Annotated in this window: 59 protein-coding genes and 1 tRNA gene (1 of these 60 only partly in view); 27 read left to right on the forward strand and 33 right to left on the reverse strand. The window is 63.6% G+C overall.

Annotated elements, in window-relative coordinates:
- Positions 1-163: 163 nt before the first annotated feature.
- Positions 164-418: a hypothetical protein gene (locus tag ATN37_RS02690; protein WP_218694714.1), complete on the forward strand. Its 255-nt coding sequence runs from the start codon at positions 164-166 to the stop codon at positions 416-418.
- 292 nt (positions 419-710) lie between these two features.
- On the opposite strand, the gene ATN37_RS02695 is transcribed toward ATN37_RS02690, so the two are convergent.
- The 5 genes from ATN37_RS02695 to ATN37_RS02715 form a co-directional block, all read right to left on the reverse strand.
- Positions 711-786 (reverse strand) — tRNA-Ala (locus ATN37_RS02695).
- Between the two features lie 102 nt (positions 787-888).
- On the reverse strand, positions 889-1,623 hold the full coding sequence (gene glpR, locus ATN37_RS02700; protein WP_007727521.1) for a gephyrin-like molybdotransferase receptor GlpR: 735 nt from the start codon (positions 1,621-1,623) through the stop codon (positions 889-891).
- Between the two features lie 267 nt (positions 1,624-1,890).
- Positions 1,891-2,526 carry a GNAT family N-acetyltransferase gene (locus ATN37_RS02705; RefSeq protein ID WP_007727523.1) on the reverse strand — a complete coding sequence of 212 codons (636 nt, stop codon included), beginning with the start codon at positions 2,524-2,526 and terminating at the stop codon, positions 1,891-1,893.
- Between the two features lie 21 nt (positions 2,527-2,547).
- The gene (gene glp, locus ATN37_RS02710) at positions 2,548-3,807 is read right to left on the reverse strand and encodes a gephyrin-like molybdotransferase Glp (RefSeq protein WP_003946353.1); all 1,260 of its coding nucleotides are present in this window, start codon (positions 3,805-3,807) and stop codon (positions 2,548-2,550) included.
- A gap of 125 nt (positions 3,808-3,932) precedes the next feature.
- Entirely contained in the window at positions 3,933-4,844 is a 912-nt protein-coding gene (locus tag ATN37_RS02715) for a UTP--glucose-1-phosphate uridylyltransferase (protein ID WP_003946415.1), read from the reverse strand.
- A 59-nt stretch (positions 4,845-4,903) separates the two neighbouring features.
- Here ATN37_RS02715 and ATN37_RS02720 point away from each other — a divergent pair, with 59 nt between their 5' ends.
- The 4 genes from ATN37_RS02720 (at position 4,904) to mscL (ending at position 7,251) form a co-directional block, all read left to right on the forward strand.
- Entirely contained in the window at positions 4,904-5,482 is a 579-nt protein-coding gene (locus ATN37_RS02720; protein ID WP_030536326.1) for a 5-formyltetrahydrofolate cyclo-ligase, read from the forward strand.
- Between the two features lie 111 nt (positions 5,483-5,593).
- Entirely contained in the window at positions 5,594-5,905 is a 312-nt protein-coding gene (locus ATN37_RS02725) for an FmdB family zinc ribbon protein (RefSeq protein WP_003946378.1), read from the forward strand.
- A 77-nt stretch (positions 5,906-5,982) separates the two neighbouring features.
- Positions 5,983-6,729, forward strand: coding sequence for an SAF domain-containing protein (locus ATN37_RS02730; RefSeq protein ID WP_218694715.1), 747 nt, complete (start codon positions 5,983-5,985; stop codon positions 6,727-6,729).
- A 99-nt stretch (positions 6,730-6,828) separates the two neighbouring features.
- Positions 6,829-7,251, forward strand: coding sequence for a large conductance mechanosensitive channel protein MscL (mscL, locus tag ATN37_RS02735; RefSeq protein WP_007727535.1), 423 nt, complete (start codon positions 6,829-6,831; stop codon positions 7,249-7,251).
- Positions 7,252-7,310: 59 nt separating this feature from the next.
- Here the strand turns inward: mscL and ATN37_RS02740 are convergent, their stop codons facing one another.
- From ATN37_RS02740 to mrf, 9 genes are all read right to left on the reverse strand, one after another.
- Positions 7,311-7,487 carry a hypothetical protein gene (locus ATN37_RS02740; protein ID WP_218694716.1) on the reverse strand — a complete coding sequence of 59 codons (177 nt, stop codon included), beginning with the start codon at positions 7,485-7,487 and terminating at the stop codon, positions 7,311-7,313.
- Positions 7,488-7,493: 6 nt separating this feature from the next.
- Positions 7,494-7,991, reverse strand: coding sequence for a molybdenum cofactor biosynthesis protein B (locus ATN37_RS02745; RefSeq protein WP_176720912.1), 498 nt, complete (start codon positions 7,989-7,991; stop codon positions 7,494-7,496).
- An 80-nt stretch (positions 7,992-8,071) separates the two neighbouring features.
- Positions 8,072-9,574 (reverse strand): S1C family serine protease, encoded by a 1,503-nt coding sequence (locus tag ATN37_RS02750; RefSeq protein WP_232509058.1) that lies wholly within the window; start codon positions 9,572-9,574, stop codon positions 8,072-8,074.
- A gap of 226 nt (positions 9,575-9,800) precedes the next feature.
- Positions 9,801-11,180, reverse strand: coding sequence for a HAMP domain-containing sensor histidine kinase (locus ATN37_RS02755; protein WP_020908630.1), 1,380 nt, complete (start codon positions 11,178-11,180; stop codon positions 9,801-9,803).
- Positions 11,181-11,245: 65 nt separating this feature from the next.
- The gene (locus tag ATN37_RS02760) at positions 11,246-11,932 is read right to left on the reverse strand and encodes a response regulator transcription factor (protein WP_218694717.1); all 687 of its coding nucleotides are present in this window, start codon (positions 11,930-11,932) and stop codon (positions 11,246-11,248) included.
- A gap of 70 nt (positions 11,933-12,002) precedes the next feature.
- Positions 12,003-12,614 carry a trimeric intracellular cation channel family protein gene (locus tag ATN37_RS02765; protein WP_003946409.1) on the reverse strand — a complete coding sequence of 204 codons (612 nt, stop codon included), beginning with the start codon at positions 12,612-12,614 and terminating at the stop codon, positions 12,003-12,005.
- A gap of 18 nt (positions 12,615-12,632) precedes the next feature.
- The gene (gene rpmF, locus ATN37_RS02770) at positions 12,633-12,806 is read right to left on the reverse strand and encodes a 50S ribosomal protein L32 (RefSeq protein ID WP_007727540.1); all 174 of its coding nucleotides are present in this window, start codon (positions 12,804-12,806) and stop codon (positions 12,633-12,635) included.
- On the reverse strand, positions 12,806-13,060 hold the full coding sequence (locus tag ATN37_RS02775; protein ID WP_003946367.1) for a type B 50S ribosomal protein L31: 255 nt from the start codon (positions 13,058-13,060) through the stop codon (positions 12,806-12,808). The genes rpmF and ATN37_RS02775 overlap by 1 nt, the downstream gene beginning before the upstream one ends.
- Positions 13,057-14,310 (reverse strand): ribosome hibernation factor-recruiting GTPase MRF, encoded by a 1,254-nt coding sequence (mrf, locus tag ATN37_RS02780; RefSeq protein WP_218694718.1) that lies wholly within the window; start codon positions 14,308-14,310, stop codon positions 13,057-13,059. The genes ATN37_RS02775 and mrf overlap by 4 nt, the downstream gene beginning before the upstream one ends.
- Before the next feature lie 104 nt (positions 14,311-14,414).
- Between mrf and rpmB the strand changes: the two genes are divergently transcribed.
- From rpmB to ATN37_RS02815, 7 genes are all read left to right on the forward strand, one after another.
- The gene (gene rpmB / locus ATN37_RS02785; protein WP_003946346.1) at positions 14,415-14,651 is read left to right on the forward strand and encodes a 50S ribosomal protein L28; all 237 of its coding nucleotides are present in this window, start codon (positions 14,415-14,417) and stop codon (positions 14,649-14,651) included.
- Between the two features lie 4 nt (positions 14,652-14,655).
- Positions 14,656-14,820, forward strand: a complete 165-nt coding sequence (rpmG, locus tag ATN37_RS02790; protein ID WP_003946358.1) for a 50S ribosomal protein L33 — start codon at positions 14,656-14,658, stop codon at positions 14,818-14,820.
- A 2-nt stretch (positions 14,821-14,822) separates the two neighbouring features.
- On the forward strand, positions 14,823-15,128 hold the full coding sequence (gene rpsN, locus ATN37_RS02795; protein ID WP_003946379.1) for a 30S ribosomal protein S14: 306 nt from the start codon (positions 14,823-14,825) through the stop codon (positions 15,126-15,128).
- Positions 15,129-15,137: 9 nt separating this feature from the next.
- Positions 15,138-15,395, forward strand: coding sequence for a 30S ribosomal protein S18 (gene rpsR, locus ATN37_RS02800; RefSeq protein WP_003946414.1), 258 nt, complete (start codon positions 15,138-15,140; stop codon positions 15,393-15,395).
- A 130-nt stretch (positions 15,396-15,525) separates the two neighbouring features.
- A complete protein-coding gene (locus ATN37_RS02805; RefSeq protein WP_007727548.1) occupies positions 15,526-16,464 on the forward strand; it encodes an AEC family transporter in 939 nt (312 codons plus the stop codon).
- A 19-nt stretch (positions 16,465-16,483) separates the two neighbouring features.
- Positions 16,484-16,948: a hypothetical protein gene (locus ATN37_RS02810; RefSeq protein ID WP_007727550.1), complete on the forward strand. Its 465-nt coding sequence runs from the start codon at positions 16,484-16,486 to the stop codon at positions 16,946-16,948.
- Positions 16,949-17,102: 154 nt separating this feature from the next.
- Positions 17,103-18,464, forward strand: a complete 1,362-nt coding sequence (locus ATN37_RS02815) for an NAD(P)/FAD-dependent oxidoreductase (protein ID WP_007727552.1) — start codon at positions 17,103-17,105, stop codon at positions 18,462-18,464.
- Positions 18,465-18,500: 36 nt separating this feature from the next.
- Here ATN37_RS02815 and ATN37_RS02820 read toward each other — a convergent pair whose 3' ends face one another.
- Positions 18,501-20,018, reverse strand: coding sequence for a PucR family transcriptional regulator (locus ATN37_RS02820; RefSeq protein WP_054188811.1), 1,518 nt, complete (start codon positions 20,016-20,018; stop codon positions 18,501-18,503).
- Between the two features lie 169 nt (positions 20,019-20,187).
- Between ATN37_RS02820 and ATN37_RS02825 the strand changes: the two genes are divergently transcribed.
- The 3 genes from ATN37_RS02825 to ATN37_RS02835 all read left to right on the forward strand — a co-directional run bounded on the left by ATN37_RS02825 (position 20,188) and on the right by ATN37_RS02835 (position 24,131).
- Positions 20,188-21,618, forward strand: a complete 1,431-nt coding sequence (locus tag ATN37_RS02825; RefSeq protein ID WP_054188812.1) for a gamma-aminobutyraldehyde dehydrogenase — start codon at positions 20,188-20,190, stop codon at positions 21,616-21,618.
- A 90-nt stretch (positions 21,619-21,708) separates the two neighbouring features.
- Positions 21,709-22,608, forward strand: a complete 900-nt coding sequence (locus ATN37_RS02830; RefSeq protein ID WP_007727555.1) for a universal stress protein — start codon at positions 21,709-21,711, stop codon at positions 22,606-22,608.
- On the forward strand, positions 22,605-24,131 hold the full coding sequence (locus ATN37_RS02835) for an APC family permease (protein WP_218694719.1): 1,527 nt from the start codon (positions 22,605-22,607) through the stop codon (positions 24,129-24,131). The genes ATN37_RS02830 and ATN37_RS02835 overlap by 4 nt, the downstream gene beginning before the upstream one ends.
- On the opposite strand, the gene ATN37_RS02840 is transcribed toward ATN37_RS02835, so the two are convergent.
- Positions 24,128-24,745 (reverse strand): TetR/AcrR family transcriptional regulator C-terminal domain-containing protein, encoded by a 618-nt coding sequence (locus tag ATN37_RS02840; RefSeq protein ID WP_030536334.1) that lies wholly within the window; start codon positions 24,743-24,745, stop codon positions 24,128-24,130. The two genes, ATN37_RS02835 and ATN37_RS02840, sit on opposite strands and share 4 nt — an antisense overlap.
- 149 nt (positions 24,746-24,894) lie before the next feature.
- On the opposite strand from ATN37_RS02840, the gene ATN37_RS02845 reads away from it, so the two are divergent.
- Both ATN37_RS02845 and ATN37_RS02850 read left to right on the forward strand, forming a co-directional pair.
- Positions 24,895-25,842: a nitrilase-related carbon-nitrogen hydrolase gene (locus ATN37_RS02845; RefSeq protein WP_003946411.1), complete on the forward strand. Its 948-nt coding sequence runs from the start codon at positions 24,895-24,897 to the stop codon at positions 25,840-25,842.
- On the forward strand, positions 25,839-26,864 hold the full coding sequence (locus ATN37_RS02850; RefSeq protein WP_007727577.1) for an agmatine/peptidylarginine deiminase: 1,026 nt from the start codon (positions 25,839-25,841) through the stop codon (positions 26,862-26,864). The genes ATN37_RS02845 and ATN37_RS02850 overlap by 4 nt, the downstream gene beginning before the upstream one ends.
- Before the next feature lie 11 nt (positions 26,865-26,875).
- On the opposite strand, the gene ATN37_RS02855 is transcribed toward ATN37_RS02850, so the two are convergent.
- Genes ATN37_RS02855 through ATN37_RS02865 form a run of 3 tightly spaced genes read right to left on the reverse strand, consistent with a single transcriptional unit; the run spans position 26,876 to position 30,670 of the window.
- Positions 26,876-28,813 (reverse strand): VWA domain-containing protein, encoded by a 1,938-nt coding sequence (locus ATN37_RS02855; protein WP_218694720.1) that lies wholly within the window; start codon positions 28,811-28,813, stop codon positions 26,876-26,878.
- 9 nt (positions 28,814-28,822) lie between these two features.
- Positions 28,823-30,199, reverse strand: a complete 1,377-nt coding sequence (locus ATN37_RS02860) for an ATP-binding protein (protein ID WP_102999408.1) — start codon at positions 30,197-30,199, stop codon at positions 28,823-28,825.
- Between the two features lie 54 nt (positions 30,200-30,253).
- The gene (locus ATN37_RS02865; protein WP_003946398.1) at positions 30,254-30,670 is read right to left on the reverse strand and encodes a VOC family protein; all 417 of its coding nucleotides are present in this window, start codon (positions 30,668-30,670) and stop codon (positions 30,254-30,256) included.
- Positions 30,671-30,755: 85 nt separating this feature from the next.
- Between ATN37_RS02865 and ATN37_RS02870 the strand changes: the two genes are divergently transcribed.
- The 3 genes from ATN37_RS02870 (at position 30,756) to ATN37_RS02880 (ending at position 32,997) form a co-directional block, all read left to right on the forward strand.
- Entirely contained in the window at positions 30,756-31,328 is a 573-nt protein-coding gene (locus ATN37_RS02870; protein WP_218694721.1) for a DUF4126 domain-containing protein, read from the forward strand.
- A gap of 27 nt (positions 31,329-31,355) precedes the next feature.
- A complete protein-coding gene (locus tag ATN37_RS02875) occupies positions 31,356-32,324 on the forward strand; it encodes a S9 family peptidase (protein WP_003946348.1) in 969 nt (322 codons plus the stop codon).
- A gap of 451 nt (positions 32,325-32,775) precedes the next feature.
- On the forward strand, positions 32,776-32,997 hold the full coding sequence (locus ATN37_RS02880; RefSeq protein WP_003946391.1) for a hypothetical protein: 222 nt from the start codon (positions 32,776-32,778) through the stop codon (positions 32,995-32,997).
- A 76-nt stretch (positions 32,998-33,073) separates the two neighbouring features.
- On the opposite strand, the gene purH is transcribed toward ATN37_RS02880, so the two are convergent.
- The 4 genes from purH to ATN37_RS02900 all read right to left on the reverse strand — a co-directional run bounded on the left by purH (position 33,074) and on the right by ATN37_RS02900 (position 38,049).
- On the reverse strand, positions 33,074-34,633 hold the full coding sequence (purH, locus tag ATN37_RS02885) for a bifunctional phosphoribosylaminoimidazolecarboxamide formyltransferase/IMP cyclohydrolase (protein WP_003946407.1): 1,560 nt from the start codon (positions 34,631-34,633) through the stop codon (positions 33,074-33,076).
- The gene (purN, locus tag ATN37_RS02890) at positions 34,626-35,345 is read right to left on the reverse strand and encodes a phosphoribosylglycinamide formyltransferase (RefSeq protein WP_082931251.1); all 720 of its coding nucleotides are present in this window, start codon (positions 35,343-35,345) and stop codon (positions 34,626-34,628) included. The genes purH and purN overlap by 8 nt, the downstream gene beginning before the upstream one ends.
- A 6-nt stretch (positions 35,346-35,351) precedes the next feature.
- Positions 35,352-36,884 (reverse strand): DUF6350 family protein, encoded by a 1,533-nt coding sequence (locus ATN37_RS02895; protein WP_218694722.1) that lies wholly within the window; start codon positions 36,882-36,884, stop codon positions 35,352-35,354.
- Positions 36,885-37,005: 121 nt separating this feature from the next.
- Positions 37,006-38,049, reverse strand: a complete 1,044-nt coding sequence (locus tag ATN37_RS02900) for a DUF5336 domain-containing protein (protein ID WP_214924233.1) — start codon at positions 38,047-38,049, stop codon at positions 37,006-37,008.
- An 86-nt stretch (positions 38,050-38,135) separates the two neighbouring features.
- On the opposite strand from ATN37_RS02900, the gene ATN37_RS02905 reads away from it, so the two are divergent.
- Positions 38,136-38,771, forward strand: a complete 636-nt coding sequence (locus tag ATN37_RS02905) for a YigZ family protein (protein WP_003946418.1) — start codon at positions 38,136-38,138, stop codon at positions 38,769-38,771.
- 42 nt (positions 38,772-38,813) lie between these two features.
- On the opposite strand, the gene sucD is transcribed toward ATN37_RS02905, so the two are convergent.
- The 3 genes from sucD to ATN37_RS02920 all read right to left on the reverse strand — a co-directional run bounded on the left by sucD (position 38,814) and on the right by ATN37_RS02920 (position 42,922).
- Complete coding sequence (sucD, locus tag ATN37_RS02910) at positions 38,814-39,716, reverse strand: succinate--CoA ligase subunit alpha (RefSeq protein WP_003946432.1); 903 nt, start codon at positions 39,714-39,716, stop codon at positions 38,814-38,816.
- Between the two features lie 15 nt (positions 39,717-39,731).
- A complete protein-coding gene (gene sucC, locus ATN37_RS02915; protein WP_218694723.1) occupies positions 39,732-40,901 on the reverse strand; it encodes an ADP-forming succinate--CoA ligase subunit beta in 1,170 nt (389 codons plus the stop codon).
- Between the two features lie 179 nt (positions 40,902-41,080).
- Positions 41,081-42,922, reverse strand: a complete 1,842-nt coding sequence (locus ATN37_RS02920) for a hypothetical protein (protein WP_232329899.1) — start codon at positions 42,920-42,922, stop codon at positions 41,081-41,083.
- Positions 42,923-43,154: 232 nt separating this feature from the next.
- Between ATN37_RS02920 and ATN37_RS02925 the strand changes: the two genes are divergently transcribed.
- Positions 43,155-44,177 carry a M23 family metallopeptidase gene (locus ATN37_RS02925; RefSeq protein ID WP_054828357.1) on the forward strand — a complete coding sequence of 341 codons (1,023 nt, stop codon included), beginning with the start codon at positions 43,155-43,157 and terminating at the stop codon, positions 44,175-44,177.
- Between the two features lie 78 nt (positions 44,178-44,255).
- On the opposite strand, the gene pcrA is transcribed toward ATN37_RS02925, so the two are convergent.
- Positions 44,256-46,748 carry a DNA helicase PcrA gene (pcrA, locus tag ATN37_RS02930; protein ID WP_003946394.1) on the reverse strand — a complete coding sequence of 831 codons (2,493 nt, stop codon included), beginning with the start codon at positions 46,746-46,748 and terminating at the stop codon, positions 44,256-44,258.
- A 316-nt stretch (positions 46,749-47,064) separates the two neighbouring features.
- On the opposite strand from pcrA, the gene ATN37_RS02935 reads away from it, so the two are divergent.
- Positions 47,065-47,391: a chorismate mutase gene (locus tag ATN37_RS02935; protein ID WP_003946362.1), complete on the forward strand. Its 327-nt coding sequence runs from the start codon at positions 47,065-47,067 to the stop codon at positions 47,389-47,391.
- Between the two features lie 74 nt (positions 47,392-47,465).
- Here the strand turns inward: ATN37_RS02935 and ATN37_RS02940 are convergent, their stop codons facing one another.
- Positions 47,466-48,920 carry an NAD-dependent succinate-semialdehyde dehydrogenase gene (locus ATN37_RS02940; RefSeq protein ID WP_007727613.1) on the reverse strand — a complete coding sequence of 485 codons (1,455 nt, stop codon included), beginning with the start codon at positions 48,918-48,920 and terminating at the stop codon, positions 47,466-47,468.
- 92 nt (positions 48,921-49,012) lie between these two features.
- Here ATN37_RS02940 and pgi point away from each other — a divergent pair, with 92 nt between their 5' ends.
- The gene (gene pgi / locus ATN37_RS02945; protein ID WP_007727615.1) at positions 49,013-50,668 is read left to right on the forward strand and encodes a glucose-6-phosphate isomerase; all 1,656 of its coding nucleotides are present in this window, start codon (positions 49,013-49,015) and stop codon (positions 50,666-50,668) included.
- Between the two features lies 1 nt (position 50,669).
- Here the strand turns inward: pgi and ATN37_RS02950 are convergent, their stop codons facing one another.
- Positions 50,670-51,482, reverse strand: a complete 813-nt coding sequence (locus ATN37_RS02950; RefSeq protein ID WP_007727618.1) for an FAD:protein FMN transferase — start codon at positions 51,480-51,482, stop codon at positions 50,670-50,672.
- A 210-nt stretch (positions 51,483-51,692) separates the two neighbouring features.
- On the opposite strand from ATN37_RS02950, the gene ATN37_RS02955 reads away from it, so the two are divergent.
- Both ATN37_RS02955 and ATN37_RS02960 read left to right on the forward strand, forming a co-directional pair.
- Positions 51,693-51,851 carry a hypothetical protein gene (locus ATN37_RS02955; protein WP_155277906.1) on the forward strand — a complete coding sequence of 53 codons (159 nt, stop codon included), beginning with the start codon at positions 51,693-51,695 and terminating at the stop codon, positions 51,849-51,851.
- Between the two features lie 553 nt (positions 51,852-52,404).
- Entirely contained in the window at positions 52,405-52,848 is a 444-nt protein-coding gene (locus ATN37_RS02960; RefSeq protein WP_003946341.1) for a helix-turn-helix domain-containing protein, read from the forward strand.
- 26 nt (positions 52,849-52,874) lie between these two features.
- Here ATN37_RS02960 and ATN37_RS02965 read toward each other — a convergent pair whose 3' ends face one another.
- Genes ATN37_RS02965 through ATN37_RS02975 form a run of 3 tightly spaced genes read right to left on the reverse strand, consistent with a single transcriptional unit; the run spans position 52,875 to position 54,976 of the window.
- On the reverse strand, positions 52,875-53,693 hold the full coding sequence (locus tag ATN37_RS02965; RefSeq protein WP_007727621.1) for an ABC transporter permease: 819 nt from the start codon (positions 53,691-53,693) through the stop codon (positions 52,875-52,877).
- Positions 53,653-54,468 carry an ABC transporter ATP-binding protein gene (locus tag ATN37_RS02970; RefSeq protein ID WP_374103507.1) on the reverse strand — a complete coding sequence of 272 codons (816 nt, stop codon included), beginning with the start codon at positions 54,466-54,468 and terminating at the stop codon, positions 53,653-53,655. The genes ATN37_RS02965 and ATN37_RS02970 overlap by 41 nt, the downstream gene beginning before the upstream one ends.
- Positions 54,469-54,505: 37 nt before the next feature.
- Positions 54,506-54,976, reverse strand: a complete 471-nt coding sequence (locus ATN37_RS02975; RefSeq protein WP_308125192.1) for a MarR family transcriptional regulator — start codon at positions 54,974-54,976, stop codon at positions 54,506-54,508.
- Between the two features lie 125 nt (positions 54,977-55,101).
- Here ATN37_RS02975 and ATN37_RS02980 point away from each other — a divergent pair, with 125 nt between their 5' ends.
- A complete protein-coding gene (locus ATN37_RS02980) occupies positions 55,102-55,605 on the forward strand; it encodes a hypothetical protein (protein ID WP_218694726.1) in 504 nt (167 codons plus the stop codon).
- Between the two features lie 3 nt (positions 55,606-55,608).
- Here ATN37_RS02980 and ATN37_RS02985 read toward each other — a convergent pair whose 3' ends face one another.
- Positions 55,609-55,689, reverse strand: the 3' portion of a protein-coding gene (locus tag ATN37_RS02985) for an NAD(P)/FAD-dependent oxidoreductase (protein WP_003946361.1). 1,242 nt of this gene lie beyond the right edge of the window; only the last 81 of its 1,323 coding nucleotides appear in the window; its start codon lies beyond the right edge, outside the window; its stop codon occupies positions 55,609-55,611.

A 55,689-nucleotide genomic window follows, 5' to 3' on the forward strand; every position in this document is an offset into this window, starting at 1 on the left:
GCTCAGTCGTCGTCGGCTCAGTCGTCGTCGGCTCAGTCGTCGTCGGCTCAGTCGTCGTCGGCTCAGTCGTCGTGGTCGGCTCAGTCGTCGTCGTCGGCTCAGTCGTGGTCGGCTCAGTCGTCGTGGTCGGTGTCGGAATTACGGTCGTGCCGCAGTTGTGACGGTGACAATGCCAGCCATAGTTGCCGTTGCCGTTGTTGCCGCCACCGTTGCCGTTGTGACCGCCACCGTTGCCGTTGTTGCCGCCACCGTTGCCGTTGTTATTGCCACCGTTGTTGCCGTAATTGCCGTTTCCATTGCCGTTGTTGCCACCACCGCTGTTGCCGCCAGGTTGGGCGGCGACGATGGCGGGGAAGACCGATACGGCAAGGACGCCGATACCCATCAGGCACATCACAGCAACAAGCATCATCGCTAGCCGTCGTGGCTGGCTCATCGACATTCCTCCCCGACACATACGTCCGACCTGCGGAAAACTGCGGCAGACTCACCGTGCCTATCGCACCGGACACACCCTCGTTACATTTCCGGCAAACATGTATCCGCCCAAGGATCATCCCTCACTTGGAAGCTCAACGGTCCGGATCAGCGGTCGCAATCGTATGAAACGGCGCACACTCAGATCGAATCTTCGCAATTCGGGCAGGCCCTGAAAATGCAGGAAAGGGTCGTTCAACTTTCGTTGAAAGACCCTTTTCGCTGGTACTTCTTGGTGGAGCTGAGGGGAATCGAACCCCTGACCTCTTCGATGCGAACGAAGCGCGCTACCAACTGCGCCACAGCCCCGTGCCACCGCCTCAGCGGTGCTCGGCAACTCTAACAGGAACGAATACTCCCGTTGGAATCACCCGACACGAACTTTCGGCCCGACAAGATCGGCCCAGAAGATCACTGACCGGACGCGCGACGCATCTCGGTGTGCCTGATCTCTTCTTCGTAGTGATCCAGGTGATCGAACACCGGATCTTCGTCGTCGACCTCGAGGACAACCGCTCCTGGCCGACGCAGTCGCGCCGGAATCAGGCGAAGCTCTTCGTCGGTGTGCGATTCGACTCCGAGTCGCGATCGGTTGAGGCGTTCGGTACGACGGCGGCGAATCTCTTGCTCGATCCGAACCTGCCGACGCAAGTACGCCATGTACCCGCCGAGGCCGCACACGGTCAGCGCAAACAACCACCACACCATCGGCGAGATGATCAATGCGAGAGCGCCCGAGAGAATCGCGACGAACGCAAGTCCCAGCAATGTCCGCTGACGGAATGCATACCGCGCCTCCCGGGCGATGGCATCCGCTTCGGGGTCGAATCCGCCTCGGCCGCGCCGAACCGGAACAAATTCTCCGACCGGTGCACGACCGCCGGCGTAGTCGTCTTCTGCGTGAGTGTCCATCTGGTCCTCCGCGTCGTAGCTGCTGCGCACTGGTTCTGGTTGCCAGTTCGGATCGCTTCGATGTCCTGCTGCCGGCCCGCGCTGAACAGGGTTGCTGTCGCCGCGGTGGAGTACTCGAGTCGCGAGTGCCGCGTCACTCGTCTGCCGGATCCTGGGGCGCTTGTTGACAAGCATCGGCACCAGGACGAACAGCCACACGGCCACCAGCCCGATCCACACGAATGAGCTAGGCATGCCGCGGCCTCCTCCCGATCACCTACCAGCACCTATGCCAGCCGTTGACGAGTCAAGGTTAACGGCCGACGCCTTCGCATCGTTGCCGACGCGCCGAACCCCACCATACTCATGTGTCACACGCGTACCGAACTGAACTTCCGGTTCAGTCCCAAAAGTCTCAAGTTCTGGTTGAATCAAAAACCACATTTTCCCGCCCGAAAGTAGGACTACTCAGCGGTAACTGCTGTTTAGCTCGCGTTTCTCACGCTTCTGGCGCCGTCTTCGTCACACCCACGAAGCACGTCCGGACCGCACCAATCTGTCGACGACGGTGGTGGGTACTTCCTCGATGGTCATTCCGACCAGAAGATGATCACGCCATTGGCCGTCGACATCGAGGTAGCGCTTGAGAAGACCTTCCTCCCGGAACCCAACGTTTCGTAGGACTGCGCGACTCGACGCGTTCTCCGGCCGAACAGTGGCCTCCACTCGATGCAGACCGACCTTCGAGAATGCGTGATCGAGTGTGAGTGCAACGGCAGCTGTGGCTACGCCCCCACCGGTCACGTGCGAGGCGACCCAATAGCCCACCCAGGCGGACCGCAGAGCGCCGCGCACCACATTTCCGATGGTGACCTGCCCGCAGTACTTCCCGTCGAGTTCGATCACCAGGGGAAGGATCCTGCCCTTGCGCGCTTCGGAGCGAAGGTTCCCGCACAGGGACGGCCAGACGGTGATGTGGTGGCGAGCATCCCAGGGCGATTCTCCGGTGGGCTCCCACGGCTCGAGGTGCTCGCGATCGCGAATGCGGAGACGACTCCACACAGCAGCGTCACGGAGCTTCACGGGGCGGACGGTCACCACTCCCGCGGGCACTCGCAGCGGGCCGAGATCTTCCGGCCATCCTGGATGGACTGACATCACACCCCACTCGGGTCGGCGTTACCCACGTTGGGCGAGAAAAGCTACGTCGACTTCTTCACCGATGTGCACTTCGGTGACGTCTCGATCGACCAGAACCAAGCAATTGGCTTCCGCCAAGGTCGCGAGGAGATGTGAGGACGCACCGGGCGCACCCCCGAGGGCCTGCACCAGGTACTCCCCTGTCGCTTCGTCACGCATCAGCTGACCACGCAGAAAACCCTTGCGATCGGCAATCGACGTGATCGTTCCCACTGTCCGCGCTTTCACTACTCGCCGCATCGGCTGGCGGCGTCCGAGCGCGATTCTGATCAGCGGGCGAACCATGACTTCGAATACCACCAGTGCGCTGACCGGGTTGGACGGTAGGAGAAAGGTCGGAACCTCGTCCCTTCCCAGCTTTCCGAAGCCTTGCACCGATCCCGGATGCATGGCAACGCGCTCCACCTCGAGTGTCCCCAGGTCGGCAAGCGCCTCACGAACCTCGTCGGACGCTCCGCCGCCCACGGCACCGGCGATGACAACGATTTCCGAGCGAATCAGCTGTCCCTCGACTACTTCGCGAAGACGACGAGAGTCGTTGCCTGCGATTCCCACACGATTGACGTCGGCGCCGGCATCGCGCGCTGCGGCGGCGAGGGCATACGAATTGACGTCGTAAACCTGACCAGGCCCCGGCGTGCGATCCACGTCGACGAGTTCTCCACCGACGCTGATGACGGAGAGGCGCGGACGCGGATGGACGAGTACTTTGTCGCGGCCGACCGCGGCAAGCAACCCGACCTGTGCGGCTCCGATGATGGTGCCTGCCCGAACGGCCACGTCGCCCGGCTGGACGTCGTCGCCTGCACGGCGAACGTAATCGCCCGAACGCACCGGCTCGAAGATCCGAACGCGAGCGCGACCACCGTCGGTGTTTTCGAGCGGGAGCACGGCGTCGGCCAGCGTGGGCAGCGGCGCGCCCGTGTCGACTCGAACGGCCTGACGCGGTTGCAAGCGGATCGGTTGGCGTGAGCCCGCCGTCACCTCGCCGACCACCGGCAAGCTGAGGTCCGTAGGCTCGCCGTCCTCGCCGCGGAGGTCGGCTCCAGCTCCGGCGACATCGACACTGCGAACCGCGTAACCGTCGATGGCAGCTTGATCGAATCCCGGCAATGGGCGTTCGGTCACCACTTCCTCGGCACACAGCAGTCCCTGCGCCTCCGAGATGGCGACCCGAACCGGACGGGGTGCCACTGCAGCAGCGGTAACCCTGGTCTGCTGCTCCTCAACCGACCGCATCTGGTCCGCGTCCTCCTGTGTCTGGAAATTCGGTGATATCCGTCAGCTAGTGATGCCTTGCCGCCGAAAAGGGACAAGCACATTGATACTGCGTTATCGGGCGATCAACCACCGTGGCGACACGCTCAGCGGTCGAGCCGATCCGCGAGCCACTTACGCAAGGACGGGCCGTAATCGTCACTGTCGAGTGCCAGGTCCACCGAAGCGCGGAGGTACCCACCGGGGTTGCCCAGGTCATGACGCGTTCCGCGGTGCACCACCACGTGAACCGGATGGCCCTCGGAAATCAGGAGAGCGATGGCGTCGGTGAGTTGCAACTCACCGCCGGCTCCCGGCTCGATGCGACGAAGTGCGTCGAAGATCGCACGATCGAGCAGATAGCGACCTGCAGCGGCAAAGGTCGACGGCGCGTCTTCCACAGCCGGCTTCTCGACCATGCCGACGACCTTGAGGACGTCGGGATTGACCGCGTCGGGAACGATCTCGACGTCGAAGACGCCGTAAGCGCTGACTGCGTCTTTCGGGACGTCGATTGCACAGAGAACGGATCCGCCGCGCTTGGCCCGAACTCGCGCCATGATCTCCAGGACGCCACGCGGTAGTACGAGATCATCGGGCAGAAGGACCGCGATGGCATCTTCGTCGTCGTCGAGAACCGACTCGACGCAACCGACTGCATGCCCGAGGCCGAGGGGCTGCTCCTGAATCACGGAGTCGACTTCGAGCAAACCCGGCGCTTTGCGCACCTTCGCCAGGGCAGCGAGTTTTCCGCTTGCTTCCAGCTTGCTTTCGAGCACGAGATCCTCGACGAAGTGGGCAACCACGCCGTCTTTGCCCGGGGACGTCACGATGACGAGCCGCTCGGCTCCCGAGTCCGCAGCTTCACCTGCCACCAGCTCGATACCCGGTGTGTCCACGACCGGCAGCAATTCTTTCGGAACCGTCTTGGTGGCAGGCAGGAAACGCGTACCAAGTCCGGCTGCGGGAACCACGGCCGTACGGAAGGCCCTCGTGCTGCTAGCGACAACGTCTGTCATGCCAACACCTTAGCCGCCGCTTGTTACCGCTCGGTCAGCACGACGAATATCGTTGCGGGGTGACACCTCAGACAAAAGCACAATGGCGACAAATCACACTCGCAGCACGTGATGCAGTCTCCGAGCACACTCGAAACACGGAAACTGCGGCGTTGATCACGCACATACGTTCAGTGATTGTCGACGGCTCGGTCGTCTGTGCGTACGTCCCCACCCGCACCGAACCAGGATCCACCGATTTGCTCGACGCCGTTGCCGAGATCGCTCAGCGTGTACTACTTCCGATCACCGGGGAGCCGGGACCGTTGTCCTGGGTCGAGTACAGCGGCGCGGACGGTTTGCGCCCCGCGAAGTACGGCATTCGGGAGCCTGTCGGACCCGTCTTGCCACCGGAAGCCCTGTCCGACGTGGAATGCATGCTTGTCCCTGCTCTCGCGGTGGATCTTCGCGGAACACGCCTCGGCCGTGGCGCAGGCTTCTACGACCGGACGCTCGGGTCGGTCGGACCACAGACTCGGCTCGTGGCAATTGTCAGAGACTCCGAACTCGTCGAGGCCTTGCCTGCCGACGACCACGACATCCCCATGGGCTGGGCATTGACGCCGCGCGGCGGCCTCACGCAACTCAAAGGCGATTGATCTGCGGGAATAGATCCCTGATTAGCGCTGTTGGCACTGTCACTTGTAGAGTGCTAAAGGCTGCGGTGTAAATGCGCGGCTGCTCGAACATCACAGTGCGGAGGAAGCCCGGTGCCCACCTACTCATACGCATGTACGGAATGTGACAACCGTTTCGACATCGTCCAGTCCTTCAGCGAAGATTCGCTGACGGTCTGCCCAGCTTGCTCAGGCAAGCTCCGCAAGCTGTTCAACTCTGTTGGCATCGTGTTCAAGGGCAGCGGCTTCTACCGCACCGACAGCCGCGGCGGCTCCGGGACTGCGAGCGAGCCGGCCAAGAGCGATTCGGCACCCGCTGCGAAGTCCGAGTCCAAGTCGGACTCCTCTTCGACATCGAGTTCGTCGACCAGCACGCCGGCGCCCGCAAAGGCTGCCGCAAGCTGATTTCCACAACCTCCGGGTTGTCCACAGGTTCACATTGTCAGGGCCGGAAGCACCGCTTCCGGCCCTAACGTGCATGAATGCCGTCAGTACGTTCTCGTTCGCCGAGGCGCTCCCATCCATTGCGCGCCCAGCTCGATCTCAGCCCGAGCACCTTCGATCGCGTCGTCGAACTGACACGCGGCACACGATTCCGCACGGCGACAGTCCGTAAGATCGCAGCCGTTGTCCTGGCCACACTCGGCGTTGTTCTCTTCTTTCGAGGCGATCCCGCGACTGACACCGTCGCCGTAGTTGTCTCGAGCCGCGATCTCACTCCGGGGCAGGTGATTGCGGATTCGGACGTCGAGGTCCGCGAGATCGACTCGAAACAACTTCCCGAAGGAGTTGTCTCCGACACCGACCTGGTAGTCGGGAGAACCGTTGCCGGCCCGATTCGCTCCGGAGAAACCGTCACCGACGTGCGCGTTCTCAGCCCACGGCTGGCCGGGTTGTCGGTAGGAACCGACGACGCCCGCATCGTCCCCGTCCGATTGGCCGATGCGGCCGTCGCGGACATGTTGCGCAGCGGGGACGTCGTCGACGTCCTGACCGTCGGCCCTGACACATCCCGCTCAGACACACCCCACCCCGACACACCCAACGAATCAATTGCCGACAAGGCCCCGCAGATTCTTGCGGCAGGAGCGGTAGTCACTTTGGTCACCACGTCGGAAAGTACACGTAACCAGCAGGAACAGGTGATTTTGCTGGCCCTGCCGACACCAGCAGCCAACGTCGTAGCCGCGGCATCTCTGTCCAATGCGATCACCGTGACATTCCGCTGACCGCACAAAGCGTCCGAAGCTCCTCTAGGATTTTTCCAGTCGGTTCGGTATCAACGGACCATCTGGCACTTGCCATCGGAGACTCGAGGGGACACCGACATGCTCAAGGGATTCAAGGACTTCCTGCTTCGCGGAAACGTGCTCGACCTGGCCGTCGCGGTTGTCGTCGGCGCAGCCTTCACCGCCATCGTCACGGCATTCACCAGCAACATCATCAACCCACTCATCGCAGCTATCGGCGGATCCGACGAATTGGGCTGGGGAAAGGAGATCATTGCCGGTAATTCCGAAACCTTCGTGAATATCGGTGCTGTGGTCACCGCGATCATCAACTTCATCATCATCGCAGCGGTCGTCTACTTCGTGCTGATCGTCCCTGCGAATGCGGCGAAGAAGAAGTTCGTCTCCGAGCCCGAGGACAAGGAAGCCAGCGAAACCGATCTGCTCATCCAGATCCGCGACATCCTCTCGGCCAATGCCGGTGGCGCCGACACGGGAGCGCACGCCAAGACTCTCGAATAGGCAGTGCCCACAGATCAAATCAGGCCCTCGGACAATTGTCCGGGGGCCTGATTTACTTCTCAACCCCCGTGGTGCGGGGGCCGCTGACTGCGCAGCCAGTCGTCGTCCGAGGACCGCGAGCATCCCTCGGGACCCCGCTCGTCCGACGTCGTCTCGGGAAAGACGTCCCCGAAGATGCGCGCCAGGCGCTTCTTGTCGACTGACGGCTTCTTCGGGGTATCTCGTTGCTCCGACAAGCTGTCTCAGCCCTCGAGGCTGGAGAGCTCGGCGATCACGTGACTCGCCAAAGCCGTCAGGGTTGCCATGCCGTCGCGAATTGCCGGCCTGGTCGACGCCAGATTGGCGACCACGGTGCTTCCCGAAACCCCGACGAGGCCGCGGGACAAGCCTGCTTCGAGCGATCCGGCCGAAAGACCGGAAGCACGAAGTGCTTCGGCAATTCCCGGGATCTCGCGATCGAGAACCTCAGCGGTCACGTCAGGAGTGACGTCACGCGGGGATACCCCGGTACCGCCGACCGAGATGACGAGGTCGACGCCACCGATGACTGCGGTGTTGAGAGCGTTGCGGATCTCCACTTCGTCGGCGGCGACGGCGACCGTCGCATCGACGAGAAAACCCGCTTCGTTCAGCAGTTCCGTGACCAGTGGACCGATGGAGTCGGTGTTGTCGCCGTGGGCTGTGCGATCGTCGACGATGACGACCAGAGCGCGGCCGGCCGATGTGGCTTCGAGTTCCATGACTCCTACCGTAGTGTCCGATCCCGACGCCGTTGCGATCTGGCCGAAGATCGGGTCGATCGTCTGCTGATCGCCGAACATCATCGGCCGCCCTGCGCTGCCGCGGTTCCCAACGTGACGTCGACGGTCTTGGTCTGCCCGCCGTCGCTGTACGTGATCGAGACCTTGTCGCCGGGAGCATGTGAACGCACTGCCGCGATCAGCGAATCACCATCTGCGACAACACGATCGTCGACCTTGGTGATGACTGCACCCTTCGGGATACCGGCCTTGGCTGCCGGCCCGTCAGCAGTGACATCCATGACGGTTGCGCCGTCGGCGTTGTCCTGCGACGGCACGGTCACGCCGATCATGGCCTGAGTCGCCTTGCCGGTCTTGATCAGTTCGTCGGCGACGCGGCGTGCTTGATCGATCGGGATGGCGAAACCGAGGCCGATCGAACCGCCTTGGGTACCCGACGACGCTCCGAGCGAGGCGATCGCCGTGTTGATGCCGATCAGCTGGCCGTCCATGTTGACGAGGGCGCCACCGGAGTTGCCGGGGTTGATCGCTGCGTCGGTCTGCAGAGCGTCGATGACGGTGTTCTGATTGCCGGACTCGCCGCTCGTGGACACCGGGCGATCGAGTGCGGAGATGATGCCTTCGGTGACCGTGCCGGCCAGGCCGAGTGGGGACCCGACGGCAACCACCTGCTGTCCGACCTGGACGTCGCCGGAGTTGCCGAGATCGATGGGGGTGAGGTCGTTTCGACCGTCGACCTTGATGACGGCGATGTCGGAGACGGGATCGGCACCGACAAGGGTGGCCGAAGCCTTGGTTCCGTCGGAGAACGCAACGCGAAGTTGCGCTCCCTGTGCGCCGGCAACGTGGTTGTTGGTCAGAATCAGACCGTCGGAGGACAGGATGACACCGGAGCCCTCACCGCCCTGTCCCTGCGCGGTGGCTACCTCGATCTGCACGACGCTCGGCACGACCTTCGAGGCAACGGCCTGAACCGAGCCGGCGGGAGCGTTGGACGTGTTGGTCGCAGTGGGCTTCGGAGCGTTCAGAGAGTTGGTGACCGTCGCGGTTCCACCGTTGCGGTCCGCGACGACGGCGCCGACCACGCCACCGACACCACCACTGACCAGGACCAGGGCGAGAGCGCCGGCAACCAGCGCCATGCGTCCCGACTTCGGCTTGGTGGTGGTCGAACCGGAGTTCGGCCCCTGCAGCGGTGCGGGGATCTGGTTGTGGCCGCCGCCCGGGCCGTTCGGACCGCCGGGGCCACCAGGGTTGGGTGCGCCGTACGGGGCGCTCTGCTGGTACGCGGCCTCATGGGCACCGTGCGGGTGGCCGAAGGCCTGCGTGGGCTGCTGCTGCGCCTGCCCGAAGGCTTCGGTGGGCCGGCCTTCAGTGGGTCGGGCTTCGGCGGGTCGGGCAAAGGATTCGGTCGGCTGGTACGGCTGCTGAGGCGCCTGCCCCTGAGGCTGCTGCGGCGGCACGGGAGGCTGTGCCTGAGGTGCCGTCGGCTGCGCCTGGGTGGTGGGTTCGCTGTTGGGCTGCTCGGGCCGGGTCGGCCCGACGTTACGGTCCTCGGTCATCGGCTCGCTTTCGTCTACGGTGACCACCGGACGGGCAGTCACAACTGTTCTGCCGACAATGCTGCCTTGCGCTGCTGAGAAGGCGCTGAGACGTGCCTGTCACTTTACCCAGGTTTCGACGTGAAAAACCGGTGTTGTCGGTTCGGCCCGAAAGACTTTCGGGCCGAACGCATTAAGCCGTGACGTCAGTCACCGAAGCGAGGGACCAACGGGTCTACAGAACACGCTACTCGGCACTCGGCCCCGGTTCACCGGGAAGCACGATACGAACAAGCGCTCCCCCACGATCGGATTCGTCGATCGCGATGGTGCCGCCGTGCTTGACGACGACCTGACGCACAATCGCAAGTCCCAGACCCGATCCCGGCATCGAACGTGCCGCAGTCGACCGGTAGAAACGATCGAACACCAACTCCCGATCCTCCTCCGGAATGCCAGGTCCCGCATCACTTACGGTCAATTCCAACAATCCTTGACCCACCGGTCGCATTTCGACGCGTACCTGTTCGCCCTTCGGACTCCACTTCGCAGCGTTGTCGAGGACGTTCAGCACGGCACGCGACAGGCCCGCTTGATCTCCGTAGACGTACCACGGAGTGGTGACCGCCTCGAACTCGATTTCGTTGCGCCTGCGCCGCGCTCGTTCGAGCGCACGCTCGACGACGTCGCTGACGTCGACGCGCTCGTACACGGTTTCGGGTGCGTCTTCACGGGCCAGGTCGACGAGGTCGCCGACCAGAGTCGACAGTTCCTCGATCTGCGCGACGACGTCGGCACGAAGTTCTGCCATGTCCTCGTCGGGAATCTGCGGCGCACCGGGGCGACTGGACGCGATCAGCAATTCCATGTTGGTGCGCAACGAAGTCAACGGCGTCCGCAACTCGTGTCCGGCGTCCGCGACGAGGCGCGACTGACGCTCGCGGGACTCGGCGAGCGCCCTCAGCATCGTGTTGAAACTCTCTGTCAGGCGCGCCAATTCGTCGCTGCCGGTAACGGGGATCTGCGTCAGATCGTCGGTCCGAGCGACTCGTTCGGTGGCAGCAGTCAGCCTGGCAATGGGTCGTAAACCGGTGCGGCCCACGGTAGTACCCGCCACTGCCGCAAGTATGACGCCACACCCGCCGACCACGAAGAGCACCCAGGCCAGACGGTCCAGTACCGCAACGGTCGGCGCGAGCCGCTGACCGATCACCAAAGTGCTTCCGTCATGGGTTCGTTGAGCCAGCACTCGCTGACCGTCGACGGTTCGCAGCGAGGAATCCGATTCGCCACGCGCTACGGCGTCTTCGGCTTCACCGATCGGCACGTCGGAACCGGGCGGCTGGTACGTGCTCAGGTCCGAGAAGATCAGGGCCACACTGATGTCGGTGGTGTACAGCGTCGCACCGGAGATGTAGCGAGGATCGAATCGCACGACATTGCTGTCGATCAGCACCGCTGCCCTGGTACGCAACTGGTGATCGACGTCCGCGTAGAGCGCACGCGAAACCACCGCGTAGGCAGCGATCGCCATGACTGCGACGGCAATGGCCACCACCGACGCGGCGAGCAGCGTCACACGCCAACGCAATGACACCGAACGGGTCAGTGGCATCGGCGGGCGCATTTCGACGGACGCTTGGGTGGTGGAGGATTTCTTCGGTTCGGCGTTCTTGCCGAACGGAGCGGTGATCACGGAGGCGTCTCCCGCAGGACGTAGCCGACTCCGCGGACGGTGTGGATCAACCTCGGTTCGCCGTCGGCTTCCGTCTTGCGACGCAGGTAGCCGACATACACCTCGAGGGCATTGCCGGACGTCGGGAAGTCGTATCCCCACACTTCTTCGAGAATGCGTCCACGGGTCAGCACGCGGCGTGGGTTGGCCATGAGCATTTCGAGGAGGGAGAACTCGGTGCGCGTCAGGCTGATCGATCGCTCTCCGCGCTTGACCTCACGGGTGACCGGGTCGAGGGTGAGGTCCTCGAACGCCATCATTTCGGAATCGGCGTCCTGATCGGGCGCGGTGCGGCGAAGTAGTGCACGCAACCTGGCAAGCAACTCTTCCAAAGCGAAGGGCTTGGGCAGGTAGTCGTCCGCTCCGGCATCGAGGCCGGCCACTCGCTCGCTGACCGAATCGCGGGCGGTGAGCACGAGGATGGGCAGGTCGTCGCCGGCACTGCGAAGACGACGGCACACTTCGAGTCCGTCGAGTCGCGGCATCATGACGTCGAGCACGACGGCGTCGGGCCGGTTGGCGAGGATCTTCTCGAGTGCGTCGAGCCCGTCGACCGCGAGCTCGACCGTGTAGCCGTTGAAGCTGAGCGACCGCCGAAGCGACTCGCGAACCGCCCGGTCGTCGTCGACCACCAAAATACGCATACCGACAGTTTGGACTGAAGTGCTGAGATGCGGCTGAGAGGGTCCGATTCCGGCCTCCGGCGTGTCGCGGTCAGTCCCGGGTTCGCCTGGGCCCGGGCAGGCTCCAATGACGCCATAACGCAAGCAGTCTGAACACCGCGGCGAACGCCGTGCCGCACACCAGCGCGGCGTTGGTGGACAGTCCGGCTTGCGAGACTGTGACCACCAACGCAGCGCCGAGCAGTGCGGGAACCGCGTACAGGTCCTTGTGCAGGAGCAGTGGCACCTCGTTGACGAGAACGTCGCGGATCACGCCGCCGCCGATCGCCGCGGTCGCACCGATCAACGTCGCCGCCAGCGAACTGGCGTTGTTGTCCAGCGCGATGACGGCGCCGGTGCTCGCGAACAAGCCCATCCCCAGTGCGTCGAGCGCCAGGATTTCACGACGCAGTCGATTGAGCGGCTCGTGGAGGTAGAACACGGCGAGTGAGGTGGCGGCGGCGGTTCCGAAGTACGGCCAACTGCTCAGAGAGCTGGGCGGATGGACGCCGAGGAGAACGTCGCGGACGATACCGCCGCCGATGCCGGTGAACACACCGACCGAGCACACCCCGAAGATGTCGAGTCGCTTGGTGACGCCCACCAGGGCACCCGAGGCCGCGAACGCCACGATGCCCACCAGTTCGAGGATCCTCAGCAGCACCGGCCAAGGATCGCACGGTCAGATGCGGCTCGGGTCGATCACCCCGAGCCGAACTGCTTTGACCAGTCGCCGAGGCACCCGGTGGGTCTGGCCGAAGGCCGTGACCTCGACCAGATCGGGCGCCGTCGCCTTCCACTGGGCACGACGGCTGCGCGTGTTGGAACGGGACATCTTCCGCTTGGGAACGGCCATCAGAGTGCCTTGCGCTTTCCGTAGCGCCGCTCGAACTTCTCGACGCGTCCGGCGGTGTCCATCACACGTTGCGCTCCGGTCCAGAACGGGTGAGAGTCGCTCGTGACGTCGACGACCAGCAGCGGGTACGTGCCACCATCTTCCCATTCGACGGTGCGCTCACTCGTCACGGTCGATCGGGTCAGGAAGCTCTTGCCGGTGCTGGCGTCCTGGAAGACCACCGGGTGGTAGTCGGGGTGCATCTGCTTCTTCATTCGTTTCCCTCTCGCGTTGATTCGGTTTCGGCATAAGGTGATTCGGATTCGTCACACGGGTCTTCGTGAAACTCGCCGAACGGGTCTTCCCACGTTGCCCACGACGCTTCGTCCGCCAATTCGTCGTCGGTGACCAAGGCGTGCTGCAGTGTTCGGTCGATCTCGAGCGGGTTCGCACCGCACGTCAGAACGACCATCGAGGTGTCGCGATCACCGAAACGCTCGTCCCATTTCAGGGCCGCGAGTGCACGGCGTTCAGCTGGAACGCGGTCTCGTTCCTCCGGCGTCATCGCGGCCAGCCAGGTGTCCGCGCTGGCAACTCGCAGGCCACCGCCCGCCGATTCGAGCCAGAGCGCTTCACCCGGTTGCGTTGCCACCCAGACTCGTCCGCGGGAGTACACGACACCTTCGAGCAGGACGTCGATCGCCGCGTGCAGACGACCGGGGTGGAACGGCCGGTTCGCGGTGAACTCGACGAGCATCACTCCGCCGTCGTCGTCGAGCGGCGGCTGGCGACGCAACAGCGGTGAGTGAGCGTCGGCCAGTTCACCGCGTCGCGCATCCGCAGGCACCTCGAGGAGCAGTGCCTCGATGTCGTCTCCCTCATCGAAGACGGGTACCCGTGGAGCGATGCGCGCGAGAACCGCATTCAAGCGGGACCGCTGCCAGCCGTCGAGCGCATCGGACCCGCGTAGGACGAGCGCGTCGGCGAAGTCGACCTGCCCGACGACGACCTGAGCCAGGGTGCGGTCGTCGTCGAGAGCTTCGTCGCCGGTGGCGTCTGCCAGCCAGGTCGCCGCATCGATGCACGTCACGACGGCGTCGACGCGGACGTCCCGCTGCGCCGGTCCGTCCAGTTGGCCGACGACGCCGGTCACGACGACGTGCTCGATCGCCCAGCACAGCGCCTCGGGCTCGAGTTGCCGGTCCAACAGCAACACGATCCGCTGCACCGAACTGTGCGAGTGAAGCCGGCGCAGGAGCGGCAGCAAGTCTTCGCGCAGGGTGCAGGAGACGCAGCCGTGCGCGAGCTCGAGGATCGTCTCGCGCTCGGACACAGTGCCGGCAGACCCGGCACTCCCGGTCATCGAGGTGACCGTCCGCCGGACCACCCCTTCACGGACGTGGCTCAGGTCGTGGTGGACCAGAACAGTTCCGGTCCGCAGCAACGCTCGTGCGGTGTGTGGGGTGGATTCGCTCATGCCGGCGACCAGGACCAGCGGAGTCCTGCCGTCCAAGATCGTGTTCACAGCGGGCCTTTCTGGGAATGATTGTCATTACCGAGGTTGAACGGTACATTGATCTCACCGCATTGTCGAAAATGATTGTCATCTGCAATTTGAAAGGAACACCCATGTCGGCTCACTGCCAAGTGACCGGACGTGTGCCGGGGTTCGGAAAATCCGTCTCGCACTCTCACAAGCGTTCGAACCGTCGCTGGAACCCGAACATCCAGCGCAAGACCTACCTCCTGCCCAGCGAGGGGCGTCGCATCACACTCACGCTCTCGACCAAGGGCATCAAGACGATCGACCGCGACGGCATCGAATCCGTCGTCGCCCGGATCCGCGCGCGCGGCGAGAAGGTCTGAGCAGATGGCACGCAACGAGATCCGCCCGATCGTGAAACTCAAGTCCACCGCGGGCACCGGGTACACGTACGTGACCCGCAAGAACCGTCGTAACGACCCCGATCGACTCGTACTGAAGAAGTACGACCCGGTGCTGCGAAAGCACGTCGATTTCCGAGAAGAGAAGTAGGCATGGCCAAGAAGTCGAAGATCGCGAAGAACAACCAGCGACGGGTCGTCGTCGAGCGGTACGCGGAGCAGCGGTCCGCTCTCAAGGAGACGATCCGCTCCCCGAAAAGCTCGGCAGAGGAGCGCGCGAAGGCCCAAGCGACCCTGCAACGTCTACCACGCGACGCCAGTCCGGTACGATTGCGCAATCGAGACGCTGCGGATGGACGTCCGCGCGGCCACCTGCGGAAGTTCGGGCTCTCCCGGATTCGCGTGCGAGAAATGGCGCACCGTGGGGAACTGCCTGGCGTACACAAGTCGAGCTGGTAAGGAAGTCGGATGGCAGTCAAGCGTTCACCGTCGAAGAAGCCACGCCCCGTAGAGGGTCGTAAGCCCAAGAAGAACCCGTTGTTCGCAGCGAAGATCACGCATGTCGATTACAAGGACATCAACTTGCTTCGCACGTTCATCTCGGACCGCGGCAAGATCCGCAGCCGTCGCGTCACGGGCCTGACCCCGCAGCAGCAGCGTCAGGTCGCCGTTGCAGTGAAGAACGCACGCGAAATGGCGTTGCTCCCCTTCACCGCCGCACGGTAGTCATACGTGCTCGGTAGTCACACGTAGAAGTACCGAAAAGGTCGCGCAGTCACTCGACTGCGCGGCCTTTTTGTTGCCCTGACTAAGATTTTCCCGAAGTCGTTCATTCCAGTCGAGAGGTGCCCGCAGCGTGTCGGGAGTTGTTGCGGGTTTCACCGTAATTTTTGTTGTCATCGCGGTCGGGTATCTCCTCGGCCGTCTCGGCACCCTCGGTAGCCAAGGACAGTTCGTTCTCGGTCGACTCGTCTTCTTCGTCGCGACGCCTGCCCTGCTGTTCACCACCCTCGCGTCGTCCGATCTTTCGGTGATCTTCTCGCCGACGCTCGCCGTTGCGTCGGCTACTGCCTTTGCCGTCGGCGCTCTGTACGTCGTCGTCGCAAAGATCTGGCTCAACCGGCCGCTACCCGAACTGACCATCGGCGCGCTGTCGGCTTCGTACGTGAATTCAGCCAACCTCGGAATCCCGATCGCGGTGTTCGTGCTCGGCGATGCCACGTTCGTCGCGCCGCTCCTGCTCTTCCAGATCGTCGTGTACTCCCCGATCGCCTTGACGATCCTCGATCTGACGGCCCTTCGCGGCGCGGATGCCGAGAAGCTCTCGTTGATCGACACCGTCACCGCCCCGTTCAAGAATCCGATCGTGCTCGCGGGCGCTGCGGGGTTGATCGTCGCGTTGATCGGTTGGGTACCGCCCCGGCCGCTGATGCAGCCTTTCGAATTGATCGGCGCGACGTCCGTACCCGGTGCGCTGTTGGCATTCGGGCTCTCGCTCTACGGCGTGCGGGTGCTGGAGAAGGGCTCGAGTCCACGCCGCGACGTCGCGCTGGCGTCGACGCTCAAGATCGTGGTCCAACCTGTGCTGGCCTATCTGATGGCGCATTTCCTCCTCGACATCGACGGTCATCAGTTGTTCGCCATCGTGGTCGTCTCGACGTTGCCGACGGCGCAGAACGTCTTCATCTACGCAAGCCGCTATCGGCGCGGAATGGTCCTCGCCCGAGACAGTGCCTTTGTCACCACTTTGGCGTCAATTCCGGCAATTGCGCTGGTCACAGCGCTACTCGCTTGAGCAGGGTTACGGTGGATTCATGCGTGTACTAACCCTCGCCGTTCTGGCCTGCCTTGCTGTGGCCGGATGCTCCGTCGGGGCCCAGACCACGGGGCCGGTTGCCGCACCGAATCCGATGGCGGCCAACGAAGCAAGTCCCGCCGACTGGTCGCTCGGAACCCCCGTTCCCGACGAGGTCGACGACAGCGAGATGGGCACGGAGTTCGACAGCCGCACCGACATCGTGGGTGCGACGGCCACGATGTTCGAATCGTGGTCCGAGGTCGACGATCACACGGTGGCCGTCCACTTCGTGACCGGCACTCCGGAGTGCTACGGCGCGTACGCAACCGTCGAAGAGACCGATACGACGGTGATCGTCACGCTCCGAACCGGGGCACTGCCCGAGGCCGCGGACAAGATGTGCATTCTGGTTGCCGTGTTCGGCAGCTTGGATGTCCCGCTGAGCCGACCGCTCGGCGATCGTCACGTCATCAACGGCTAGCTGCGCGCCTAAACGGCACAAGTTCGACGATCGAACACGCCGTTTCGTCAGGTGTGGTGTGCGTCTCCTCGGGACAGACTGAAAACCGACACCCGTTCACTCGCTCGTCGGCAGCTTTCGACTCGAGCGGTGCTCAACATGAAGGAGCTCGCAAGTGCCTACTCTCCAGAGAGACGTTGCAATCGTCGGTGCCGGCCCCTCTGGCCTGGCAGCTGCAACCGCGCTGCGCAAGGCCGGTTTGACCGTCGCTGTGATCGAAGCGCGCGACCGCGTCGGCGGCCGCACGTGGACCGACACCATCGACGGAGCAGTTCTGGAAATCGGCGGCCAGTGGGTCTCCCCCGACCAGACCGCGCTGATCTCCTTGCTCGACGAACTCGGCCTGAAAACTTTCGAGCGCTACCGCGAGGGCGAGTCCGTCTACATCTCGTCGGCAGGTGAGCGGACGCAGTACACGGGTGATTCCTTCCCCACGAACGACACCACGAAGAAGGAGATGGACCGTCTCATCGACGAGATGGACGATCTCGCAGCACAGATCGGCGCCGAGGAACCGTGGGCACATCCCCTCGCCCGCGATCTCGACACAGTCTCCTTCAAGCAGTGGCTGATCAATCAGTCCGACGACGCCGAGGCACGTGACAACATCGGCCTCTTCATCGCCGGTGGCATGCTCACCAAGCCCGCCCACTCGTTCTCTGCCCTGCAGGCCGTACTCATGGCCGCTTCCGCAGGTTCGTTCTCCCACCTTGTCGACGAGGACTTCATTCTCGACAAGCGAGTGATCGGCGGAATGCAGCAGGTATCGATCCGCATGGCGGAGGCCCTCGGTGACGACGTCTTCCTCAACGCACCCGTGCGAACGGTGAAGTGGAACGAATCCGGTGCAACGGTGTTGGCGGACGGCGATGTTCGCGTCGAGGCAAGCCGAGTGATCCTGGCCGTACCGCCCAACCTCTACTCCCGGATCTCGTACGATCCCCCGCTGCCGCGTCGTCAGCACCAGATGCACCAGCACCAGTCCCTCGGCCTCGTCATCAAGGTTCACGCGGTGTACGAGACGCCTTTCTGGCGCGAAGACGGCCTCTCCGGCACCGGCTTCGGCGCGTCCGAGGTAGTGCAGGAGGTGTACGACAACACCAACCACGAGGACGATCGCGGCACCCTGGTCGCTTTCGTCTCCGACGAGAAGGCCGACGCGATGTTCGAGCTTTCCGTCGAGGAGCGTAAGGCCACGATTCTGGCCTCACTTGCCCGCTATCTCGGCCCGAAGGCCGAAGAGCCGGTTGTGTACTACGAATCCGACTGGGGCTCGGAGGAATGGACCCGCGGTGCGTACGCAGCGAGCTTCGACCTCGGAGGCCTGCACCGCTACGGCGCGGATTCCCGCACGCCCGTCGGCCCGATTCACTTCTCGTGCTCCGACATTGCGGCCGAGGGGTACCAGCACGTCGACGGTGCCGTTCGGATGGGTCAGCGAACCGCAGCCGACATCATCGCTCGCAGCAAGGCCTGACGGCCGCTTTGCCAAGTCTCGATCATTGCCCGGCAGTCACGATTGCCGGGCAATGATCGAGAGCAGTAGTTCGGCCCGAACCCTGGCCACTTCCAGCCGACAGTCGATCAGGCTCTCCACCTTCGCCATTCGGCTCCGCAGTGTGTGCCGGTGAACGCCCATCGTGATGGCGGCCGCTTCCCAGTGTCCGTTGGCCTCGAGAAATGCCCGCAGCGACGCCAGCAGTTCGGTGCCGTTGTCACGGTCGTAGTCCTCGATCGGTGTGATCATCGTTTCCGCCAGCGTGTTGAGCACTTCACGCGTCGAATCGAAAGACAGCAGCACACTTCCGGTCAGAGCTGCGAATTCCAAAGGCTCGCCACCGATTTCGGCCGCCGACGCACACAGCTGGGACTGTTCGACGGCGACCGCCAGCGCAGCGACCACCCGTCGCGCGCTCAAGCCGACACGAAGCGCGCGAAGATCCGACCTCGATACCCCGCCGAGCAGCTCTCGGGCGAACTCGACGTCGTCGGTTCCACGCAGCAGCACCGTGACGCGAGTGTCGTTGATCCGCGAGAACAACTGCCGCCCCGCCTTGTTCATGAACTCGGCAATCTCGGCTCCGACGCGTCCCGCTACGTCGGACGTGTCGGTAAGAACTGTCAATCCTCGGATCATTCCCTCACCGTCGGCGGCCTGCCTGATCTGTTGCCACGCCGGCGCCGGGTCGCGATCCTCGGTGAGCAGCAGCCCGAGGGCGTGCGAATTCAACTGATCCTGAGTAGCACGCAGACGCGCGGGTTTCTCGAAGTCCAACGCCAACAACGAGTTCGCGTGACCGAGCAGTATCTGATCGACGTAGCTGAGCGCCGAAGCACTGATCACCGCCAGGTATCCGTACGGCGTTCGCCCGACGCTGATCTGCTGCACCGCGATCGACGCTCCAGACCTTGCGAGCGTCACGCTACTGGAGGCACCGCCCCCGAGAGTTGCTCGCAGTTCGTCGATCACGTCGTCCGTCGGCAGTTGAGGTGAGCTCTCGAGAACTCTTCCGGCGACGTCGAGAAGAAGCACCGTCGCCGAAGTCGCGATCGCCAGTTCACGCACGGTCGCAGCCGTTCCGCCGGAAATGACGGCACGCGTCATCCGCGGTTGCGCCCGCGACGCCCGGAGGACCGCTTCGTATTCCTGCTCTGCCAACCGGCTCATCACACGCTTGACGACGGCAGCAAACGGCGTCGGCAGCGGCACCTCGATCAGCGGGAGTCCGATCTCGTCGGCGACGGCCACCAGATCGGCCGGGACCTCGGGGTACGAGAGCCCGGTTCCGAATCCCACCGCCGCCACTCCCGCCGCGTCGAGCATCCGGAGATAGCGGCCGCGCTTTTGCTGAGTGGACGGCAATCGGATGCCGGTGGTGAGGATGAATTCGCCGCCGGTCAACCATCGAAACGGGTCGAGCAGCTCCGTGGCGTGCGCAAATGTGATTTCGCGACCGACACCCTGGGCGCCACCTTTGAGTTCCAGCGCGAGATCCGGCTGCGCCAACATCCACCGCACAGCGATCGTCATGGGCAGGACTGTACAACTCGGTGCGTCGGCGATCAAAGATTTCACCTTTTTGGCAGCTGCCTTTACTTGTGAGTCAGCGCACACTTGCTCACACACGCCCCACAAAGTGCGAGTTCCGTGCTGATCACCTCGGCCGGAACTCGTTCGACCTCGAGAGGAACCGGTACCGATGTCGATCGTCGTACTCGAGAACTACATCAACGGTGAATTCGTCGCCTCAGCCGCGACGGAAACACTCGACCTGATCAACCCCGTGGACGAGAGTGTGGTCGGGCGTACGCCGGTCTCCACGAAGGAAGACGTCGACGCCGCCGTCGAAGCCGCACAGAAAGCATTCGAGACCTGGGGCAAGACGACGCCGAGCGTGCGGCAGGCTGCACTCCTCAAGCTCGCCGACGCCATCGAAGCGCACAGCGACGAAATCGTCGCAGCCGAAAGCGCCAACACCGGCCAGGCCCACCAGATGATCGCCGACGAAGAGGTCAAGGTCGGAGCCGATCAGATGCGGTTCTTCGCCGGAGCCGCACGACTTCTCGAGGGCAAGGCGGCCGGAGAGTACATGGAGGGTTTCACCTCCTACGTCCGTCGTGAGCCGATCGGCGTCGTCGGTCAGGTCACGCCCTGGAACTACCCGTTCATGATGGCGCTGTGGAAGATCGGGCCCGCCCTCGCGGCCGGCAACACGATCGTCCTCAAGCCCAGCGACACCACACCGGGCAGCACGCTGGTCCTGGCGAAGCTCTCGAAGGGCATCCTGCCGGACGGCGTGTTCAACGTCGTGCTCGGCAACGGCGGAACCGGAGCGACGTTGGTGGAGAACCCGGCCCTCGGTCTCGTCTCGATCACCGGTTCGGTGCGGGCGGGCATCGCTGTCGCCGTGTCCGCAGCACAGCAACTCAAGCGCGCGCACCTCGAACTGGGCGGCAAAGCGCCGGCGATCGTCTTCGGCGACGTCGACATCGAGAAGACCGCCACCGGCATCGCCGAGGCAGCGTTCTTCAACGGCGGCCAGGATTGCACCGCGGCCACTCGCGTGATCGTTCACGAGTCCATCCACGATCAGCTCGTCGAAGCCCTCGTCCGGAACGCCGAGAAGCTGCGCCCCGGAGCGCCTTCCGATCCTGATGCCTTCTACGGCCCGCTCAACAACATCAATCACTTCAACGCCGTGAGCGACAAGATCGCGAACCTGCCGGCGTCGGCCAAGATCGTTACCGGCGGAAAGCGTTCGGGCGAAACCGGATTCTTCTTCGAGCCGACCGTCATCACCGGCGTCGCGCAATCGGACGACATCGTGCAGGAAGAGACTTTCGGTCCTATCCTCACAGTCCAGAGCTTCTCCGACGAGAAGGAGGCGATCACGCTTGCCAACGACGTTCGGTTCGGCCTGGCCTCGAGCATCTGGACCAAGGATCACGGTGTCACGCAACGCGTCTCCGCTGCTCTCGACTTCGGTGCGGTGTGGATCAACTGCCACATCCCGCTCGTCGCCGAAATGCCGCACGGCGGCTTCAAGTATTCCGGTTACGGCAAGGATCTCTCGGCCTACGGAGTCGAGGACTACACCCGTCTCAAGCACGTCATGAGTTCGCACGACTGAGTCGCCGCCCCTCCTGCTGTGCGCCTTTATCAACCCCCCGCGGTTAATAAAGGCGCACAGCAGATTCCTCCAATCCGGAAAAGAGCCACCATGCGCCTTATCGTCGGATACCTCGCCACACCCAGCGGTAAAGACGGGCTGGTCCTCGGGGCCCAGCTCGCGCGCAGTCTCGGCGCGCAACTCGACATCTGCATGGTCCTCCCACCGGATCGGACACTGCCGGCCAAGGTTCCCTCGGAAGCCGGCTACGACGACATCCTCGCCGCGCGTGCACACGACTGGCTCGCCGAGGCGAAAGCGTCGGTGCCCGAGGACATCCAGGTGGAAGTACACCTGAGCTTCCACGAGTCGTTCGCTCAGGGCCTGCTCGACGAAGTGGACCGACTGAATGCGCTCGCGATCGTGGTGGGAGCTTCCGGCGACGGTTTGCTCGGCCGTCACGCGATAGGTTCGGTCTCGACCGAACTGCTTCACTCCGCCCACGTCCCGGTAGCACTGGCGCCTCGCGGAACGCGGCACTCGGCGGCCACTGCGATACGAGAGGTCACCTGTGCACTCGGCACCCGTGTCGGCGCCGACATCGTCTTGAACACCGCCGTGCGCGCCAGCGAACTGATGCAGGTTCCGCTCCGACTGGTCTCACTGGTAGCGCTCGACCCCCAGAACGATCTGCGCGATCATCGCGACACCGCCGAGTCGGCCAGGGAGCGTGCACGAAATCACGCTCAGGACACACTCGACGTCGCAAGAGCCGCGCTCCCCGCGGAGTTCCCCATCGAGGTCATCATTGCCGACGGATCTACCGTGGAATCGGCAGTGCGTCAACTGGACTGGCAGGACGGCGACCTCGTGATGGTCGGTTCAAGTCGCCTCGCACAGCCCCGCAAACTGTTCCTGGGCTCCACCGCCGCCAAGATGCTGCGCGTACTGCCCGTACCCATGGTCGTAGTGCCCAAGCACGAATTCACCCAGCCGGAGGCACTGTCATGACCAGCACCGAACTGAGTTCCAAAGGCCTCGCCACCGGCAAGATCGGCATGATCTCCGGCGCGGTGCTCGGAATCTCCTCCGTGGCACCGGGTTACACCCTGACGGCCAGCATCGGATTGATCGTCGCCGCGGTCGGTCTCAAGATGCCCGCCATCTTCATCGCCGGCTTCATCCCGATGTTCCTCACCGCGTACGCGTACCGCGAACTGAACTCCGACACACCTGACTGCGGAGCGTCATTCACGTGGTCCACCAAGGCATTCGGACCGTACGTCGGCTGGATGTGCGGCTGGGGCATGGTGATCGCCACCATCATCGTGCTCTCGAACCTCGCTGCAATTGCCGTCGACTTCTTCTATCTGTTCATCGCGCGGGTGGCCGACAATCCCTCCATCGCCGATCTGCCGGGCAATAAATTCGTCAACGTCGGCACCACGCTGGTGTTCATCGCGTTGGCCACCTGGATTGCCAGTCGGGGAATCACCACCAGCGAGCGCGTACAGTTCGCGCTCGTCGGCTTCCAGATGGTGCTGCTGGTCGTCTTCGCCGTCGTTGCACTGGTTCACGTCGGCGCCGGCGACGCCCCGGCCGGACTGTCCTTCGACCTGAGTTGGTTCAACCCGTTCAGCGGACTCGCCATCGGTGCGTTTGTCATCGGACTCACCGGATCGATCTTCGCGTTCTGGGGCTGGGATACCTGTCTCACGCTGGGCGAGGAGTCGAAGAACCCCAAGAAGACCCCCGGTCGCGCCGGTTTGCTCTGTGTCGCAACCATTCTCCTGACCTACCTGCTGGTCGCCGTTGCCGCGATGATGTACGCCGGCGTCGGCGAGGAAGGCCTCGGCCTCGGCAATCCCGACAACTCCGAGAACGTCTTCGGCGCTCTGGCCGACCCGGTCCTGGGCAACTGGGGCGGAATGCTTCTGTTCCTCGCGGTCTTCGTCTCTTCAGTCGCCAGCCTGCAGACCACGTTCCTGCCCGCGGCACGAACCATGCTCGCCATGGGTGCATACGGAGCTTTCCCCAAGAAGCTCGCCGAGGTCTCGCCTCGGTTCCTGGTGCCGTCGTACGCGACCGTCGTGGCAGGCGCGGTAACCGCAGTGTTCTACAGCGTCGTCACGTTCCTGTCCGAAAGTGCTCTGCTCGACACGATCGCCGCACTCGGCATCATGATCTGCTGGTACTACGGCATCACCGCATTCGCGTGCGTGTGGTACTTCCGCAAGACGCTTTTCGAGAGCGTACGAAACTTCGTCTTCCGGCTCGCGTTCCCACTCATCGGTGGTCTCATGCTGCTTGCGGTGTTCGTCATTTCGGTCCAGGAGAGTATGAATCCGGACAACGCCAGCGGAGCATCCATCGGCGGAATCGGCCTGGTCTTCTTCCTCGGCTTCGGAATCCTCATCCTCGGCGCGGTACTGATGATGGTCATGCGAGTGCACAATCCCGAGTTCTTCGAGGGCAAAACCCTCAACCGCGACACAGAGGCTCTGCGCGACGAGAACGACCTCAGCGTGTCCTAGGAGACAGTAGATTCGGGGGCCTGCGCGATCAGGCCCGCCATCAACACGCGCAAGCCGAATTCGAAGGCGGCGTCGGCACGTTCGGGATTTTTCCCGGACGTTGCCAACGCCGCCTTCATCGCGTCGTTGGCTTCGGGTCCCGACGCCCACTGGACGTCCGGCGCCGCCAGGTCCAGGGCCGAACCGAGAACAAAACTGTCGACGGTCGTGATCGCGTGCAGTGTTTCGGTCGGGTCGAAACCACCATCGGCAAATGCCTGCGCCAATGCGTTGTAGAGGGTGAACGCCACACCGGCCTGCACCGTCTGGGCCGTGAAGAGCGGAATCAGACGAGGATGCGCGGCGTAGCTTCGCCGGTACTCGGCTGCCAGCGCCGCGACGGTCTCACTCCAGGTCCCCGAGGCCGACTCGACGTCGATTCCTGCCATCAACTGCGCCCTCATCAGTTCGACGATCTCGGCTCGTCCGGAAACGTGGTTGTAGAGCGAGGACGGTCGAACCTTCAGTCTTGCGGCGAGTCCCGGCATGGTGAAGTCGCCGGATTCGTCCACCGACTCGATCGCTGCCTCGGTGATGATCGCCGGTGAGAGCAGTCGTTGCGATGGCCGCGGCATATGTCCTCCTGTAGTGATCCACACCGTTCGGGGCGCTGCAAAAAACAATTCCTCGAAAGTCCTTGATCAATCAGCGCTCACCCACCATACTTAACGAATCACATTCGTTTTACGTTGAACGTCGAATACCCGAGCACCGAGGAAACCCCATGCTGACGATCACCGCCCTCACCCCACCCGAGTCACCGGCCGCGACTTCGCCGTCCACGTCCACCCCTCTGCGTGTAGGCCTCGTCCAACATCGCTGGCACGAGGACCAAGACGACCTCCACGCTGAATTGAGCGAAGGCATTGCGTCCGCAGCGAAGCTGGGCGCTTCCGTGGTCTTTCTTCCGGAGCTGACGCTCAGCCGCTACCCCGCCTCCACCCCGGCCGGCGACAATCCCGGACGCGCGGCGGAAGACCTGCTCACCGGACCCACTTTCGCCTTCGCCACCAAGGCCGCTGCGGAGAACCAGGTTCTCGTTCACGCGTCGTTGTACGAGCGCAGCGACGCCGAGGACGGCCTGGGCTTCAACACCGCGATCCTGGTCTCGCCCGGGGGTGAACTTCTCGGTCGTACCCGCAAGCTCCACATTCCGGTGACGGCCGGGTACTACGAGGACACGTACTTTCGCGGCGGTCCGTCCGAGGACGCATACCCCGTTCACGAGGCACTCGGCGCCAAGTTCGGACTCCCGACATGCTGGGACGAGTGGTTCCCCGAGGTCGCACGTGCATACTCCCTCGCCGGTGCCCAGGTCCTGGTGTACCCGACGGCGATCGGCTCGGAACCCGATCACCCGAACTTCGACACCCAACCGCTGTGGCAGCAAGTGATCGTCGGAAACGGTGTCGCCAACGGCACTTTCATGGTTGTCCCCAATCGCCACGGCAGTGAAGGTCTCATCACCTTCTACGGTTCGTCGTTCATCTCGGACCCGTACGGACGCATCCTCGTTCAGGCTCCGCGCGACGAATCAGCCGTCCTGGTCGCAGATCTCGACCTGCAGCACCGTGAAGACTGGCTTGCGCTGTTCCCGTTCCTGGCCACTCGCCGACCCGACACCTACTCGGCCCTGACCGCACCGGTGAACACTGCAGGAGCCAACCGATGACCTGGCGCATGCCCGCGGAAAGTGAACCGCACGAACGTACCTGGATGGCGTACCCGAGCGCCGGATACTCTCTCGGGGACACTGCGGAAGAACAGCACGAAGCGCGCTCGACGTGGGCGGCCGTCGCCCACGCCGTCGCCGAATTCGAGCCGGTCACCGTCGTCGTCGATCCCGCCGAAGTCGAAGAAGCACGAAAGTACCTGTCCGAGAAGGTCGACATCGTCGAGGCACCTCTCAACGACGCGTGGATGCGCGACATCGGGCCGACGTTCGTCCTGTCCGACGAAGGCCGTCTCGGCGGAGTCGACTGGGTGTTCAACGGCTGGGGTGCACAGGATTGGGCGCAGTGGGACAAGGACTCGAAGATCGGCGCGTTTGTCGTCGAACAATCCGGTGCCCAGTTGATCGACTCACCAATCGTCAACGAGGGCGGCGGTATTGCGGTCGACGGTCTCGGCACCGTCTTGGTCACCGAAACCGTCCAACTCGATCCGGGGCGAAACCCCGACCTGACGAAGGCCGACATCGAGGCCGAACTCGCCCGCACCATCGGCGCCAAGCACGTGATCTGGCTTCCCCGCGGGTTGACCCGCGATCAGGAGACCTACGGAACGCGCGGACACGTCGACATCGTCGCTGCTATCTCTTCCCCCGGAGTGGTACTCGTCCATGACCAACGCAATCCGGTGCACCCTGACTACGCCGTCAGCAAGACGATCATCGAGTTGTTCGAAAGCTCGACGGACGTCGGCGGCCGGCCGTGGAAGGTCATTCGGGTACCCGCTCCCGAAATCCTGCGCGACGACGAGGGATTCGTCGACTACAGCTACATCAACCATCTCGTGGTCAATCGCGGAGTGATTGCCTGCAGCTTCGACGATCCGGCCGACGCCGAAGCGGCCCGGATCCTTGCGGCCGCCTACCCCGGGCGCACCGTCGTCACCGTCGACGCCAGACCGCTGTTCGAACGTGGCGGCGGCATCCACTGCATCACCCAGCACCAGCCCGCTGAACAAGACTGACGGCGGCAGAATTAGCGGCGACCTCGCATGTAGTCACTCACGACCGCGGCGCCGAGGCCGTCCAGGTCCGGTGCGATGACGCGTCCACCCACCCGGTGCGCCATCCGGTCGACCACCCTGGCCAGACCTGGATCCTCACCGAGGCGGAAGAATGTGACCTTGGCGCCCAGCCTGGCCACTGCGTCGAGTGCTCGAACCGTCAAACCGAGGGTTCGCGCACTCGGCGGATAGTCGAACCTGGCTTCTCCGTCCGCTTCGAGATGAGCCGTCGGCTCACCGTCGGTGACGATCAGTACCACCGGCTGTGCGTTGGAGTGGCGTCGAAGATGCCTGGCCGCCAACAACAGTGCGTGGTGCAGGTTGGTTCCCTGGTCCCACGCGCCGTCCAAACCAGCGAGCTCCGACGGGCTCAGCACGTGCGCGTGGCGTCCGAAGGCGATCAACTGGAGTTCGTCGCTGCGAAATCGCGTACTCACCAGATGATTGAGTGCCAGAGCGGTGCGCTTCATCGGCACCCAGCGATCTTCCATCACCATCGAGAACGACGTGTCCACCAGGAGAGCAACCGCAGCCTGACTGCGCTGTTCGGTTTCGGCCACCTCGACATCGACGACGCTCAGCCGCACCGGCATTCGGCCCGGGTCACGCAGGACGGCGTTGGTGATGGTTCTCGTGACGTCCCACGGTTCGGTGTCCCCGAATTCCCATTCGCGGGACGCTCCGGTCGGTTCACCCATCGCACCGGCCCGACGCGTATCGCGTTGACCGGTTCGTGACGACAGTTGCCCGGCGACATCGCGCAGAGCAGTCTGTCCGAGCTGTCGCATGGCTTTGGGCGACAAGCGCCATTGACCATCCGGTGCACGATCGAAGAAACCCTGTTCCTGCAAAGCCTTTTCGAGATCGGCCAGGGTGCGAGCATCAGCGGCGGCTTCGTCGCCGAGTTGCCGCGCGAGTAGCTCGGGGTCGATGTCGTCGAGCGCCGCGCCCGCGTATTGCTGCGACAGTTGATCTGCCAAGGATTCCAGCTCGGCGATGTCCTGCAGGGCACCGGTCCCCTCACCCAACCCCATTCCGTTGTCGCCGCGGAACTGTTGCGAACCTTCCCAGTCCTCACCCGGCCGAGCCGCCTGAAGGAACTGGTCGAGTTGACTCAGCTCACTCATCAGGCTCGGATCACCGAACGCCTGCTGCGCCAACGCATCCAACTCGTCACGCTGCTCCTGCGAGAGCGAGTTCCGCAATCGTTGTGCAGCCGCCGCGCGCTGCGCCAAAGAATCCAGAAGTTCCTCGACGTTGCGCGGGTTGTCCGGGAAATACTGCCCGTGCTTGTCCATGAACTCCGCGAACTGCTCCGCAGTGTCGACGCCGCGAGAGTGCGCGTCGAGCAGTTGATTCAGATCAGCCAGCATCTGGCGTATCTGCTCACGATCCTCGTCGGTGGCGCCCTCGAGTGCCTGCTTCATTCCCGAGAAGCGTTGATCGAGAACCTCACGTCCGAGCAGATCACGAATCTTCTCGTAATCCGCGCGCGCCTGTTCGCTGCGCCAGTTGTAGTCGGCCAGATCTTGCACGGCCTGAGCTGTCGACGGCGGTAACTCCTCGATCCGCATTTCGTTGAATCGTGCGTCGTCGTCGAGAGCACGTGCCAGTTCTTTGCGCTCTTCGAGCACCGCCTTGTCGAGAAGCTTACGAACCTCGTCGAGCGTTCCGTCGAGATTGTTGCGGCGTAGCAACTCACGTCGGCGCCGGTTCGGCTGGGCAGCAAGGTCGTCGAGCCCGCGCATGTCCCGGTTGCCTCGGCGCAGGAGCTCTCGGAGGGCATGGCGCGGCGACGTGCCCGACAACACGTCGTCGCCGATTGCTGCCAGGGCCTCGCGCAGATCCACGGGAGGCGCGAGCGGATCGGGACCACCGTCGTAAGGCCCGTACCGCGGATTGTGGATCATCACTGCCCCTTACGAATATACCGAGCGGCCGCCCGGGCCTTGATCTTTGGAGATCCGGCGCGCGAGGTAAAGCCCTTCGAGGGCAAGTTCGGCACCGGCGGCACGCTCGCCGTCGGATTGCGCACCGAGACGTTCGGCTACTTCGTCCAGGACCTCGAGGTCCGGAAGCTCGTCGAGAAATGCCTTGGCCGTGACAGATTCACCGGTGACGATCGTGTTGCCCATCTCCACCGCAGCAACCAGCATCCCCAGGTCGATCCCGCCGAGACGTACCCGAACCGTATCGGCGGTCGCGCGACGCAGCAGGTGCTCGAGCACCTCCAGTTCCCGTCCCTCTTCACCGGATTCGAACTCGACCTTGCCGCGAAGAACCTCGACCACGGACTCGAGATCGACGGGCCGTGCAACAGGATCGGCTTCGCCGAGCACCGCTGCCCGTCGTACCGCGGCGGCACTGACGGTTTCCGCGCCGGCGACGGCAAAGCGTGCCGACACACCCGATCGCTGATCCACCGAGGTGGATTCGCGGAGCAGGCGAGTGAATCTGGCAAGAATTTCGAGAAGGTAGTCGGGCACCTCCGCGGCCAGGTGCGCCTCCTGCTCGATCACCGCGATCTCGCCCGCCAACTCGACGGGGTAGTGAGTACGGATCTCGGCGCCGAAGCGGTCCTTGAGTGGTGTGATGATGCGCCCGCGGTTGGTGTAGTCCTCGGGGTTGGCGCTCGCGACCAGAAGAACGTCCAACGGAAGCCGAAGCGTGTACCCGCGGACCTGGATGTCCCGCTCTTCCATCACGTTGAGCAAAGAGACCTGGATGCGTTCGGCGAGGTCGGGGAGCTCGTTGATGGCCACGATTCCGCGATGCGCGCGAGGCACGAGGCCGAAGTGAATGGTCTCCGGATCGCCGAGGCTCCGGCCTTCGGCAACCTTGACCGGATCGACGTCGCCGATCAGGTCGGCGACCGAGGTATCCGGCGTCGCCAACTTCTCGGAGTACCGCTCGCTGCGGTGGCGCCAGGCGATCGGGAGGTCGTCGCCCAGTTCCTTGGCTCGACGTATCGAAGCCGGGGTGATCGGCTCGTACGGGTGCTCCCCCAGTTCCGAGCCTTCGATGACGGGCGTCCACTCGTCGAGCAGGAGCCCGAGAGTGCGAAGCAGCCTCGTCTTTCCCTGACCTCGTTCGCCGAGCAGAACCACGTCGTGGCCGGCGATCAGCGCCCGCTCGAGTTGCGGGGCGACCGTGTCCTCGAACCCGACTATCCCGGGCCAGGGGTCACGGCCGTCCCGCAACGCGGCGAGAAGATTCTCTCGTAGTTCTTCCTTGACACTTCGCTGTACGTGTCCGGAGGCGCGTAGCTCTCCGAGGGTTTTTGCGACAGTCACCACTCCACGCTACGAGTGTTTGCGGGGTTTCGCCTCTCGCCGAGGAAGTTCGGTCGCTCAGCCTTCGATGTTCTCGGGATTCATCCAGATGATTTCCCAGATGTGGCCGTCGGGATCCTGGAAGCTGCGGCTGTACATGAAGCCGTGATCCTGCGTCGCGTTACCTTCGGAACCGCCGGTCTCGAGCGCCTTGTCGACGAGGGCGTCGACGGCCTCACGGGTCTCGGCTGAGAGACCGAGCAGCGCCTCCGTCGACGTCGAGGTGTCGGCGATGCCCTTGGTGGTGAAGGTCTTGAAGAAGGGCTCGGCCAACAGCATCACGACGATGGTGTCACTGATGACCATCGACGACGCATTCTCGTCGGAGAACTGCGTATTCTTGGAGTATCCGAGGCCCTCGTAGAAGGTGGTGGCCTTGCCGAGGTCCTTGACGGGCAGGTTGAGGAAGAACATCGGCTGCGGGTTTGTCGCCATGAAAGGTCCTTTCCGAGACTTTGCTGTGCGCCTTTATTAACCGCCGGCGGTTAATAAAGGCGCACAGTAGACCTAAACTCCACCCATGGATACCTGGGTGTTGCCGGCCATGCTCGGCCTCGGACTCGCCGCAGCGTCCGGAATGCGAACCTTCCTGCCGCTGCTGATGCTCAGCGCTGCCGTCCACTTCGAACTGTTCGGGATCACCGTCGGCGAGTCGATGCGGTGGATCGGATCGACCGGCGCGCTGGTCGCATTGGCAATCGCCGCGGTGGTCGAACTGGGTGCCGACCTCACTCCGTTCGTGGACAACGCACTCTCGGTGATCGGGAACGTCACCGGACCGATTGCCGGAGTGATCGCCGCCTGGGCGGCCTTCAGCCATCTCGACCCTGCGATGGCCGCGTTGGCGGGCATCATCGTCGGAGCGCCGACGGCGTTGACGTTCAGCGCCGCGCAGACCGGCACTCGCGCGGTCAGTACGGCCACTACCGGTGGGCTGGCAAATCCCGTCGTTTCCGTCATCGAGGATGTGCTGACTTTCTTCACCTCCATGATCGCGATGATCTTGCCGCTCCTGATCATTCCCCTGCTCGCCGCGCTCTTGTGGTTCAGCTGGCGTGGCTGGCGTCGTGTCCGGAGTCTGCGCACCGCCTGACCGCACCGACCTGGTAGACAAGTCGTCATGTCCGACACCGAGATCTCGTTCCAATCCGGCGATGTCACCCTGTACGGGAGTCTTCGCCTGGCCGCCTCACCCGACGCCCCTGCCCCGGCCGCGCTGATTCTGGCCGGCAGCGGCCCCACCGATCGCAACGGCGACAGCGCCCTCCTCGAAGGCGACATCGGAACTCTGCGGTTCATCGCGGATCTTCTTGAAAAACAAGGGATTTCAAGCCTGCGTTACGACAAGCTCGGCAGTGGCGAAACCGCCCTCGGTGACTACGACATCGAGGACATCGCCGATCTCGGCTTCAACACTTTTGTCGACGCCGCCTCCGACGGACTGGACTACCTCGCCGGGCAACCCGGTGTCGATCCCGAGCGCTTGTTCGTGGTCGGACACAGCGACGGCGCCGTAGTCGCACTGGCTCTCGCCACCGCGAAGGAGGGCGCCAGAGTCAGTGCCCTCGCACTGCTCGAGCCACTGAGCGTCAGACTTCTCGATCTACTCACGACGCAGATTCACCGCCAGCTCGATGCGGTCGTCGGCGCCGGTCAGCTGCCGGTCGAACTGGCTGACGAACTGCGCGTCGCGCTCGCCGATGCCGTCGAGTCGCTGCGATCCGAGGGCACTGTTCCGGATGACCTGCCCGAGCCGCTGCAGAATGCGGGACTCGTACACGCCAACGCCAAGGCACTCGCCGAGGAAGACGCATTGGACCCGGTTGCGCTCGTGGCGGCGCTACCGGCGGGCATGCCCGTTCTCACGAGCTGCTCGGACAAAGACATCCAAGTCATTCCCGCCGATGTCGCGGCACTCGACGCCGCGCTCTCCCATACAGCGCTGACTTCCGTGCGGATGCGCAACGCCAACTTCGTACTCAAGGACATCGGCGACGAACAGTCCACCGGTGCCGACTACGTCGCGCCGCTTCCGTACTCGGCAGAGTTCTCGGAGCCCTTCACAGCGTGGGTCCGCTCGTTCTCCTGATCACGTACAGACCGAACGTCCTCTTTTTCAGGTAGAAAGTTCCCTCCGCGAACCATCGCGGAGGGAATTCTGCTTTCTACGTCTGACCTGCAATGAAGACTCTTTCAATCCAGCGAACCTGGGGACAGAAGTCACCCGGAGTTTACGTTCGCGGCGCCTTTTATTGGTGCGAACCCTCGATCCGTGCTGTACGGTCATCCATTAACCAGCAACGCCACACAGAAAGGAACGGACATCATGTCGCTACACCCGCACGTCGTATCCGTACCTTCGTGGCGCAGCTGCACCGCAGACAAGCACATTTTTTCGGCCGCAATGTCGGCCAAGCACATGGGCAACAAGCGCGGTGTACCCCGAGAATGATCCCCAGTTTCACCGGATTCGTTCTCGGGCACCCAGGGCAAACGCCTCGGGTGCCTTTTCTTTTACCTTTCACACGCAGGAGCACCACATGAAACTTCGAGTCAACCAACTGTCCATCGCGCCGCCGTATGTCGATCTGCCCGGTGACCTCACCGGATACGCCGTCACCCTGGATCTTTCACACTCCGATGCGGCCCACGAAGCTACCCTCGGCGCATTGATCAGCGAGATCCGCAGTCGCGGAGCCTCACGCGTCGTCATCACCGGCTCACCCCGCGAACTCCAGGGCACCCACAGCAGCGCCGCCTGAAAGACCCGGGCGGCCTGAATGCAGAACGGGCCCCGAACTCCCGTTGAGGAGTCGAGGCCCGCTACCGACGTAGGAGTCAGTGCGCGAAGTGGCGCGCACCGGTCAGATAGAGAGTGACACCGGCTTCCTTGGCTGCGGCAATCACTTCGTTGTCGCGAACCGAACCACCCGGCTGCACAACAGCCTTGACGCCGGCGTTGAGCAGCACCTGCAGACCGTCAGGGAACGGGAAGAACGCGTCCGAAGCTGCAACCGAACCTACGACGCGGTCACCGGCTCGCTGAACAGCCAGATGCGCTGCGTCGACGCGGTTGACCTGGCCCATGCCGACGCCGACAGAGGCACCGCCGGAAGCCAGCAGGATCGCGTTGGACTTCACCGAACGGCTGGCGCGCCAAGCAAATTCGAGGTCAGCGAGAGTCTCGGCATCGGCAGCCTCACCGTTGGCGAGGGTCCAGTTGGCCGGGTTGTCGCCGTCGGCGTCCAGGACGTCGCGCTGCTGGAGCAACGTACCGCCGGAGATCGGACGCAGTTCGATTCCGGTAGCGGTCGGAGCGGCTGCCTTCAGAACACGAATGTTCTTCTTACGCTGCAGAACCTCGACAGCTCCGTCTTCGTACGAGGGCGCGATGACGACCTCGGTGAAGATGTCGGCGATCTGCTCGGCCAGTTCGACGGTGACCTCGCGGTTGGCAGCGATCACACCACCGAAAGCACTGACCGGATCGCACGCATGCGCCTTGCGGTGGGCGTCGGCGATGTCGGTGCCGATGGCGATGCCACACGGGTTGGCGTGCTTGATGATTGCGACGGCCGGATCAGTGAAGTCGTACGCTGCGCGCCACGCTGCGTCGGAGTCCGTGTAGTTGTTGTACGACATCTCCTTGCCGTGCAACTGCTCCGCCTGAGCCAAACCTGCAGGCGCAGCCGGGTTTTCGTACAGCGCAGCGTCCTGGTGCGGGTTCTCGCCGTAGCGAAGAACAGCGCTGCGGTTCCAGGTCGCACCGACCCAGGCCGGGAACAGCGAACCGTCCTCGTCAGCGGCGATCGTGCTCGTCATCCAGCTCGCAACCGCGACGTCGTACGACGCAGTGTGCTGGAAAGCCTGCGCTGCAAGCACAGTGCGCTCACGCAAGGTGAATCCGCCACCGGCAACGGCAGTCAGGACGTCGGCGTACCGAGCCGGATCGACCACGACGGCAACCGACGGATGGTTCTTGGCTGCAGCACGCACCATCGACGGGCCGCCGATGTCGATCTGCTCGACACACTCGTCCGGGCTAGCGCCCGAGGCAACCGTCTCGGTGAAGGGGTACAGGTTCACGACAACCAATTCGAAGGTCGCGATGCCGAGTTCCTCGAGCTGAGCGAGGTGATCCGGCTTGCGGGTATCGGCGAGAACGCCGGCGTGGACGCGCGGATGCAGCGTCTTCACACGGCCTTCGAGGCATTCCGGGAATCCGGTCAGAGCCTCGACCGGGGTCACGGGGATTCCGGCGTCGGCGATCTTCGACGCGGTCGAACCGGTCGAGACCAACTCGACACCGGCCTCGTGCAGGCCCGTGGCCAGCTCGATCAGACCACTCTTGTCGTAGACGCTGACAAGTGCACGGCGCACAGCCTTGCGTTCACTCACTGGGGATCACGGCCTTTCGTCCATCGGAAACCACTCCGCGCGTAGCAACAGCGGCGATGACGTCCGCCAACAACCGTCGCTCCACAATTTTGATGCGTTCATGCAACGAAGACTCGGTGTCGTCGTCATGCACCGGCACAGCTTCCTGCGCCAAGATCGGCCCGGTATCAACTCCGCCGTCGACGAGATGCACCGTGGAACCGGTGACCTTCACGCCGTACGCCAGAGCGTCGGGAACCGCGTGCGCGCCGGGAAAGGCAGGCAGCAACGCGGGATGAGTGTTGATGATTCGGCCGCCGAAACGCTCGAGAAAGCTGGGGCCGAGGATTTTCATGAAGCCTGCACTGACCACGAGATCGGGTTCGTACTCGGCCACTGCTGCTGTCAGCGCCTCGTCCCAGGCGGCACGATTTTCGTAGGTCTTGATCGAGACCTTGAAGGACAGGATCTTCGAATCCGCAGCGTGCTCGGCGGCGAGGCAGTCACGATCTACACCGACGGCAACGATCTCGGCGGGGTATCCCTCGGCATGCGAAGCGTCGATCAGCGAAGTCAGCAGGGTTCCCGCGCCGGAAGCGAGTACGACTACCCGCGCGACAGAGTCGCGAAATTGGACCCTGTCGGGCATTGTCGGCTGCGGATTGTCGGCCGAGGCAGTCAGCGCACTACTCCTGAGAACTGGAAGATGATGCGGCCGGAGTATCGGCCGCATGACAGCCTAGTCGCTGGACTCCTGCGGCTTCGAGGGCAGGTCGGTCTCCGGCTCGGCCCCGGCTGTGGGGTCCGCCTCGGGTGCCGCGACAACCTCCGCGTCGACTACTTCGATCTCGACGGTTTCCTCTGTCACTACCTGCACGGGTTCGCCTGATTCTTCGACAATTTCGGCTTCGACGACCTTGGTCACTACCACCGCAGATTCCTGGGCGAGCACTTCGTCGGCGTTTTCGTCGTCCTCGCCATCCGTTGTGGCCGCGGCCGTGATCGCAAGTTCGGGCTCGGATTCTCGAGCCGGTTCAGCCGTCGGCGGCGCAACCTCGTCCTTCATGTGTCCGCGGTGTGAGAACCACATCGCGAACAGCGCCGAGACGGTTCCGAACAATCCCAGCCACGCAAAAGTCAGAAGACCGAAGCCCCACCACAGGACCTCGACGGTGCCGAACTGCCCGAGGTCTCCCGCCGCAGCAAGGGCAAGCAGAGCCATGACGACGCCGGCACCGGCAGCTGCCGTCAGCACTGCGAGCACACTGTCCTGCCCGGCGATGCGTCGAGCGCAATCACGGCCGAGCATCACACCCACCGCAGCCGGAACGACCAACAGCACCGGCCAGATTCCGCCGGCGACGCCTTCCGGAACCGCTCCGAGAAGGGGCAACGGTGGCAGATCTCCACCGATGTTGCCGAACACGCTGATGGAGACGTTGCCGAAATCGGCCGTCGATCCCGTCATCACCGCGGCTGCACCGACCACGAGGTTCGGCAGATAGAGCAGCGACAACACCGTCAATCCCAGCACGCCGACAAACCCGTTGCCTCGTGCGAGTAGGTCACCGACCGTCGACCACGACACGAGTAGTGACACCACAACGGCCACGGCGCCCGCAGCCAGCAGCGCTGCCGACGCGGCCGCGGCCGGACGAACAGCGGCAGATGCCCACGGCGGAATCTCGGCGACGACGCGATCCCAGTGCGCAGCAGCAACACCGACGGACGCGGCGATCAGGTGAATCGCGGCGACCCAGCCGAAAGCGGCCAACGTGTTGGGGCTCGACAGCGGAATTGCCGCGGAGGCGTCGGCGACAACGGCGAGAGCGATTGCCGTGATAGTCAACGGCCCGGCTACTGCCGCCCCCACCAGGCGGAGGGTGTCGTCACGGGAGTCGGTGTGCACCGCAGTCGACGCGCATCGGCGTGCAACCACCCACATCATGACGGCCGTCGGAAGCAATGGCAGTACACCGAGTTGGACGCCGCTGATAGTCGCCGGCACCTGGTGGATGACCAACCAGGTGGTGGCAATGGCGCCGAAGGTTCCGGTCAGGTCGCTGCTCGCCGATACTAAAGTGACCACGACGACAGCCGCGATCAGCAGCATCGTCAGGCCCGACGGTCGGAAGGCGACAGTCAGCAACTTGCGTGCCAGGTCCGGGTTCGGTCCCGGGCGACCGCCGCCGACGCGGCCGCTGCCAGTACGACCACGTCCGGGTCGTGAGGACGTGGGACGGGACCGGGTGCCATCAATCAAAGAACTCATCCCCTCGAGGGTTTCACTCGACAGTGCGCCGCGCACTCAGGCGCGCCGTCGGGCTCACGGAATGTGGCCTCCACCCGCAGCGGGTCGGAGGCCACATTCATGTTCGTGAAACGAAGAAGTACTACTGCTGACGCTCGTCGGGGTTCTGCGAGCCGAAGACCTTGGTCTCGGCCGCGGAATCGCTGCTGCCCTGGTCAGGTTCCGCAGACGGCGTCGGCGCTTCGAAAGTGGGCGGCTCGAAGCCCGTCGGCTGCTCGGTCGAGCCAGTCTGCTGCTGGTTGTACGGCTGGCCGTAACCGCGTGGAGCGGTGAACTGATCCGACGAGTAACTCGGGTTCGGCTGGCCACCGGGCTGAGAGGTCAGCGGATAGTAAGACGACGTCGTCGCGGCCGACGAGTCGGTCTGTCCGGGATTTTGCGCCGGGTTCTGCCCGTAGGGAGACGCAGTCTGGCCGTAAGGCGGCTGCGAAGCGGTCGGGTCGACGGGGGCGGCGTGCGCTCCCCCGTATCCCTGCTGCTGCGCCTGCCCGTACTGCGGATTCTGCTGGTACTGGCCCGGCTGCTGAGCCTGCTGAGGCTGGCCGTACTGAGCCTGTCCGTATCCCTGTGGCTGACCTGGCGCCTGGCCCTGGGGCTGGCCATAGCCCTGCGGCTGACCATACTGCTGAGCTACCGGACGCGGCGCGGGAGCCTTCAGGATTCCGATCTCGAACAACAACGCGGCGACTGCGACGACGGTCTGCACGAACGAGAGGATCAGCACGATGATCAGGCCCCAACCGAGGCTGATGTCGACGTAGTCGCTGGTACCGACGGAGAACGCGGCGAACACCAAAGCGAAGAAACCCGTGAGGGTGAGCGCTGCGGCAATGCCTGCATACGACTGCTTCGGGAGCAGCGAGACGCCTGCGACCACACCGCCGGCGAAAACGAATCCGAGGCCGTAGATGCTCGATTCGAAGAAACTCGAACTGGTATCCAGGCCGCTACCGATGCCGCTGCTGCTTCCACTGATCGACGTGAAGGGCGCAAAACCGAGCAGGAAATTGATCAGGCCGAGTGCCGCGACGGCGATGAGCAGGATGAATCCGAGATTCTTGGTTCCACCGCCCGCTGCCGGCTGATTCGGTGGCCCGAAGCTGGGCCCTTGCGGCGTGAACGTCATGACTTCTCCTCGTAGACGGTCTTCGATGGTTACCAGCGTATGTGTCTCGACTTCGCACGCTAACACCGACAGGAGACAATGGGCAGATGCCCTTCACCCTCGCGCCCGGCGCCGACCACGTCGTCGAAACCGAGGTGAAGCACTCACGATTCATCGCCGCGCTTCACCGAGTAGACGACGCCGAAGCCGCCACGGAGTTCGTCGCGGAGCAGAAATCGCTGTATCCCGATGCGCGCCATCATTGTTCGGCTTTCGTGATCGGATACGAGGCGAACTCACGCGTCGAACGTGCACACGACGACGGTGAACCGGGCGGCACTGCCGGGGTGCCGATGCTTCAGGTTCTCAAGTCTCGAGATCTGGTCGATGTGATTGTTGTCGTCACGCGCTATTTCGGCGGAATCAAGCTCGGCGCCGGTGGATTGGTCCGCGCGTATTCGGGAGCGGTCTCGGTGGCTCTCGATTCGGCCGAGCTTGTGGCCAGGGAGAGAAAGGTCCTGCGCACTTTGGCGATCCGGCACTCAGAGGCCGGTCGGGTGGAAGCGGAGCTGAGAGCGCGGGGCGTCTCGGTGCTCGGAACTACGTATGGATCGAAGGCGGTGATGACGCTCGCCGCCGGTGACGCCGACGATCTCGATTCGATCGTCGCATCCATCACATCCGGTGCCGGGCAGTTGGAACCTGCCGGGTCGATGTGGGTCGATACCACTGTGCGTGGTTAAGGAGTCCGGAGACTCCCTAACCACGCACGGGGGCGAAGCCCCTTACAGGGACTGAAGAATCTCGCGAGCGAGAGCAGCGGTAGCGGACGGCGTCTTGCCGACCTTCACGCCTGCAGCTTCGAGAGCTTCCTGCTTTGCCTGAGCAGTTCCCGAGGAACCGGAGACGATGGCACCGGCGTGGCCCATGGTCTTGCCTTCGGGAGCGGTGAAGCCTGCCACGTAGCCGACGACCGGCTTGGTGACGTTGGCCTTGATGTAATCGGCTGCACGCTCTTCCGCGTCGCCACCGATTTCACCGATCATCACGATGACCTTGGTCTCGGGATCCTTCTCGAACGCCTCGATGGCGTCGATGTGGGTGGTTCCGATGACCGGGTCGCCGCCGATGCCGATGGCGGTGGAGAAGCCGAAGTCACGGAGTTCGTACATCATCTGGTAGGTCAGGGTGCCCGACTTGGAGACCAGGCCGATGGGGCCGGTGCCTGCAATGTTGGCGGGCGTGATGCCGACGAGGGCCTCACCCGGGGTGATGATGCCGGGGCAGTTCGGTCCGATGATGCGGGTCTTCTTGCCCTTGGACTCGTTGTACGCCCAAGCGTAAGCGGAGTCCTGAACCGGGATGCCCTCGGTGATGACCACGAGGAGCGGGATCTCCGCGTCGATGGCCTCGACGATGGCGTCCTTCGAGAAGGCCGGGGGAACGAATGCGATGGAGACGTCTGCGCCGGTCTCCTTGATTGCCTCTTCGACCGTCGCGAAGACGGGGAGCTCGACAGGGGAACCGTCAGCTGCAACGTGCGAGACCGTGGTGCCGGCCTTGCGAGCGTTGACGCCGCCGACGACCTGGGTGCCGGCCTTGAGCATCAGAGCGGTGTGCTTGGTGCCCTCGCCGCCGGTGATGCCCTGGACGATGACCTTTGAATCCTTGGTGAGGAAGATTGCCATTGTTCTGTGAGTCCCTTACTTCGCTGCGTGAGCGAGTTCGGCGGCCTTGTCGGCGGCCTCGTCCATGGTTGCGACGACCGTGACCAGCGGGTGGTTGGCCTCGGCGAGGATGCGACGACCCTCTTCGACGTTGTTTCCGTCCAGGCGAACGACGAGCGGCTTGTTGGCCTCGTCACCCAGGGTCTTCAGTGCGCCGACGATGCCGTTGGCAACTGCGTCACACGCGGTGATGCCGCCGAAGACGTTGACGAACACGCTCTTGACCTGTGCATCGTTGAGGATGACATCCAGGCCGGCAGCCATGACTGCAGCGGAAGCTCCGCCGCCGATGTCGAGGAAGTTGGCGGGCTTGACGCCACCGTGGTTCTCGCCGGCGTATGCGACGACGTCCAGCGTGGACATGACCAGGCCTGCGCCGTTGCCGATGATTCCGACCTCACCGTCGAGCTTGACGTAGTTGAGGTCGTTTTCCTTGGCCTTGAGCTCGAGGGGATCGGTAGCGTCGCGATCCTCGAATGCCTCGTGGCCGGGCTGACGGAACGCTGCGTTCTCGTCGAGGGTGACCTTGCCGTCGAGGGCGAGGATCTGATCGTCAGGCGTACGAACGAGGGGGTTGACCTCGACGAGGAGTGCGTCTTCGCCGATGAAGACCTCCCACAGCTTCTGGATCGTCACGGCCGCTGCGTCGAGCACCTCTGCGGGCAGCTTTCCTGCCTCGGCGATGCTGCGCGCGAACGCGAGGTCGACGCCCTTGACTGCGTCGACGGGGATCTTGGCGAGAGCGTCGGGGTTCTCCTCGGCGGTGACCTCGATCTCGACGCCACCCTCTACCGAGCACATGGCCAGGTAGGTGCGGTTGGTGCGGTCGAGCAGGAAGGAGATGTAGTACTCCTCGGCAATGTCACTTGCCTCTGCGACCAGCAGCTTCTTGACGACATGGCCCTTGATGTCCAGGCCCAGGATTGCCTCGGCGTTTGCCACTGCGGCATCCACGTCGGGCGAGTACTTGACGCCACCGGCCTTGCCGCGGCCGCCTACCTTGACCTGTGCCTTCACCATCACGGGCTTACCGATTTCTTGGGCAATCTCGCGTGCGCCGGCGACTGTGTCTGTAACACGTCCAGCCGAAGTCGGCACTCCGTGCTTGGCGAAGAGTTCCTTCGCCTGGTATTCGAAGAGATCCATCTGCTCACCGTCTCGTCTGCGTTGTCACCCGCTCGAGGGGTAGGAGCGGGTCTGTTCTGGACTTTAACCAGTTGCCGCGTTCGGTTTGCGCCCGCATTGATGCTATGTGGCCCAAGTCACGCGCAATTGCCCGATGAGGCACGCCTCACCGATTCGGCAAGGTGGTCACACCGAATTTGTCAAGCATCAGTCTCACTGATTCTTGCGCTCGAGAACGCTGCAACGAGAAGCAACACTATGCCCGTGGCCGCTGTGATCGCACCCACCCCCACGGTTGCGTCCGATATGCGCGATGACGTGAGTGGCCACTCACCGACGTACACCAGAGCTGCCACGGCAGATCCGATCAGCAATGCCGCGCCCCGCGACGGCCGCGCGGACGCTGCGATCACAGCGGCGATCACGACGGTGACGCCGACGAGCAGTTGACCCCAGACGTCAATTCCCCACGGCCACTCCAGAACTGAGGCCGCCGTATAGGCGTCGCCCTGATAGAGGGGAAACGCGGTTCCGATCAGGACAGCGACGGCGCCGATCCCACCGACGAGAAGCACCAGCCCTCTCGAACCGCCACCTACCGACGTGTCGACATCCTCACGCTCGGCGCTTCCCGCCAGCCAGACGAGCAGTCCCGTCGCCGCAGCGAGGAAAGCCGCGCCGCAGAGCACGAAGGCGCCGGCCCCCAACCCGACGCCCGGTACGTCCGTGGCGATGACAGCCGACTGCATGACAGCGGCGACTCCCATCACGACCGTGGTCCACAACACGCCGACGGCCGGCCGCACCACCGCGGCGCGGCCCGGGGCGAACAAGCCCAGACCGGCGACCAGCAGTACAGCAGCCGCGAGCAGGACAACTCGAGACGAGAGCATGGACGGTTCGGGGATGTTCTCCGGCAACGACAGGACCGGAAGTGCCACCCCCAGGGCTGCCACTGCTGCGGTGACAACTGCGCCGATACCGGCAACGCGGTGAAGTCTGTTCACCCGCGCTTGCGCCGCCCGGGACTGAGCCACCATCGCCGCTTTCAGCGCACCCTTTGTCGTCTTCGCGGGTGCGCGAACCACACTTTCAGCGGGAATCGCATCTGTTTCACGCCTGGAAGCGAGGTAGGGAGCTGAAACTCCGATCACGGCGATGACCACGGCGGCCAGTGCCCCGACCACCGATCCCGAACCGACGCCGATCCGATCGCCGGCCGCGAACCCAGCCATCACCCTGGTTCCACTGACTGCGAGTGCGCCGAGACCGACACCGATCAGGGCGCCGCAGCCCACCGGTAGCGAGATGGACGTCAATGCCGCCGCGACCGCAACGAGTACCGCGACGCCGACCAATCCCGTACCGACGGCGGTGGCCGCCGCCGAGTCGACGAGCGGTTTGACCAGAAAGATCGGATCCTGCGAACTGAAGGAAGGACCGAACAGGGAGAGCACGAACACCACCGCGGCCAGAATCAGCAGCGCTGTCGGCCACCCACCGATCCGCCCGCCAACCGATCGCCCGTCGAATTCCGCGGCGCGAGCGCTGCCGTATCCGTCCCGCTCCGATTCACGATGGACGACCATGAAGCCGAGGACACCAGACGCCACAAGAAGTCCGTGGCCCGCGAGCGCGAGATAAGCGCCCGGACCCGCATCGATCGAACCCGCCGAAATCGGACGGAAAAGGTCCAAGCGGTTTGCATCGATTGCGTCGACGAACAACTGAACGTCGAGGATCGCCGCGCCGAGGGACACCGCGCCGATACCTGCCAGGAGTCCGCCTGCGAAGGCGGGCCTGCGCCCCGAGGTGAGCACCGCAACCAGCGGCACGACGATCGTGCAGACGGCAGCGAAGAGAGCGGCGGAAGCAAGAGCCCCCGTCGTGTCGACCCCGCGGCCACTCCCGACTCCGACGACGGGACTGGCTGCCACTCCGACGGCACCGAGCAGTCCGATTACCGCCGCGAGTGGCGCCCCTGACTTCACTCCGGGGTCGTCGAAACGCGCCTGCGACGTAGTTCCAGGTGTTGTGGACACTCGATCGACGGTAGTGCCTGAATGGACCGGTGATCCGGTTGTGACACGCGTGATCACGAAACGAGATGATTCGTCCGTTTTGCCCGGATCGACATATTCCCAGGTCAAGCTGTGAGGCACGTCACATAATCGGACAGGTTTCCGCTACGGCTTGCGCCCATCGCAATCATTTCGTTACCGTCAGTCGGTCTAAGTCACGGGCTGATCACGAACTCGAGGAGAGAACCGGCATATGCATCACCGCAGCCAGTTCACCGCTAGTAGGTTCTCGAACTCAGCTCCAGACGAGGTCACGACCACTTATCCAACGCACTCGGCCAGGCGTTACACCGAGACCAAAAGTTCTGAGATCTCTACCGATATGTTCACTCGAAATTCATCCTCCACGTCGTCAGATTCCGACTCTCACGAGTTCGTCGAGTCCGACGTGATCAGCACCCCCACTTACGCCACCTCCGCACCGACAGTCGATGTCGAATCTCCGGTTCGCCGCAGCGGTGCTCACCGACTCCCCACCCCTCCCTCCGCTCTCAAGGGCCGCGCCGCCGTTCTGGCAGTTGCAGCCGGCGCGGTTGTCGCCGCGGGCCAGGCAGTTGTCAACGACGGTTCCTCTTCTGCCGCCGACCACTCGGAAGTTGCACTCGCCAACGAGTCCTCCGCGATCGGTACCACCGCAGAACCGCAGGCCGCTCAGTTCGCTCCGGCCACCTCCACGGCAGCCACCACCGAGGCCGACGCTCCGCAGGTCCTCAACGTCGCAGCGCCGACCGACCTCTCCCAGTTCAGCAACCTGCTTGCCAAGGGCCAGCGTTTCAGTGACGAGCGCGCAGCACGCGAAGCCGCTGCCCGTCGCCCGCTGTTCGTCCTGCCGGCAGTGGGCACGTTCACGTCCAACTTCGGCACCCGCTGGGGCACCCTGCACGCCGGCGTCGACATCGCCGCCCCGATCGGGACGCCCATCGTCGCCGTCGCCGACGGCAAGGTCATCGATTCAGGTCCGGCTTCCGGGTTCGGCATGTGGGTACGCCTACAGCACGCAGACGGAACGATCACCGTCTACGGCCACATCGACACGTCCACCGTCACGGTTGGTCAGCAGGTCATGGCCGGCGACCAGATCGCCACTGTCGGCAACCGCGGCTTCTCCACCGGCCCGCACCTTCACTTCGAGGTTCATCTCGCCGGCGAGAACAAGATCGATCCCCTCCCCTGGCTCGCCTCACGCGGCATCAGCCTCGGCGTCGAGCAGGACTGATCGCAAGCCCAACGCTTCTGATGAAAAACTTCCGGCCCGCACCTTTCCAGGTACGGGCCGGAAGTTTTTGCCTGTCTTCTACAGCTTGACCATCGGCACACCGCCGATGAGCATCAACCGCACCTTGCCCGCGCTACCGAAGTCGATGGTGACCGTCGCGGTGGGGCCAGTGCCCTTGGTTTCCAACACGGTGCCCAGACCGTACTTGTCGTGACTGACGCGGTCACCCGTGGCGAGGACCAGAACGTTGTTGCGGCCACGCGCGGCACCGAAACTGGGAGTCGACGCGGCCTTGCCGGACCCTCCCCCGTAGTTCTGCCCGCCGCCGTATCCCTGGCCGCCCTGGCTGCCGTAGCGGCTTCCGCTGCCGTAACCCGGCCTGCCGCTTCCGAATCCGCCACCGGTGCCCGGATCCTCACGGCGCCAGTTGATCAGGTCCTCCGGGATCTCCTGGATGAACCGCGACGCCGGGTTCTGGATCGGTTGCCCCCACGCCGAACGCATGATCGCGCGCGTCAGGTACAGGCGCTGCCTGGCACGGGTGATGCCGACGTAAGCAAGTCGACGCTCTTCGGACAGCTCCGCCGGATCGCCGAGGGCGCGCATGTGCGGGAACTGCCCGTCCTCCCAACCGGTGACGAAGACGACCGGGAACTCGAGGCCCTTGGCGGTGTGAAGCGTCATCATGGTCACGACGCCGTCGTCGGAGTCCGGCAGTTGATCGGCGTCGGCGACAAGCGATACCCGTTCGAGGAAGGCGGCAAGCGAACCCGGATCGGGTTCACCTTCACGCATTGCTGCGGTTTCCTCGTCGTCCGGATCGATCAGCCCGGCCGCGTTTCGCGCGTCGGAACTGAATTCCCTTGCCACGCTGACGAGTTCGTTCAAGTTGTCGAGTCGCGCGCCATCCTGCGGATCGCTGCTCGCCGCAAGCTCGGCGCGGTAGCCGGTGCGCTCGAGCACCGCCTCGGCAACCTCACCGATGTCACCGAGCTCGAACGGTTCGTCCTCGTCGGCGGCCGCTGTCGGTAGCAGGGCCCGCAGCCCGTCCATCATCTCGAGGAACGACGCGATGGCCTTCTGTGACCGCGTATTGAGCAGCGCCACTTTGCCTTCCGCGCCGTCACGGAGAGCGGCGGCGAAGCTGATGTTGCGATGCTCGGAGTGCACGGCGACGCAGGCTTCGGCTCGATCACCGATACCGCGTCGGGGCGTGTTGAGAATGCGTCGCAGGCTCACGGTGTCGTCCTCGTTGGCGAGGACGCGCAGATACGCGACGATGTCCCGAACTTCCTTGCGCTCGTAGAAGCGAACGCCGCCGACCACCTTGTACGGCACTCCGAGTCGAATGAAGATCTCCTCGAGCGCGCGCGAGGAGTTGTTGGTCCGGTAGAACACCGCGATGTCGGCGAACTTGGTCTCGCCCTGGTCCACCAGCCGATCGATCTCCGAGGCGACAAACGATGCTTCGTCGTGCTCGTTGTCTGCAACGTAGCCGACGATCAGTTCGCCTTCACCCGAATCGGTCCACAGACGCTTTTCTCGTCGGCCGGTGTTCTTGGAAATCACGGAGTTGGCCGCAGACAGAATGTTCTGCGTCGAACGGTAGTTCTGTTCGAGAAGGATGGTCCGAGCATCCGGGTAGTCGCGTTCGAACTCTTCGATGTTGCGGATAGTGGCTCCGCGGAACGCATAGATCGACTGATCGGCGTCACCGACGACGCACAGTTCGGCCGGGGCAACGGCGTGGTCGGACTCGCCGGCTCCACCGACCAGTTCACGCACAAGCATGTACTGCGCGTGGTTGGTGTCCTGGTACTCGTCGACGAGCACGTGACGGAAGCGGCGGCGGTAGTACTCGGCGATCTGTGGAAACGCCTGAAGAAGCGCGACGGTCTCACCGATGAGATCGTCGAAGTCGAGTGCGTTCGCCGCACGCAGCCGCTGTTGGTAGTGGCCGTAGACCTTGGCGATCAGTCGCGGAAGTTCGGCCGGATCCTGATCGGCTGCGACAACCGCCTCTTCCGGTCCGACGAGTTCGTTCTTCAGATTGGAGATATGCGTAGCGAGAAGCCGCGCGGAGAATCGTTTGGTGTCGAGCTCGAGGTCCTTCGAGATCATCGTCAGCAGTCGACGCGAATCGTCGGAATCGTAGATCGAGAAATTCGAGTTCAAACCGGGTAGGAGCGCCGCCTGTGCTCGCAGAATCCGCACGCAACTGGAGTGGAACGTCGAGACCCACATGGCGTTGGCACGCGGTCCGACAAGAGCTGCCACACGCTCGCGCATCTCGGCCGCAGCCTTGTTGGTGAACGTGATGGCCAGGATCTGACCGGGGGTGACACCCCGTTCGGCCAGCAGATAGGCGATACGACGCGTCAGCACTGCAGTCTTGCCCGAGCCGGCGCCCGCGACTATCAGCAACGGCGAACCGGCATGGACCACGGCCTCGCGCTGTTGCGGGTTGAGACCCTCGAGGAGGGCGTCCGAACCCGCGTCGTGTCCCCGCGCGCCGCCCCCGTCGTGCTGGGAATGTCCGTCGTGCTCACCGAGTGCTGGGTACGTGTTCATCGCCTGTCCACGCTACCGGCGTCCACCGACACGGTCGTCAGTGCGTCCACCTGCTGGTAGAGGCACTTGGATTACCTGTGTCGAGCATGGCAAACTGGACGCTATGTTCAGCATTTCCGTTCGCGACAACACGGCCGACCCCGTCGGCCCGCTGTGGCGTTACTTTACGTGCCCCGGACCTCGGTGCACGTGATCTGAACAGCTCACCCGCCCCTGGTCCGAATCGGATCCGGGGCATTTTCGTCAGTGTGCCTGGATCGGTAACGACCCGAGCCGAGACCACGATCCACGCAGTAGGAAGAGGAGACGAATAGCAATGAGCACCCAGGCTGCAGCCCCCCATGGAAATACTGTCGATACTGTAAAAACTGCTCCGACAGACGTCGAGATCCCCCAGAGTGAGGCGGAGATCGACGAACTACGGAAAGAAATCGACCGTCTCGACGCCGAGATCCTCGCGGCCATCAAACGCCGCTCCGAGGTCTCCCAGATCATCGGCCGTACCCGGATGGCATCGGGTGGTCCGCGTCTGGTGCACAGCCGCGAGATGAAGGTCCTAGAACGATTCAACGAGCTGGGCCAGGAAGGCCACACTCTCGCGATGCTGCTCCTGCGCCTGGGCCGCGGACGCCTGGGCCACTAGCGCACACCCAGATCACTTGCGAACGGCCACATCGGATGCCTCTGGCAGTCCCGATGTGGCCGTTCGCGTGTGTATCAGCTCTCGAGCGCGATGTACTTCGTGTTCAGGTATTCCTCGATCCCCTCGGTCCCGCCCTCGCGGCCGAATCCGGATTCCTTCACGCCACCGAACGGCGCTGCCGCGTCCGAGATCACTCCGCGGTTGACGCCGATCATTCCTGATTCCAGTGCGTCGGAAACCCGAAGCGCACGGTCGAGATCCCTTGTAAAGATGTACGCGGCCAGTCCGAACTCGGTGTCGTTGGCGGCTGCGATTCCCTCGGCTTCGGTGTCGAAGCCGGTGATCGCGGCGACGGGTCCGAACACCTCTTCTTTCAGAATCCGCGCGCTGGCCGGAACGTCTGCCAACACCGTGGCTGGATAGAAGTACCCTTCACCACCCGGCGCTTCGCCGCCCAGTCGCACCTTCGCCCCGGCATCCACCGCATCTGCAACCAACTCCGCGACCGTGTCGAGTTGGTTCTGGTTGATCAGCGGGCCGAGCTTCGTCTCCGGGTCGGTACCGGGTCCCATCGTGAAAGTCGCCATCTTCTCGGTCAGCTTGGTCGTGAACTCTTCACGCACGGCGTTGGCGACGTGGAACCGGTTGGCGGCGGTGCATGCTTCGCCTCCGTTGCGAAGCTTCGCCAGTACCGCGCCCTCGACTGCCTTGTCGACGTCCGCGTCGTCGAACACCACGAAGGGTGCGTTGCCACCCAATTCCATCGACGTGCGGAGCAATCGCTTCGCGGACTTCTCCACCAGCATCTTGCCGACGCCGGTGGACCCGGTGAAGGTGAGCTTGCGCAGTCGAGGGTCGTCGATGAGAGGGCCGGTCACTTCACCGGATTTCGATGTCGGCAACACCGAGAGGACTCCGTCGGGCAACCCGGCTTCGGCCATGAGCTGAGCAAGCAACAACATCGTCAACGGGGTCTCCGAGGCGGGCTTGACGATGATCGTGCAGCCGGCGGCCAACGCCGGGCCGATCTTGCGGGTACCCATCGCCAACGGGAAATTCCAGGGAGTGATGGCCAGACACGGTCCGACCGGCGCCTTGGTGACAAGGATCCGGCCGTTGCCCGCCGGCGCCGGCGTGTAGCGCCCGCCGATGCGAACGGCCTCCTCGCTGAACCACCGGAAGAACTCCGCCCCGTACTTCACCTCGGCGCGACTTTCGGCGAGTGCCTTGCCCATTTCGAGGGTCATCAGCAGCGCCACGTCCTCGGCTCGCTCGGTGATCTTCTCGAAAACGGCTCGCAGGATTTCACCACGCTCGCGCGCAGGTGTGCTCGCCCACTTCGACGAGACGGCGACGGCTTCGTCGAGAGCGCGCAGCGCGTCCGCGGGGCTCGCATCGGCGACATCGGTCAACGATTTCCCGGTCGCCGGATCCGCCACCGGGAAGGTCGCGTTGTTCTCCGCGGGCACGAACCGACCGCCGACGAACAACTGGGTGGGAACTGATCGAATGAATTCGAATGTGTCCATGGGTTCCATGATGCTCGTCGGAGCCGCGTCCGTCTGCCCGCGAGCGAGACTCACGCGGAAGTTTCCAGCTTGTGCCACTAAAGTCGATGATCGTGAGCACTGACATCACCGGAACCTCAGCCTGGCAGAAACTGCGCGCTCATTACGCCGACATCGAAGGCGTTCACCTGCGAGAACTCTTCCAGGACGATCCAGCCCGCGGGCGAGAGCTGACGATCGACGCCGGTGATCTTCACATCGACTACAGCAAGCATCGCGTCAGCCGCGAGACTCTCGCGCTGCTCGTCGACCTGGCCCGCGAGGCCGGCGTCGAGGCACGACGCGACGCGATGTTCGCGGGCGATCACATCAACACTTCCGAAGACCGCGCCGTACTACACACAGCGCTGCGTCTGCCCAAGGATTCTGCGCTGACCGTCGACGGTCAAGACGTCGTCGCCGACGTTCACGAAGTTCTGGACGCGATGGGCGCTTTTGCCGATCGTGTGCGCAGCGGCGAGTGGACCGGAGCTACCGGCAAGCGCATCCGCACCATCGTCAACATCGGCATCGGCGGTTCCGACCTCGGGCCGGTGATGGTCTACCGCGCATTACGGCATTACGCCGACGCCGGAATCAGCGTCCGGTTCGTCTCCAACATCGACCCTGTCGATCTGGTCGGACAGCTCGACGACCTCGATCCGGAGACGACGCTCTTCATCGTCGCATCCAAGACGTTCTCCACCCTCGAGACCCTCACCAACGCGACAGCGGCAAAGCGTTGGCTGTTCGCCGGTCTGGGCAGCGAAGACGTCTCGGCCGTAGCCAAGCATTTCGTCGCAGTCTCCACCCACGGTGACCGCGTGGCGGAGTTCGGCATCGACACCGCGAACATGTTCGGGTTCTGGGATTGGGTCGGCGGGCGCTACTCCGTCGACTCGGCGATCGGCTTGTCGGTCATGTGTGCCGTCGGACCCGTTCGTTTTGCGGAGTTTCTCGACGGTTTCCACCAGATCGACACGCACTTCCGAAACCAACCGCTCGAGCAGAACGCGCCGGTCCTCCTCGGCCTCATCGGGCTCTGGTACTCCAACTTCTTCGGCGCTCAGTCCCGCGCAGTGCTGCCCTACTCCAACGACTTGCTGCGCTTTCCCGCGTACCTGCAGCAGCTGACCATGGAGTCCAACGGCAAATCGGTTCGCGCCGACGGCTCACCGGTGACCACGTCCACCGGTGAGATCTTCTGGGGCGAGCCGGGGACCAACGGCCAACACGCCTTCTACCAACTCCTGCATCAGGGCACCTGGCTGGTGCCTGCCGATTTCATCGGGTTCGCGGAATCCACCGACGATCTGCCTACTGCGGACGGCACGGGATCAATGCACGATCTGCTCATGAGTAACTTCTTCGCTCAGACAAAGGTTCTCGCATTCGGGAAGACTGCCGAAGAAATCGCGTCAGAGGGCACTGCTCCGGAGCTGGTGCCACACAAGGTGATGCCAGGCAACCGACCGTCGAGCACTATCTTGGCGAAGGAGCTGACCCCCTCGGTCGTAGGTCAGCTGATCGCACTTTACGAGCACCAGGTATTTGTCGAAGGTGCGGTGTGGGGTGTCAATCCGTTCGATCAGTGGGGCGTCGAACTCGGCAAGACACAAGCCATGGAACTGGGGCCTGCGCTCTCTTCCGAAGCAGCACCCGGCGACCTCGGCGACACATCCACAGATGCTCTGGTGCAGTGGTACCGCAGAGAGCGCGGACGGGCCTGACTCACGCGGCGGCCGGGCCGAACCAACTTTCCGTTGTGTACACGCGTCCGGATCGGTCGACGAGCCGAGCGCGAAGCTCTTGCTGTTCAACCCATTTGATGGCGCTTATCCCCCGGATCAACGCAGCCTCGCTCGCGGCGTACGCCCACACCGCGTCGTCAGCAATCACCGAGACCTGTGCCCATTCCGTGGAGGGCCGCTCCTGGTTCGGCTCCCAGGAGGGCAGCTCCAGCGCCCGCGCCGTCGCCATCGCGGTTCCGTTGATCAGTTCGACTTCTTCGCTGTCCGGCACCGGAATCTGCCAGCCACCAGCCGGTGCATGGCCGGCCGTGGCGATCACGTCGCCGATCCGCACAGCAACACCGCATTGTAATTCGGCGGCGACGATCTGCGCGGCGCGATCGACGGTGTCGGCCTTGGCAACTCCGGTGATGTCGAACGACGCACCCCAGGGCGCGTACACCACGTCTCCGTCGAGCTGTACGTCCTCGAACGTCGGGGTCGGGTGCACCGGAGGGATGGATTCGTCCTCGGAGTAGTTGTCGGCAAGCGGATTGACTGCACCGCCGGTCATACGGGCAGCCCACAGCGCCGACCGCAGCAGAGCCGACATACGTCGTGTCACTTTGACCGGAGTTCCCTGAGCGAGGTTGACGGCGTGAATCTCGGCGTCTCCCCGGCGAAGGTCGCAGACCGCTTCGGTTTCGTCGATGGCAGCTGCGATCAACGCGTGCGCAGTAGGCAGCGCAGCGCCCTCGGTGACGTCCACCTCCACGGCGGAATCCCACATCGCCCACTTCTCGACACTGACCATGTCAGTCCTGCCCTTCGAACACACTGTGTTGTAACCAGTATGCGCCGGTCAGCAACCCCCGTGCCATAAAGCGCTTCCGAGGCCGAGGCACACATGCCGCAGGTTGAAGCAGCGCACGGCGGGACTGGATGGTAGATCTGTGCGACAGAATTGCCGCCCGGACTGTCGCCCTCCGTGTGCAAGACGTGCATTCCTCCACATGGTTCTGACATGCACCTGACTGCGACGACGTCGACTACTACTGGCGCAGCGGGCAATTCCGATCCGAAAGACGCAGAGTCGACGCTCGACATGTCTGGCCGGCCGGCTGCGCTTCGAGCCCGGTCCGCCGCAGCAACACGCCCGGGCGGCGCTGATGTCACCGCATGAACCTTATGTCACCGCATGAAAAAGTGGGGACCGACGAGAAACACTGTGTTCCAACGTCGATGACATACCAATCGGCCGCTTTCAATGCGCGTCACTTTCGCAGGTGGACACACCTGAGCGCTCACTCTCGAGTGCAGCAAAATACGGGCCCACCACTGCGCGCGAGCGTCGAGCAGAGCACCGAGAAGAAGTCCCGAACACGCGGCGCGCCAACCGCCGGCACGACGACGCCCGGTGCCCGGCGGCAGCGCTTCGCACGTTACAGACCGAGCAGGAATGCATCGACACAAAATGGATAGGACCGGCTGAAAGAACCTGCAGCACAATGGCGTAACCACCACCGTTCGGCTTATACGCTACCGCCGTACACCTTGGCAAAACGAACGGTCAGTACGCGGCGAAAATCACATACTTTACAAAGTCTTTGGAATTTTTCTGCGCCAAATATCCGCAGGTGAAAGGACTTTCGACCAGAGTCCAGAATAACCGTGTCGTCTACTATGTGAAAACTGCGAAGTAGCTGTGACGCTGGGTCACGCTCGAGGGAGGAATTGTGACCGATTCATTCAAGGACCGTTTGAACGCCTTGTACCCGGCCACAGCACCGAGACTCACCAACGCACAAGTTGTGGAAGCCCTTTCGCAACGTGGATGCAAGATTTCGACACCGTACCTCTCGCAACTCCGGAGCGGTGTGCGCACGAATCCATCGGAGCAAGTCGTTTTGGCATTGGCCGATTACTTCGGCGTGGCAGCAGAGTACTTCTTCGGCCCGACACCTCGCCAAGATCCCGAACTGATTCCGGAAGAAGACCGTTCGGTTGTCGAGGAGTTCCACGACAGCGAATTACGTTCTCTGGCCATAAAAGCGGTCGATCTCTCCCCTGAATCGCAGGACTTGCTCTCATCGATTGCGGAGAAACTTCGCTCGTCCGAAGGACTCCCGGCCGTCCCTCCGGATTGCAGCACCTACACCCCACCGTTCACTCGCGACTAGTCCGGAGCGAAGTTCAGCGAGTCAGATCAGCGAGTCAAGCGGCCCAATAGTGCCGAAGCTGTGATGATTCCGAGCAGCGCGGCCCCGATCAGCACGCCGAAGTCGACGAGGTAGTCGGTCGGCATTCCGATCAGCAGACCGCGCAGCGCTGACACCTCGTAACTCAGCGGATTGATGCGACTGAGCCACTGAACCCACGTCGGCATGAGTTCGACCGGGTACAGAGCGTTGGACGCGAAGAACAACGGCATGGTGATCGCCTGGCCGATGCCCATCAATCGATCTCGTTTGAGCACGATCCCCGCGATCGCAACCGACAGACAGGCGAAGAACGCCGAGCCGAGGACAACGACAGCCACGACGCCGAGCAGCTTGATCGGGTTCCACGTCATGCTCACGCCCAGCAGCGCCGCTACAACGACTACGACCACGGCCTGGGCGACCGCACGGATACCGGCTGCAAATGCCTTTCCGGTGACCAGCGCGGCTCGTGGCGTCGGCGTCACCATGAGTTTGGTGAGGACTCCCGCGTCACGCTCCCAGATGATCTGGATTCCGTAGAAGATCGCAACAAAAAGCGCGGACTGCGCAATGATGCCCGGCGCGAGAAAGTCGAGATACGGTACGTCGCCAGTCGGGATCGCTCGGATATGACTGAACGTCTGACCGAAGATCACCAACCAGAGGATCGGCTGGATTGCGCGCGTGACCAATTCAGATCGGTCGTGCCGCAACTTCTGAACTTCCACGAGGCAGAATGTGTAAATTCTCGAGAGCAATCGAGCAAGACTGTTGGTAGTGGGATCAGCCCAAGCGGCGCGCTGTGCGACGGGCACTGCGGACATCGTGGAGACCTCCTGACTTGTCGCCGGTGAGATCGTCGCCGGTGTAGTGACGGAACACGTCTTCGAGAGTGACCTCCGGCCCCAGTTCGGCGGCCAACGCGCTCGGCTCGCCCACCGCACGAAGTTCACCGTGATGCATCAACGCAACACGATCACACAACTCCTCCGCTTCTTCCATGTAGTGCGTCGTGAGCAGCACAGTCATGCCGTACTGCTTCTGCATCTCCGCCACTCGCTGCCAGACGGATTCGCGGGCAATGGGATCCAGCCCCACCGTCGGTTCGTCGAGCACCAGCAACGACGGTCGGTTCACCAGCGCCTGCGCAAGTTCGAGACGTCGCACCATACCGCCGGAGAAACCCGACGCCAGACGATCACCTGAATCGAGTAGGTCCACCATCTCGAGCGCCTGGTCGACGCGCTCGCGTCGTTCGGACCGCGGAACGTCGTACAGTCGCGCGAACCAGGTCACGTTCTCGCGTGCGGTCAATGCGCTTTCGATCGAGAGCTGTTGTGGCACGTACCCGAGGTAGCGCCGAATGGTCATCGCTTCGCTGCGAACGGAGCGACCGAGAATTCGAATGTCACCCTCTTGCAGAGGAAGTAACGTGTTGAGCAACCTGATCGTCGTCGTCTTTCCTGCGCCGTTGGGACCGAGCAGGCCGAAGCATTCCCCCGCGTTGACGACCAGACTCAGGTTGTCCACCGCCCGATGACCGCCGAACTTGTATGTGACCGAGTCGATCTCGACCGCGGGTGCGTCAGGGTCAGGCATGTGTACTGCTCGGCTCCTCCACCACTGCGTCAGCATCTCACTGCCCCCCGCCTTCCGATCCGGCTGCTGCCAGAGCGCTCGCCAATCGAGACAGGGCCGGTACAGCAGCCTCGATACTTGCCCTGTCCTCTGCGGTCAGAGTCGACAATGCCTGACCGACAATCACACTCCGGCGATCACGCCACACCTCGACGCGGGCGCGCGCCTCGTCCGCGAGCACCAATCGCGCGACGCGTCGATCAGCCTCGTCGGCAACCCGTTCGATCACTCCCGCGTCGACGAGCTGCCGCACCAAGGTGGACACCGTGTTTGCCGCGACACCCAATCGCCCGGCAGCCTCGGCCACCGACAGACCCGGGTTGCGTCGTAGCAGCCTGACGAGTTCGATCTGGGCGCCGGCGAGCGGTCGTTCCGCAAACGGCCGCCCCGACGCCTTCCTCGTGCCCCGGCGCAATTGTCCGAGCATCTCCAGGACGTCATCCGCAAGATCTGCTCCGCTTCCATCCACAACCTCACAATAGCTCTGTAACAGAGCTATTGTCGAGGAATCCGGACGCCCGGCGTTTTCAGCTCGTCCGCAACGGGTATCCCCGATTGCTTGTCCCGAGCACTCCCGCCCAGAACGGAGACGTCATGCGCAGACAGTGGTTGTTCGCGACAGTTGCGAGTAGCGCCCTGATCCTCACCGGTTGCTCGCCCGACGCCCTCGATTCCGGGGACAGCGCAGACAACGTCACTGCCATTGCGACGTCGCTGTCGCCACCCGCCGCCGCTGATGCACCCCTGCTGAAGACCGCCGACTCCCCACTCGGGACGATCGCCGTCGACGGCGAAGGCATGACCGTCTACGTCTACAACCCGGACGAGGAGAACTCACAAGCCGGGTCGTGCGACGAAGCGTGCCTGCGTTACTGGCCGGCGGTCACCTCGGTCACGGATTCGCCGATCGTCGAAGGAATCGACGCCGTCATCGACACTGTCGACGGGCCTGAAGGATCTTTCCAGATCACCGTCAACGGCAAGCCCGTCTATCGGTACCTCGACGACAAGGTTCCCGGCGACATGCTCGGACAGAGCGTCGGCAGCCTGTGGTGGATGATCGACACCGCCGGAAACCCCGTGTTCAAGACCGAGTAACCCTCAGTTGTACGGCTGCCGAGCGGTTTCGGGGTCGCCGTACGTGATTGCCCGTTCCCGACGCGTCTTCGACGCCAGGGTTGC

This window comes from Rhodococcus sp. MH15, assembly GCF_019266045.1.
GTDB lineage: Bacteria > Actinomycetota > Actinomycetes > Mycobacteriales > Mycobacteriaceae > Rhodococcus_F > Rhodococcus_F qingshengii.

Excerpts from the sequence above, each read along its gene's own strand:
- ATN37_RS02970 (WP_374103507.1), bottom strand. The coding sequence starts at position 54,468 with ATGCCTGACCCTGACGCACCCGCGGTCGAGATCGACTCGGTCACATAC.
- ATN37_RS02925 (WP_054828357.1), top strand. The coding sequence starts at position 43,155 with ATGCATCACCGCAGCCAGTTCACCGCTAGTAGGTTCTCGAACTCAGCT.
- ATN37_RS02895 (WP_218694722.1), bottom strand. The coding sequence starts at position 36,884 with ATGAGTTCTTTGATTGATGGCACCCGGTCCCGTCCCACGTCCTCACGA.
- sucC (WP_218694723.1), bottom strand. The coding sequence starts at position 40,901 with ATGGATCTCTTCGAATACCAGGCGAAGGAACTCTTCGCCAAGCACGGA.
- ATN37_RS02880 (WP_003946391.1), top strand. The coding sequence starts at position 32,776 with ATGAAACTTCGAGTCAACCAACTGTCCATCGCGCCGCCGTATGTCGAT.
- glpR (WP_007727521.1), bottom strand. The coding sequence starts at position 1,623 with ATGCCTAGCTCATTCGTGTGGATCGGGCTGGTGGCCGTGTGGCTGTTC.
- ATN37_RS02950 (WP_007727618.1), bottom strand. The coding sequence starts at position 51,482 with ATGGTCAGTGTCGAGAAGTGGGCGATGTGGGATTCCGCCGTGGAGGTG.
- ATN37_RS02730 (WP_218694715.1), top strand. The coding sequence starts at position 5,983 with ATGCCGTCAGTACGTTCTCGTTCGCCGAGGCGCTCCCATCCATTGCGC.
- ATN37_RS02760 (WP_218694717.1), bottom strand. The coding sequence starts at position 11,932 with ATGCGTATTTTGGTGGTCGACGACGACCGGGCGGTTCGCGAGTCGCTT.
- ATN37_RS02810 (WP_007727550.1), top strand. The coding sequence starts at position 16,484 with ATGCGTGTACTAACCCTCGCCGTTCTGGCCTGCCTTGCTGTGGCCGGA.
- ATN37_RS02935 (WP_003946362.1), top strand. The coding sequence starts at position 47,065 with ATGAGCACCCAGGCTGCAGCCCCCCATGGAAATACTGTCGATACTGTA.
- ATN37_RS02750 (WP_232509058.1), bottom strand. The coding sequence starts at position 9,574 with ATGACCGAGGACCGTAACGTCGGGCCGACCCGGCCCGAGCAGCCCAAC.
- glp (WP_003946353.1), bottom strand. The coding sequence starts at position 3,807 with ATGCGGTCGGTTGAGGAGCAGCAGACCAGGGTTACCGCTGCTGCAGTG.
- ATN37_RS02980 (WP_218694726.1), top strand. The coding sequence starts at position 55,102 with ATGCGCAGACAGTGGTTGTTCGCGACAGTTGCGAGTAGCGCCCTGATC.
- ATN37_RS02875 (WP_003946348.1), top strand. The coding sequence starts at position 31,356 with ATGTCCGACACCGAGATCTCGTTCCAATCCGGCGATGTCACCCTGTAC.
- ATN37_RS02820 (WP_054188811.1), bottom strand. The coding sequence starts at position 20,018 with ATGACGATCGCTGTGCGGTGGATGTTGGCGCAGCCGGATCTCGCGCTG.
- ATN37_RS02845 (WP_003946411.1), top strand. The coding sequence starts at position 24,895 with ATGCTGACGATCACCGCCCTCACCCCACCCGAGTCACCGGCCGCGACT.
- ATN37_RS02955 (WP_155277906.1), top strand. The coding sequence starts at position 51,693 with ATGCACCTGACTGCGACGACGTCGACTACTACTGGCGCAGCGGGCAAT.
- ATN37_RS02755 (WP_020908630.1), bottom strand. The coding sequence starts at position 11,180 with ATGCGCCCGCCGATGCCACTGACCCGTTCGGTGTCATTGCGTTGGCGT.
- rpmG (WP_003946358.1), top strand. The coding sequence starts at position 14,656 with ATGGCACGCAACGAGATCCGCCCGATCGTGAAACTCAAGTCCACCGCG.
- ATN37_RS02825 (WP_054188812.1), top strand. The coding sequence starts at position 20,188 with ATGTCGATCGTCGTACTCGAGAACTACATCAACGGTGAATTCGTCGCC.
- rpmF (WP_007727540.1), bottom strand. The coding sequence starts at position 12,806 with ATGGCCGTTCCCAAGCGGAAGATGTCCCGTTCCAACACGCGCAGCCGT.
- ATN37_RS02965 (WP_007727621.1), bottom strand. The coding sequence starts at position 53,693 with ATGTCCGCAGTGCCCGTCGCACAGCGCGCCGCTTGGGCTGATCCCACT.
- rpmB (WP_003946346.1), top strand. The coding sequence starts at position 14,415 with ATGTCGGCTCACTGCCAAGTGACCGGACGTGTGCCGGGGTTCGGAAAA.
- ATN37_RS02840 (WP_030536334.1), bottom strand. The coding sequence starts at position 24,745 with ATGCCGCGGCCATCGCAACGACTGCTCTCACCGGCGATCATCACCGAG.
- purN (WP_082931251.1), bottom strand. The coding sequence starts at position 35,345 with ATGCGGCCGATACTCCGGCCGCATCATCTTCCAGTTCTCAGGAGTAGT.
- ATN37_RS02905 (WP_003946418.1), top strand. The coding sequence starts at position 38,136 with ATGCCCTTCACCCTCGCGCCCGGCGCCGACCACGTCGTCGAAACCGAG.
- ATN37_RS02940 (WP_007727613.1), bottom strand. The coding sequence starts at position 48,920 with ATGGACACATTCGAATTCATTCGATCAGTTCCCACCCAGTTGTTCGTC.
- ATN37_RS02855 (WP_218694720.1), bottom strand. The coding sequence starts at position 28,813 with ATGATCCACAATCCGCGGTACGGGCCTTACGACGGTGGTCCCGATCCG.
- ATN37_RS02715 (WP_003946415.1), bottom strand. The coding sequence starts at position 4,844 with ATGACAGACGTTGTCGCTAGCAGCACGAGGGCCTTCCGTACGGCCGTG.
- ATN37_RS02865 (WP_003946398.1), bottom strand. The coding sequence starts at position 30,670 with ATGGCGACAAACCCGCAGCCGATGTTCTTCCTCAACCTGCCCGTCAAG.
- ATN37_RS02830 (WP_007727555.1), top strand. The coding sequence starts at position 21,709 with ATGCGCCTTATCGTCGGATACCTCGCCACACCCAGCGGTAAAGACGGG.
- ATN37_RS02900 (WP_214924233.1), bottom strand. The coding sequence starts at position 38,049 with ATGACGTTCACGCCGCAAGGGCCCAGCTTCGGGCCACCGAATCAGCCG.
- ATN37_RS02745 (WP_176720912.1), bottom strand. The coding sequence starts at position 7,991 with ATGGAACTCGAAGCCACATCGGCCGGCCGCGCTCTGGTCGTCATCGTC.
- rpsR (WP_003946414.1), top strand. The coding sequence starts at position 15,138 with ATGGCAGTCAAGCGTTCACCGTCGAAGAAGCCACGCCCCGTAGAGGGT.
- ATN37_RS02705 (WP_007727523.1), bottom strand. The coding sequence starts at position 2,526 with ATGTCAGTCCATCCAGGATGGCCGGAAGATCTCGGCCCGCTGCGAGTG.
- mscL (WP_007727535.1), top strand. The coding sequence starts at position 6,829 with ATGCTCAAGGGATTCAAGGACTTCCTGCTTCGCGGAAACGTGCTCGAC.
- pcrA (WP_003946394.1), bottom strand. The coding sequence starts at position 46,748 with ATGAACACGTACCCAGCACTCGGTGAGCACGACGGACATTCCCAGCAC.
- sucD (WP_003946432.1), bottom strand. The coding sequence starts at position 39,716 with ATGGCAATCTTCCTCACCAAGGATTCAAAGGTCATCGTCCAGGGCATC.
- ATN37_RS02850 (WP_007727577.1), top strand. The coding sequence starts at position 25,839 with ATGACCTGGCGCATGCCCGCGGAAAGTGAACCGCACGAACGTACCTGG.
- rpsN (WP_003946379.1), top strand. The coding sequence starts at position 14,823 with ATGGCCAAGAAGTCGAAGATCGCGAAGAACAACCAGCGACGGGTCGTC.
- ATN37_RS02775 (WP_003946367.1), bottom strand. The coding sequence starts at position 13,060 with ATGAAGAAGCAGATGCACCCCGACTACCACCCGGTGGTCTTCCAGGAC.
- ATN37_RS02870 (WP_218694721.1), top strand. The coding sequence starts at position 30,756 with ATGGATACCTGGGTGTTGCCGGCCATGCTCGGCCTCGGACTCGCCGCA.
- ATN37_RS02835 (WP_218694719.1), top strand. The coding sequence starts at position 22,605 with ATGACCAGCACCGAACTGAGTTCCAAAGGCCTCGCCACCGGCAAGATC.